41 protein-coding genes (1 of these 41 running past the window's edge) are annotated in these 47,550 nt (G+C 54.6%); 34 read left to right on the top strand and 7 right to left on the bottom strand.

The genetic code is table 11. The features are described from left to right. Positions 1-305 precede the first annotated feature (305 nt). The 25 genes from FMM72_RS03190 (at position 306) to FMM72_RS03070 (ending at position 28,449) form a co-directional block, all read left to right on the top strand. On the top strand, positions 306-485 hold the full coding sequence (locus FMM72_RS03190) for a carbon storage regulator (RefSeq protein ID WP_160210546.1): 180 nt from the start codon (positions 306-308) through the stop codon (positions 483-485). Positions 486-605: 120 nt separating this feature from the next. After that, positions 606-1,775 carry a flagellin gene (locus FMM72_RS03185; protein WP_162220562.1) on the top strand — a complete coding sequence of 390 codons (1,170 nt, stop codon included), beginning with the start codon at positions 606-608 and terminating at the stop codon, positions 1,773-1,775. 105 nt (positions 1,776-1,880) lie between these two features. Next, positions 1,881-4,037: a glycosyltransferase gene (locus FMM72_RS03180; RefSeq protein WP_162220561.1), complete on the top strand. Its 2,157-nt coding sequence runs from the start codon at positions 1,881-1,883 to the stop codon at positions 4,035-4,037. Between the two features lie 22 nt (positions 4,038-4,059). Further along, positions 4,060-4,836 carry a glucose-1-phosphate cytidylyltransferase gene (gene rfbF, locus FMM72_RS03175; protein WP_160210553.1) on the top strand — a complete coding sequence of 259 codons (777 nt, stop codon included), beginning with the start codon at positions 4,060-4,062 and terminating at the stop codon, positions 4,834-4,836. 81 nt (positions 4,837-4,917) lie between these two features. Beyond that, positions 4,918-6,024 (top strand): radical SAM protein, encoded by a 1,107-nt coding sequence (locus FMM72_RS03170; protein ID WP_162220560.1) that lies wholly within the window; start codon positions 4,918-4,920, stop codon positions 6,022-6,024. Positions 6,025-6,045: 21 nt separating this feature from the next. After that, the gene (locus FMM72_RS03165; RefSeq protein ID WP_162220559.1) at positions 6,046-6,894 is read left to right on the top strand and encodes an NAD-dependent epimerase/dehydratase family protein; all 849 of its coding nucleotides are present in this window, start codon (positions 6,046-6,048) and stop codon (positions 6,892-6,894) included. Then, positions 6,873-7,907 carry a CDP-glucose 4,6-dehydratase gene (gene rfbG / locus FMM72_RS03160; protein ID WP_162220558.1) on the top strand — a complete coding sequence of 345 codons (1,035 nt, stop codon included), beginning with the start codon at positions 6,873-6,875 and terminating at the stop codon, positions 7,905-7,907. The genes FMM72_RS03165 and rfbG overlap by 22 nt, the downstream gene beginning before the upstream one ends. Before the next feature lie 19 nt (positions 7,908-7,926). Then, positions 7,927-8,724, top strand: a complete 798-nt coding sequence (locus FMM72_RS03155) for a transketolase (protein ID WP_160210560.1) — start codon at positions 7,927-7,929, stop codon at positions 8,722-8,724. Beyond that, positions 8,721-9,641, top strand: a complete 921-nt coding sequence (locus tag FMM72_RS03150) for a transketolase family protein (RefSeq protein ID WP_160210562.1) — start codon at positions 8,721-8,723, stop codon at positions 9,639-9,641. Before FMM72_RS03155 ends, FMM72_RS03150 begins: the two co-directional genes overlap by 4 nt. Continuing rightward, a complete protein-coding gene (locus FMM72_RS03145) occupies positions 9,638-10,543 on the top strand; it encodes an NAD-dependent epimerase/dehydratase family protein (protein ID WP_162220557.1) in 906 nt (301 codons plus the stop codon). The genes FMM72_RS03150 and FMM72_RS03145 overlap by 4 nt, the downstream gene beginning before the upstream one ends. Next, positions 10,540-11,682, top strand: coding sequence for a UDP-galactopyranose mutase (glf, locus tag FMM72_RS03140; protein ID WP_162220556.1), 1,143 nt, complete (start codon positions 10,540-10,542; stop codon positions 11,680-11,682). Before FMM72_RS03145 ends, glf begins: the two co-directional genes overlap by 4 nt. A gap of 18 nt (positions 11,683-11,700) precedes the next feature. Beyond that, the gene (locus FMM72_RS03135) at positions 11,701-13,308 is read left to right on the top strand and encodes a glycosyltransferase family 2 protein (RefSeq protein WP_162220555.1); all 1,608 of its coding nucleotides are present in this window, start codon (positions 11,701-11,703) and stop codon (positions 13,306-13,308) included. 14 nt (positions 13,309-13,322) lie between these two features. Next, entirely contained in the window at positions 13,323-14,336 is a 1,014-nt protein-coding gene (locus FMM72_RS03130; protein ID WP_160210567.1) for a glycosyltransferase family 2 protein, read from the top strand. A 30-nt stretch (positions 14,337-14,366) separates the two neighbouring features. Further along, positions 14,367-15,554: a radical SAM protein gene (locus FMM72_RS03125; RefSeq protein ID WP_160210568.1), complete on the top strand. Its 1,188-nt coding sequence runs from the start codon at positions 14,367-14,369 to the stop codon at positions 15,552-15,554. Then, a complete protein-coding gene (locus tag FMM72_RS17115) occupies positions 15,551-17,713 on the top strand; it encodes a hypothetical protein (protein ID WP_243157703.1) in 2,163 nt (720 codons plus the stop codon). Before FMM72_RS03125 ends, FMM72_RS17115 begins: the two co-directional genes overlap by 4 nt. A 147-nt stretch (positions 17,714-17,860) precedes the next feature. Continuing rightward, the gene (locus FMM72_RS03115) at positions 17,861-18,976 is read left to right on the top strand and encodes a DUF1919 domain-containing protein (protein ID WP_162220554.1); all 1,116 of its coding nucleotides are present in this window, start codon (positions 17,861-17,863) and stop codon (positions 18,974-18,976) included. 13 nt (positions 18,977-18,989) lie between these two features. Further along, positions 18,990-19,508 (top strand): adenylyl-sulfate kinase, encoded by a 519-nt coding sequence (locus tag FMM72_RS03110; protein WP_160210573.1) that lies wholly within the window; start codon positions 18,990-18,992, stop codon positions 19,506-19,508. A 19-nt stretch (positions 19,509-19,527) separates the two neighbouring features. After that, entirely contained in the window at positions 19,528-21,201 is a 1,674-nt protein-coding gene (locus tag FMM72_RS03105) for a nucleoside-diphosphate sugar epimerase/dehydratase (RefSeq protein ID WP_162220553.1), read from the top strand. A gap of 25 nt (positions 21,202-21,226) precedes the next feature. Next, a complete protein-coding gene (locus tag FMM72_RS03100) occupies positions 21,227-22,903 on the top strand; it encodes a sulfotransferase (RefSeq protein ID WP_162220552.1) in 1,677 nt (558 codons plus the stop codon). A gap of 23 nt (positions 22,904-22,926) precedes the next feature. Beyond that, entirely contained in the window at positions 22,927-23,679 is a 753-nt protein-coding gene (locus tag FMM72_RS03095) for a class I SAM-dependent methyltransferase (protein WP_160210577.1), read from the top strand. 4 nt (positions 23,680-23,683) lie between these two features. Beyond that, positions 23,684-26,014 carry a PEP-utilizing enzyme gene (locus FMM72_RS03090; RefSeq protein ID WP_180322867.1) on the top strand — a complete coding sequence of 777 codons (2,331 nt, stop codon included), beginning with the start codon at positions 23,684-23,686 and terminating at the stop codon, positions 26,012-26,014. 11 nt (positions 26,015-26,025) lie between these two features. Next, positions 26,026-26,634 carry a gamma-glutamyl-gamma-aminobutyrate hydrolase family protein gene (locus tag FMM72_RS03085; RefSeq protein ID WP_162220551.1) on the top strand — a complete coding sequence of 203 codons (609 nt, stop codon included), beginning with the start codon at positions 26,026-26,028 and terminating at the stop codon, positions 26,632-26,634. Continuing rightward, complete coding sequence (locus FMM72_RS03080) at positions 26,631-27,380, top strand: NTP transferase domain-containing protein (RefSeq protein WP_162220550.1); 750 nt, start codon at positions 26,631-26,633, stop codon at positions 27,378-27,380. Before FMM72_RS03085 ends, FMM72_RS03080 begins: the two co-directional genes overlap by 4 nt. Next, positions 27,373-28,197 carry a PHP domain-containing protein gene (locus tag FMM72_RS03075; RefSeq protein ID WP_162220549.1) on the top strand — a complete coding sequence of 275 codons (825 nt, stop codon included), beginning with the start codon at positions 27,373-27,375 and terminating at the stop codon, positions 28,195-28,197. The genes FMM72_RS03080 and FMM72_RS03075 overlap by 8 nt, the downstream gene beginning before the upstream one ends. Before the next feature lie 69 nt (positions 28,198-28,266). After that, positions 28,267-28,449 carry a putative motility protein gene (locus FMM72_RS03070; RefSeq protein WP_160210581.1) on the top strand — a complete coding sequence of 61 codons (183 nt, stop codon included), beginning with the start codon at positions 28,267-28,269 and terminating at the stop codon, positions 28,447-28,449. A gap of 33 nt (positions 28,450-28,482) precedes the next feature. On the opposite strand, the gene FMM72_RS03065 is transcribed toward FMM72_RS03070, so the two are convergent. Together FMM72_RS03065 and FMM72_RS03060 are read right to left on the bottom strand one after the other, a co-directional pair. Beyond that, positions 28,483-28,914, bottom strand: coding sequence for a bacteriohemerythrin (locus tag FMM72_RS03065; RefSeq protein WP_160210582.1), 432 nt, complete (start codon positions 28,912-28,914; stop codon positions 28,483-28,485). 105 nt (positions 28,915-29,019) lie between these two features. After that, positions 29,020-29,685, bottom strand: a complete 666-nt coding sequence (locus FMM72_RS03060) for a hypothetical protein (protein WP_162220548.1) — start codon at positions 29,683-29,685, stop codon at positions 29,020-29,022. 188 nt (positions 29,686-29,873) lie between these two features. Here FMM72_RS03060 and FMM72_RS03055 point away from each other — a divergent pair, with 188 nt between their 5' ends. The 3 genes from FMM72_RS03055 (at position 29,874) to FMM72_RS03045 (ending at position 33,038) form a co-directional block, all read left to right on the top strand. Then, positions 29,874-30,548: a response regulator transcription factor gene (locus FMM72_RS03055; RefSeq protein ID WP_160210584.1), complete on the top strand. Its 675-nt coding sequence runs from the start codon at positions 29,874-29,876 to the stop codon at positions 30,546-30,548. Beyond that, positions 30,545-31,906, top strand: coding sequence for a sensor histidine kinase (locus FMM72_RS03050; protein ID WP_160210585.1), 1,362 nt, complete (start codon positions 30,545-30,547; stop codon positions 31,904-31,906). The genes FMM72_RS03055 and FMM72_RS03050 overlap by 4 nt, the downstream gene beginning before the upstream one ends. A gap of 97 nt (positions 31,907-32,003) precedes the next feature. Beyond that, positions 32,004-33,038 carry a PepSY domain-containing protein gene (locus FMM72_RS03045; RefSeq protein ID WP_162220547.1) on the top strand — a complete coding sequence of 345 codons (1,035 nt, stop codon included), beginning with the start codon at positions 32,004-32,006 and terminating at the stop codon, positions 33,036-33,038. 82 nt (positions 33,039-33,120) lie between these two features. On the opposite strand, the gene FMM72_RS03040 is transcribed toward FMM72_RS03045, so the two are convergent. Together FMM72_RS03040 and FMM72_RS03035 are read right to left on the bottom strand one after the other, a co-directional pair. After that, positions 33,121-34,131 (bottom strand): pyruvate kinase, encoded by a 1,011-nt coding sequence (locus tag FMM72_RS03040; protein WP_162220546.1) that lies wholly within the window; start codon positions 34,129-34,131, stop codon positions 33,121-33,123. Between the two features lie 23 nt (positions 34,132-34,154). Then, positions 34,155-35,087 carry a transglutaminase domain-containing protein gene (locus FMM72_RS03035; RefSeq protein ID WP_162220545.1) on the bottom strand — a complete coding sequence of 311 codons (933 nt, stop codon included), beginning with the start codon at positions 35,085-35,087 and terminating at the stop codon, positions 34,155-34,157. A gap of 65 nt (positions 35,088-35,152) precedes the next feature. On the opposite strand from FMM72_RS03035, the gene FMM72_RS03030 reads away from it, so the two are divergent. The 3 genes from FMM72_RS03030 (at position 35,153) to FMM72_RS03020 (ending at position 42,019) form a co-directional block, all read left to right on the top strand. Beyond that, positions 35,153-36,427, top strand: a complete 1,275-nt coding sequence (locus tag FMM72_RS03030; RefSeq protein ID WP_162220544.1) for a transglutaminase domain-containing protein — start codon at positions 35,153-35,155, stop codon at positions 36,425-36,427. Continuing rightward, complete coding sequence (locus tag FMM72_RS03025) at positions 36,424-41,667, top strand: alpha-2-macroglobulin family protein (protein WP_162220543.1); 5,244 nt, start codon at positions 36,424-36,426, stop codon at positions 41,665-41,667. Before FMM72_RS03030 ends, FMM72_RS03025 begins: the two co-directional genes overlap by 4 nt. A 124-nt stretch (positions 41,668-41,791) precedes the next feature. Beyond that, entirely contained in the window at positions 41,792-42,019 is a 228-nt protein-coding gene (locus FMM72_RS03020) for an HPr family phosphocarrier protein (protein ID WP_160210591.1), read from the top strand. Positions 42,020-42,231: 212 nt separating this feature from the next. Here the strand turns inward: FMM72_RS03020 and FMM72_RS03015 are convergent, their stop codons facing one another. Further along, positions 42,232-43,305 carry a tetratricopeptide repeat-containing glycosyltransferase family 2 protein gene (locus FMM72_RS03015; protein ID WP_162220542.1) on the bottom strand — a complete coding sequence of 358 codons (1,074 nt, stop codon included), beginning with the start codon at positions 43,303-43,305 and terminating at the stop codon, positions 42,232-42,234. An 81-nt stretch (positions 43,306-43,386) separates the two neighbouring features. After that, positions 43,387-44,214: a purine-nucleoside phosphorylase gene (locus tag FMM72_RS03010; protein ID WP_160210593.1), complete on the bottom strand. Its 828-nt coding sequence runs from the start codon at positions 44,212-44,214 to the stop codon at positions 43,387-43,389. Between the two features lie 424 nt (positions 44,215-44,638). Here FMM72_RS03010 and FMM72_RS03005 point away from each other — a divergent pair, with 424 nt between their 5' ends. The 3 genes from FMM72_RS03005 to FMM72_RS02995 all read left to right on the top strand — a co-directional run bounded on the left by FMM72_RS03005 (position 44,639) and on the right by FMM72_RS02995 (position 46,972). Next, entirely contained in the window at positions 44,639-45,463 is an 825-nt protein-coding gene (locus FMM72_RS03005) for a hypothetical protein (RefSeq protein ID WP_162220541.1), read from the top strand. Positions 45,464-45,641: 178 nt separating this feature from the next. Beyond that, positions 45,642-46,571 (top strand): YitT family protein, encoded by a 930-nt coding sequence (locus tag FMM72_RS03000; protein WP_160210595.1) that lies wholly within the window; start codon positions 45,642-45,644, stop codon positions 46,569-46,571. Continuing rightward, positions 46,568-46,972, top strand: a complete 405-nt coding sequence (locus FMM72_RS02995) for a hypothetical protein (RefSeq protein WP_160210596.1) — start codon at positions 46,568-46,570, stop codon at positions 46,970-46,972. Before FMM72_RS03000 ends, FMM72_RS02995 begins: the two co-directional genes overlap by 4 nt. Positions 46,973-47,095: 123 nt before the next feature. Here FMM72_RS02995 and FMM72_RS02990 read toward each other — a convergent pair whose 3' ends face one another. Beyond that, positions 47,096-47,550 carry the end of a uridine kinase family protein gene (locus FMM72_RS02990; RefSeq protein WP_160210597.1) on the bottom strand. It continues 484 nt past the right edge of the window, so only the last 455 of its 939 coding nucleotides appear in the window; its start codon lies off the right edge, out of view; its stop codon occupies positions 47,096-47,098.

The raw sequence follows: 47,550 nt of genomic DNA, 5'->3' as shown, positions 1-47,550 counted from the left end.
ATGCCAGCGGGCAAAAAAGCGTGCACGCAAAAAGCAAGAGAAATTTTTATTGATTTCGCTTTAGTTTTTCCCAGGCGATACGAATATAAAAAATAGAAGCGCATGACAAAAGGTACACCTTTTGCCACACCTGGATTCTTTGGAACCTAGGCTGTGCTTATGGATAGTCTGACAGAGATGATTCGTCGGATTGCCTAAATAAATGCAACTGTTTTTGTGAAAAGACAAAAATGGAAGCGTGTGACAAAAAGTGTACTTTTTGCCACACTTGGATTTTTTCGTTTTGCGCATAAGGAGGTGCGGCCATGTTGGTTCTTGGCAGGAACGTCGGCGAATATGTGGTGATCAACGAGAATATTTTCGTGCGGGTGGTCAAGCAGAATGGCGACCTCAAGCTTGCGATCGACGCGCCCAAGGATATTAAAATTGAACGCGGCGAGATCTTTGAAAAACGCAGCGGGCGGCCCGTAAGTATGGCGCGGTAGACATGGTTTTCCGGTTTTCGCGCGTGCTGGCGCGCTGTACACGCGGGAGCCTGAAAATATAATTTTCATTAATGAACCGGGCGGAGGGATACGCCCGCGACAATTCAGGGAGGTTTTATCATGGGAATGGTAGTTAGAAGCAACATCATGGCAGTCAATGCGCAGCGTCAGCTGGGCATGAACAACTCGCAGGTCGGCAAGGCGCTGGAAAAGCTGTCCTCCGGCTATCGTATCAACCGCGCTGGCGACGACGCATCCGGTCTGGCAATCTCTGAGAAGATGAAAGCCCAGATCAAGGGTCTCGACACCGCGTCGCTCAACTCTCAGGACGGCATCTCGCTCGTTCAGACGGCTGAAGGCGCTCTGACCGAGGTCCACAACATGCTCAACCGTATGACCGAGCTGGCGACCCGTGCAGCCAACGGCATCAACGAGGATTCGAACCGCGCTTCCCTTCAGAAGGAAGTTGCGAAGCTGCAGGAGGAAATCGACCGCATTTCCGAGGGCACGAACTTCAATAACCTCAAGCTGCTCAACGGCTCGCAGACATACAAGGGCAACGATGCGCTGATCGGCAAGGGAACGACCAACGGCGTTATGGGCCTGTCGGTCGAAGGCGGCAATCTGTCGGCTGACGACACGATCACCGTCAACATCAGCGCCGACAGCGTCGGTACGGTCACCGTAACGGCTTCCGACAATACGGTCACCTTCACAACCACGCAGACCGGTAAGGGCTTCTATTCGATCACGGCCGATGTCAGCAACGTAACGGATGAGTCGGTCAGGAAAGCATGGTCCGGCGTCACCATCAACTTCACTGTTGATCAGGCTTGTGACACAACTAAAAACTATGCTGCGGGTCAGCAGCAGTTCACAGCCGGCAAGAACAACTCGATGCAGCTCCAGATCGGCGACACGGCTGATGATTTCAACCAGCTCAAGGTTTCGATCGGCAGCATGAGTTCCGCTGCGCTTGGCGTTGATAAGGTCGATATCTCCACGCAGGACGGCGCTGCCAAGGCCATCGACATCATCCGCAACGCGATCGACCGCGTGTCCTCGCAGCGTGCTTCTCTCGGTGCCACACAGAACCGTCTTGAGTACACAATCAACAACCTGGACACCGCGTCTGAGAACCTGCAGGCGGCCAACAGCCGTATCCGCGACACAGACATGGCCAAGATGATGATGGAGTACACAAAGATGAACGTGCTGACGCAGTCCGCGCAGGCGATGCTCGCGCAGGCCAATCAGCAGCCGCAGAGCGTGCTCCAGCTGCTCCAGTAATTTCTACCGTTAATCAGGCAACCAGTATTATAAGCGCGCGCGGGAAAGGCGGATGGGGCTATCCCCCATCCGCCTTTTCTATCTCGTGGGAAAGAGGGATAGCCGGTGAAGGCCAAACAAACAGGAATTCTGTTGACGATCGGCATGATTGTCAAAAATGAGGAACATTATCTGCCCCGCTGCCTGGAGGCGCTGCGCCCCCTGCGTGAGGCTTTGCCATGCGAACTGATTATCACGGACACCGGCTCCACTGACAGAACCCCTGAAATCGCAGCGCAGTATGCGGACGAGCTGCGCCATTTCCAGTGGTGCGACGACTACGCGGCGGCGCGCAACACAACACTGGAGGATATTTCCGGGAAATGGTACATGTATCTGGACGCGGATGAAATCCTCGACCCGGATGTTTCTGATGTGATCGATTTTTTCAAGGGTCCGCTCTGTAAAAAGTTCCAGGCCGCGGCGCTTCGCTTTATCAACTATGATTCGCAAAGCAAGCCGGCCGGTTCCTTTTATCCCACGCGGATTATAAAGCGTGTGCCGGATCTGCGTTTTGAGGGCGCGGTACATGAGCATCTGATCAGCGATGTCAGAGACGGATATGCGCTTCAGACTGTGGTGCGCCATTATGGTTACATGGGAGAGCTTGCGCGCGTAAAGATGCTGCGCTATCGCCCTATGATGCTCGCAGAGCTGGAAAAAGATCCGGATGATCCGCGTATGCTGCGCCAGCTCGTCGACGGTTACGATCCGCATTACCCGGATGAGGCTGTGGAACGCAGAAAGCTGTTGGAACGTTTGATTGATATCTGCCTGGCGGACAAAACGGTCAATCAGCGCCCTTACGCCTTTTTGTCGCTTGTTCGCACGCAGTGGACACAGTCTGATTTTGAAGGGATTCTCGATACCGTCAAGTGGTATTTTAAGGAGAAGCTTATCAAGGGAGACAGCGCTGTTGATATTGATATGTATGCAATGCGCGGTTTCGCACTGTTTAATTTAAAGCAGTTTGCTCCTGCGTTGGACGCGTTTGACGAATACAGAAGGCTGTACCGCGCGTTCTATGAGAGAAAGCTCGACCTGAGCGATATGGGCACTGTGGGGCTGCATGGGATCAATGATGAATATTTGATGCGGTCGCTGTATGTCAGCGCGCAGTGCTGTCTTGCCCTCGATGACAGAGAGCGTGCGAAAACGCATATCGGTCAGGTCGATATTTCTTCCCTGGCGGCGGCTTATCCGGATCTGCCGTTTCTGGCCGATGAATTCGGATATATGCGCGCCAGCGGCGATTTTGCACGGATGGGTGCGCTTTGCACACAGATTATGGCTGTGGAGGGCGAAAGCGTGCGGCTGCGGTTTTTCCAGCTGGTGGAAAAGGAGTTTCCTGCTTTTGATAGTATCAAGCTGGAAATCGCCCGTGCGCTTGCCGCGGTGGAGGGGGAACATAAATTTTTGACCCTCCATCGGATGCGCACGGCGCTCGCGGACGGCGACGATTCACAGGCGGCTGCGTTGGCAGAGGCTCTGCTCGAAAAACAGGATGTTGGTGCGGATCCCTATTTTGCGGATATCCTTTACTGCGTGATGCTCTGCGGGCAGCTGCTGACGCCTGCGCTGGACGCGTTCGGCATCGCTTTGGAGGAGACGCTTAACGTTCTGGCCGAGCAGCGTCCCGATTTTGATACGGCGGTCTGTGCGGCGTTCGGACGGGAGCCGTTCCCACAGAGCGGCACGCCCGGGGAACTATTCCGCCGTACGCGCGTCATGATTCTGGCGCTTCTGCGCGGGACACAAGCGGAAGAAGCGCGCCGGGATCAGCTCGCTGATCTTTACACGCGCGAAATTATCTCCTTTTGCGAACAAATTTACAACCTTTCTGCGCTCCCAGAGCAGGAACGGTTTGTCCTGCCGGCAGAGTACCGCTTTGCTCTTGGGATGCGCGAGGCGAACGACGCTCTTGGGCAAGGGGAGGCGCCGGCCTGCCTGCAAAAGCTCCAGGCGCTTTTGGATAGCTGCCCAACCATGCATCGCCTGATAAAGCGCCGTTTGGATTCCATCGCGCAGCAGATTCAGGCGAAGTCGGAGGCTGTCAATGAATTTGAGCGGTTGGCGATGTCTGTCAAGCAGCAGTTTTACGGATTTTTAAAAGCAGAGCAGCGCGAGGCGTGCGCCGAGGTTCTGAAGGCGTATGTCGCGGTCAATCCGAATGATCCTGAAATCGATGTGATGCGGCGCGATTTTGAACGGTCGTTTTGCTGACAGCATGAAATAGGGAGGAAACATGAAAGTTGTTATTTTAGCGGGCGGCCTTGGGACGCGTATATCGGAGGAAAGCCATCTGCGTCCAAAGCCGATGATTGAAATCGGCGGCGCGCCGATTTTATGGCACATCATGAAAATCTATTCGCATTATGGATACAATGACTTTATCATTTGCTGCGGTTATAAAGGCCACATGATTAAAGAATATTTCGCCGACTATTACCTGCATCGGTCCGATATAACCTTTGATTTTTCGGACAACAACAAACTTGTCGTCCACAACAATGTGGCGGAGCCGTGGCGTGTAACTGTGGTCGACACGGGTCTTAACACACAGACGGGCGGCCGCGTAAAGCGGGTGCAAAAGTATATCGGGGACGAGCCGTTTATGCTCACCTATGGCGACGGGGTCAGCAATATCGATCTCGACGCGCTTTCCCGTACGCATCAAGCGTCCGGGAAGGCGGTCACGCTGACGGCGATTCAGCCGGGAGGCCGGTTCGGCGTGCTGGATATTGAGGAATCGACCGGTACGATCACAGCGTTCCGGGAGAAAGCACGCGAGGACGGCGGGTGGATCAATGCGGGCTTTATGGTGTTGGAGCCGAAGGTGTTCGATTATCTGGACGGCGACAAATGCATTTTGGAACGCGCGCCGCTTGAGAAGATGAGCCATGAGGGGCTTGTCGGCGTTTATAAGCACAGCGGTTTCTGGCAGTGTATGGATACCCAGCGCGACAAGCTCCTGCTTGAAAGCTACTGGCAGAACGGCGCCGCGCCCTGGAAGCTCTGGTGAGGGCGTCCCTGACAGCCGGGGATTCAAAATGCGTTAATAGATGACCCTATGCGGGACAAAGGATAATAAAAGGAGATCGTTATGATTATACGTGCCAAAACGAAGATGCTGTTTTCTGGAAAGCCGCTGACTGAAAAGCAGCAGGCCAACACCGATTTGAATTTGCAGGAAATTCAATCGGGCGCGACCGAACTGCGTTCCCTGCCGCGGCGGCTCGTGTTTGAACTGACGAACGCCTGCAACCTCAACTGCGTCATGTGCGGCCGCAATTCGGCGCACTTTAAGCCGACGATGTTCGATATGGAGTGGTTCGGCTGGTTTGAACCCATGCTTGACACCGTCGAGGAGGTCACGCTGATGGGATGGGGCGAACCGACGGTGCACCCCTCCTTTCAGCAGATGCTTGAGACGATCAACCGTCACAGTGCGCGCAAATATTTCTGCACGAATGGTATGCTGCTTGACAAGCTGCACAACGCGATTTTTGACAATCAGGTGGACGTGTTCGCCGTCAGCGTGGACGGCGCGCGCCCCGAGACAAACGACCGTATCCGACGCGGCTCGGACCTCGTGAAGATCACCAGGGACCTTAAGGCGATAGAACGGACGAAAAAGACAAACGGCCTTGCCTTTCCATATATCAATTTTGTGTTCTGCGCAATGGCATCTAATCTGCATGAATTGCCGGATCTGGTGCGTCTGGCCGCCGAGATCGGCATCGAGGAGGTCAAGGTCGTCTATCTCACCGTCTTTGACGACGCGCTGCGCGCCGACAGCCTGTGGGACCGTCAAAGCGAGGTGCGCGACGTGTTTAAAAAGGCCGAGCAGATTGGAAATGAGCTTGGCGTTGTGCTCAAGCTGCCGCACATCCAGGGCGAGGACGAAGCGGGCGACCGCGCGCATAAGGACTGTTTTGTCGCCTGGCGCGATTTCTTCCTTGGTTCCGACGGTTACGTGCGCCCGTGCATGTCCACGCCGGTCAAGTTTTTCCCGTTTGACATGAAACGGGATTTTATGGATATGTGGAATGACGAGAGCTACCGCCGCTACCGCGCCGGCGTCAATGCCGCCGGAAAAATGGATACGCCGTGCGCGCGCTGTTACCAGTCGTCGCATGCGAACTGGAACCGCCGCGAGGCATTTTTGCAGATGGGAGAACAGTTTTCGCCCGACTGGCAGAAGGGCTGAGCATTCCGGAGGGGGAACGATTTGAAGGAAACGGTATTGGTTACAGGCGCAAACGGCTTTATTGGGCGCTATGTCGTCGGGCTTCTGGAATGCGATTATACGGTCGTCAAGGTTGAAACGGATATCTTTGCGCTTGACTGGGACGCTTATCTCAGGGATATCCGCCCCGATTATCTGATTCATCTTGCCTGGGTGACGGGAGAGGGTTATCAGGACGCGCCGGAAAACGTTTTGTGGGTGCAGAAAAGCATCGAGCTTTACCGCGCATTTTTCGCGCAGGGAGGCAGGCGGGCTGTTTTTGTCGGGACGGAGCAGGAATACCAGCGCAGCGACGCCCCGCTCGATGAGAACGCGCCGCTAAAGCCGGGGTCGCTCTATGCGGAGTGCAAGGCGGATCTCGGGCGTATCCTGCTCAAGGACAGTGCTGTACGCAAAAACGGCTTTGTCTGGTGCCGGTTGTTTTTCGTCTATGGCGGCGGTGAAAAGCCGCGCAGGCTCATGCCGTCGCTGCTGCGCGGCTTTTTAGGCGGGGAACGGCCCGTCTGCTCCTATGAGGGCTATGTGCGCGATTATCTTTATGTCAAGGACGTAGCGGCCGCGCTTCGCGCCTGTCTGCTTTCAGATTACATGGGGGCAGTCAATGTCGCTGGCGGCGCGCGCACGACCATCGGAGAGATCGCGCGGACGGCCGCCGCCGTATGCGGCGGCGGACAGGCCGCGCATAAGCCGCTTGAGGCGTGCGGTGGACAGCCGATGTGCGTGCAGGCGGACGTTTCGCGCCTGCGCTCCCTCGGCTGGTCCCCGCGCTATACCCTGGAAACGGGCCTGCGCGAGCAGGCGCGTGAGCTGTGCGGGCAGGTGCGGCCATGACGCCGCAGTTCTGGCGCGGCCGGCGCGTGCTTGTCACAGGGCACACGGGCTTTAAAGGAACCTGGCTGTGCAAGTGGCTCGACCTGCTGGGCGCGCGTGTATTGGGATTTTCCCTGCCTCCGGATGGCTACAGCCTGTATCCGTCGGCCGGGTTTTCGCAGCTTCATGAGAGCGTGTACGGCGATGTGGCCGACTGGCAGGCGTTTCATGCGGCGTACCGCGCCTTTGAACCGGAAATTGTGTTCCATCTGGCCGCCCAGGCCATTGTGGGGGAGGCGGCAAAGCATCCCCGCGAGACGTTTTTGTCGAACGCGATGGGCGCGGTCAATGTGCTTGAGTGTATACGCGCGTCCGATACAGCGCGCGCGGCTGTGATTGTCACCAGCGATAAGGTTTATGAGAACAATGAAACAGGCGAGGCCTTTTTGGAGGATGCGCGTCTTGGCGGCGACGAGCCGTATGCGGCCAGCAAGAGCTGCCAGGAGCTTGCAGCCGGCGCATACCGGCGCATCTACTTTGCGCCGCGCGGCGTGGGCGTTGCAACGGCGCGGGCAAGCAATGTCTACTGCGGCGGCGACCTGCATTACGACCGTTTGATCCCGCATCTGATCCGCGCTGCGCTTGCCGGACAGCCGGCGCAGCTGCGCAGTCCGGACGCGGTGCGCCCGTGGCAGTATCTTCCCGATCTGCTGCGGGGATATCTGACGTTGGCCGAACGTCTTTATGAGGAACCGGCGCGTTTTAGCCAGGCGTGGAATTTTGGGCCGCCTTCCAGCGAGCTTTATACTGTCGGCGATATCGCGCGCATGATCGGCGGACAAACGGCTCTGCCGGGCGAGCGGCGCTTTTCGGAGGCGGGGCTTTTACGGATTGATTCGGAAAAAAGCCGCCGGCTGCTCGGCTGGGCGCCGCGCACGGCGCTGCCGGAGGGGCTGCGGCGCACGATAGAATTTTACCATAATCTGGACGCAGGCGCGTCCGCTGGCGTTTTGATGGCCAGGGAGCTTGAATAATGGAATGGAGGGACCAGGATTGGACCAGAAACAAATTGACGCGTGCAGGGCGCTTTCAAAGAGCATCCGCCGCGATGTGCTGAAAATGACATGGGAGCATAAAGCGGCGTTTATCGGGACTTCCTTTTCCTGCGCGGACATTCTGGGCGTCCTTTACGGCGGCTTTTATCATCAGGATGACGATTTGATGATTATGAGCAAGGGGCACGGCGCAAGCGCCTGGTACGCGGCGCTCGCCGAGGCCGGTGCGTTTGACCGCGAGCGCCTGTTTAAGGAGTTCAACGTGAGCGGTTTTCATATGGGGGTGCACCCCAAACGGGGAAGCCTGCCAGGCATCCGCACTTCGACTGGTTCCCTCGGCCACGGGCTTGGCCTGGCGGCCGGCGCGGCGCTGGCCAAAAAGGCGAATAACAAATCTGGACGCGTCTATGTGATTCTGGGGGACGGCGAATGCAACGAGGGTTCCGTCTGGGAAGGCTTTCTCTTTGCACACCGTTTTGGGCTCGGCAATCTGACGGCGGTCATCGACCGCAACCGCCTGCAATCATATGCGCACGACGATAAGGTGCTCGATATGGGCGATCTGAACGAAAAGCTGCTTGCCATGGGTTGGGACAGCGTTTCGGTGGACGGGCACGATCATGCCGCTCTGTGGGAGGCGTTCGCGCGCGCTGCGCAGGGCAGGCCGATGGCGATCGTCGCCAATACCGTCAAGGGAAAAGGCGTTTCCCTGTTTGAGGACAAGGTGCTCTGGCATTATAAATGGCCGGAGGACGAGCATTACGAGCAGGCGCTGAAGGAGTTGGAACAGGCATGAGAAACGCATTTGTCAACACGCTGATAGAATGTGCGAGGCAGGACCCTGCGGTGGCGCTTTTGATGGCGGAGGTCGGATTCTCCGTTGTGGAGCCGTTTGAGAAGGAATTTCCCTCGCGTTTTTATAATACGGGCATCGCGGAACAAAACCTTGTGCTGACGGCTGCGGGCATGGCGCTGGAGGGGATGCGCCCGGTGGCCTATTCGATGTCGGCCTTTCTGGCGTCGCGCGCGTTCGAGCTGATTAAGGTCAGTGTGTGCTATCAGGATTTGCCGGTCGTGCTGGCCAGTATCGGGACAGGGCTTTCCTACAGCGAACTTGGCGCGACGCATCATGCGACCGAGGAAAGCGCCCTGATGCGTGCGCTGCCGAATTTGAACGTATTTTTCCCGGCGGATGGGGCAGAGCTTTCCGGGGCGCTGCGGTTCGCGCTGCGCGCGGAGCACCCGAGCTATATCAGCTTTCCGAAGCTGCCGGACAAGCCGCTACCAGCGCATCCGTTTGAGATGGGGAAGGCTGTCCGCTACTGCGACGGCGGCGACGGCGCCGTACTTGCGATCGGCCACAGCGTCGTGGAGGCGCTCGCGGCCGCGCAGGCGCTTGAACAGCAGGGAATTCGGCTTTCGGTATATGGATTCCACACCGTCAAGCCGTTTGACCGCGGCGCGGTGCTTGAGGCATGTGCGACAGGCAGCCTGTTTGTCGTTGACGAACATCAGCAGTGCGCGGGCATGGCGGGCGAGGCGGCAAAGGCCGTTCTGGAAGGCGGGAAGACGCTGCGCCATTTCTGTGATTATTCCATTCCCGACTGTTTTTCCGACCATGTGGCGCGCTATGCACAAATGCAGGAACAGTACGGCCTGTCGGCCGCGCGCCTTGCGCGGCGTATCAGTGAAACGCTTGGAGGCGGGCGATGAAGCGTCTGCTCGTCACCGGCGCAAGCGGCCTTTTGGGCCGTGCGTTGCTGCCGCGTCTGCTTGACGCCGGATACGAGGTGCACGCCGTCACGACGGATGCGTCACGCCTTGCTTTCGCGCCCGGCGCGCAGGCGCAGACGGCCGACCTGCTTGACGGCGCGGCCTGCCGCGCCGTTGTGGAACGTGTGCGTCCCGAAGCTCTTGTGCATCTCGCATGGGATCAGAAGGATGCCGGTTTTCGTAACGCACCGGCCAACCTGGACTGGCTCTCTGTCAGCGTCAATCTGCTGCGGGCTTTTTATGATTGCGGCGGGAAACGGTTTTTGTTCGCCGGGACAAGCTCAGAATACGACGGCCGCAGCGGGCGTATGGAGGAGACGGCCGCCGCGCGGCCCGTTTCCATGTACGGACAGTGCAAGCGCGCGTTCTCCGAGACGCTCCAGGCATTCGCCGAACGGTATGGCGTCAGCGCGGTGATCGCGCGCTATTTCACAATCTACGGGGAACACGACGGTCATGGGTTCGGCGCGATCCCGGCGGCCACCGCCGATTTTCTGGCGGGGCGTCCGGTCGTCTGCCGAGCGCCGAACACGCTGCGCGATTATATCTATGTCGGTGACGCGGCGGCCGCGACGCTGTCGCTTTTGGAAAGCGAACTCTGCGGCGCGGTCAATGTCGCCTCCGGCGTGCCGCGTTCCATGCGCGAGGTGTTTACCGCGCTTGCCCGCGCCGCGGACGCGCTGCCGCTGCTCTCCTTTGAAAACGAGGACCGGCCCGGCGACATTCTTGTCGCAGATACGGACCGGCTCAACCGGGAGCTTGGCTTTACCTGCCGTATGGACTTTGAGGAAGGGCTGCGGCGCACAGTGGCCTGGCGCAGAAAACAGGGGGGACATTCTTGAAGTATGATCTGATTGTCGCGGGTTGTGGTTTTTCCGGCGCAGTCATCGCCCATCTGGCGGCCAAACGTGGAGACAGGGTGCTTTTGGTGGAAAAACGCGGCCACATCGCCGGCAATATGTACGACTATGTGAACGGGGCGGGCATCCTGGTCCAGAAGTACGGCCCGCATTCCCTGCATACGAACCATGCGCGCGTGCGCGCTTTTTTGTCCGGCCTGTGGGAGTGGGAGCCGTTTGTCCTGCGCGCCCGCGCGATGATTCACGGCCGGGCTACGCCGTCCCCCTTCAATCTGAAAACGATCGACGATTATTACGCGCCCGACAGGGCCATGCAGCTTAAAGAGCGCCTGAAAGCCGTTTACGGCAATGCGAAAAAGACGACGATTGTCGAGCTGCTTGAATCGCCCGACCCGGTTATCCGGGAATACGCGCAGTTTTTGTTTGAGGAGGACTACCGGCCATATACGGCCAAGCAGTGGGGGATCGCGCCGGAAACGCTTGACGTAAGCGTTTTAAAGCGCGTGCCGGTGCGGCTCGACTACACGGATGCGTATTTTGACGACGATTGGCAGGTGCTACCGAAAAAAAGCTTTACCGCTTTTTTTGAACACCTGCTTGATTTGCCGGGGATCGAACTGCGTCTTGGTACAAATATACTCGATCACCTCTCGCTTGACAGCCAATCAGGCGCGCTTTCCTTTGACAGCGAGACGGTCGGCGTCCCCGTCGTATATACAGGCCCGCTCGACGAACTGTTCGGCTGCTGCTATGGCAGCCTGCCGTACCGTTCGCTGCGGTTTGAGTGGAAAACGCTGGAGACGGACAGTTTTCAGGAAACGCCCGGCGTCGCCCATCCAAAGGCGGAGGGCTTCACGCGCATCACGGAATATACAAAGCAGCCGCCGCAGGATGGGCATGGCCGTACAACGATCGCGGTGGAGTACCCCGCGCCCTATCAGCCGGGCGGAGAGGCGTACTATCCGATTTTGACCGAACAATCGCAGCAATTGGCGGCGCGTTACCGCGCGCTTGCCAAACGTTTTTCGCATCTGCATCTGTGCGGCAGGCTGGCGGATTTTAAATATTACAACATGGATGAGGCGGTTTTGCGCGCGCTTGAGCTGTTTGAAATGCTTTAAAGATAGTTGGGGGAAAGAATGGATAAACCAAAGGTAACGTTTTTGATGCTGGCCTACAATAAGGAAAACGAGGTGGAACGCGCGATTAAAAGCGTGTTGGGGCAGACGGAGCAAAATGTCGCGCTGTTTATCCGTGACAACGGCTCCACCGACCGCACATGCGATATCTGCCGCGAATATGCCGAAAAGGACACGCGTGTACGCCTTGTACGCAACGAGGTTAACTGCCGAAAGGATGGCGGCGGCTCATTCAACGATGGTTGTGTCACGCGCTATTGGACCCCGTTGCCTGACGATATAGTTGGCGAATATATTTCCATCATCGATTCGGACGATTATCTGGAGCCGGATTTTGTTGAGAAGCTCTATGCCGCCGCGAAGGCCATCAATGCTGAGATTGCGGTCAGCGGCAGCGTTTTTTTTGATGAAAACAGCGTAGTGTTCAATAAACGGTTGCCGCCGCCTGTACGTACAAGGAAACTTTCGCGCGACAGCGAGGTGTTCCGTTCAAATCTGCCGGCGATATATAATACGTTTCGTACCTGGTGGGGCAAGCTGTTCCGGGCGGATTTTTTCATGAAGCATTATGATGAGGCATGGAGCACCATTTCAGGCAGCGAATACTGGTGGGGCGCGTTTGATACGCTGATCATGCTGCGTTACCTGGTACACTGCGAGTCCATTGTCAGCTTGGAGCAGCCGCTTTATAACTTTTTTTTGCTGCGCTCCTCTACCTATGCCAATCGCCCGGTTGGTTGGGTACGTTCTTTGGAGGCGGAGGCGCTCTATCATGCGAGCAACCGCCTGCTTGACCATTTTCATGCGCATACGCGTGAAAATGACCTGTTGTTACTGTCCCTTAACTGGGGATATCTTTATGAGGCGCTTGTTGCGGTTCAGGGATATGTTAAATGGTCCGGCGTCACACCATGCAGGCTGCTGGCTGGGATCGCCAGTGTTATCAATTGTCCTATTCTCAAATATTATATCCGAGGCAACGAAGCTATGATTTGGAAGGTTGTGCAGCAACAGGTTGAGACAGCCTGCCGCGCCAGACCGAATGATTTGATGGTATTTACATCCTATCTGGCGCGTCTGCTCTATCTGAAAAAGCTTCTTGACAGCGATCCGGACAGTGTGCTTGCGCCACCGCTGTTGATCAGTTGTTTATTCGATGCGGAAAATTCTAATCATCTGGGTCTTGGCTTTATAGATCTGATAAAGCGCCGTACCAAGGGATGGGATGGGATTATGGAAACAGAAAACCCATCAATGATCCAGCAAAGACGCCTGTATCCCCAAAACCTATGGATGCAGTCACGTATCAGCATATGTTCCTTAGACGACACAGAGCAAGTCAAGGCGCTGGAGTCGCAGTTGGCAGCGTGTATGGACTCGGAGGATTATGAACAGGCGTGTGCGCTTTTGGATGAGCTTTCATGTAAAAGCCCATTTAACAGGACAGCCATGTTTTGCAGGATTCAGTTGGCAGCGCTGACAGAGGATGCGGAGCTCGCTTCGGTACTGGCCTGCACAGCAAAGGTTCTGTGGCCGCTCGATCCACAGATGCAGCAGCTCTGCTGGGGCGTGCTTGATATGTATACGCAGGATTTACAGGCAGAATAAGGGAGGCGCGGACAATGATGATCAATGATGTGGAGGTCACGTCTTTGGTAAGCGTGATTGTCCCTATTTATAATCAGGAGCGGTATTTGGAGCAGTGTGTGAGCTCGCTGCTGCATCAGACATATCCATATCTGGAAATTATTTTGGTCAATAACGGAAGCAAGGACCGCAGCGGCGCCATCTGCAAAAAGTTTGCGCAGCAGGACCAGCGTGTACGTGTGCTGGAGATCAAAGAAAATCTTTCGGCCGGGAACGGCCGCAACACCGGACTCGATGCGGCGACAGGGGAATACATATCCTTTGTAGACGGCGACGACTGGGTAAAGCCGGAATTTATTGAAAAGCTGCTGCGCGCGCTTTTGGAAAACGACGTTCCAATCGCGCAGGGTTGTTATGAACGGGCCTTTTGGAACAACACGTTTTCGGACACGCTTCCTTATCATCAATTCCGTATCTTCAGCGGACGGGAAATGTGTAAGATCATGAATGAATTCATCGGCATGTGCGGCCCGATGACAATGATGTGGAATAAGCTTTATCGTGCGGAGCTGTTTAAAGACTTCCGTTTTTATGAGGACGTGGCCTATGAGGATATGTACAGCGTTTACAAGCTGTTGTATCCGCTGGAGCGTGTAGCGTTTATTCCGGACAGGATCGCCTATTGGCGACAGCACGGGTCGAGCGGAACGTCCCGGTATTCATACAAGGATTTCTGTATCCATGAAATGTACGCATATGAGGAGCGCGTCCGTTTTTTTGGAGCGCACAATGACAGGGAGCTTTATCGTCTTGCGCTCAAACGCATGTATTATATCGCTACACAGCATTTGTACCTGCAAAGAAGATATGTAAACGATTCCAGGAATGTACAGGATTGGCTGCTTGATAAAATCGCGGATATTTATCGCGAGCTGATGGCAATGGGCGGATGGTCCGCGCGGACACGCAGCAGAATGCGGTTTATCCGCTATTTTCCTGAGCAATTCGGATATTGGAGTCTGCATCATAAGGTCGATTTCCGCATTTAAAGAGATTGCTTTTCAGGAAAGGGTAGGATCATGTCCGATTTTTATACGCATCTTGGCGTGCTGGATCAAACCTGGCTCGATTGCCGCGAGATTGTGGTGTATGGGCTGGGCGTTATGGCGATGAAAAGTATGGAGTCGCTCCGGCGGGACTTTAAAATCCCGTTTGTTATTGACAACGACCTCAAAAAGGCGGGAACCCATTATGCGGGAATCCCGATTCTGACGCTTGAGCAGGCGCGCGAAAAATTGTCCGGCAAAAAAATAGTGATCGCCTCTACGTATGGCGTCAGCCGCGCGATTGCAAAAACGCTGGATACGATTGGGCTTCGGGAAACCGTGGACTACTGCGCTCTGGATCTGTTTGCCGCGGAATGGTATTGGCATAACCGGCGCGAGGTTCATCTCGTTGAGGTGCACACAACGATTACGGAGCAATGCACGTTTAACTGTAAAAACTGCAACATGTTTATGCCGTATTTCGAACATCCGCGCCATCTGTCCGTGCGCGAGCTGACAGATGATTTCGACCTGTTTTTCGCGCGTGTCGACTGGGTATCAGGCTTTGGACTGCTCGGCGGCGAGCCGTTTTTACACCCCGAACTTTATGAAATACTGGCGCATCTGTGCGGCAGATACGCCGGCCGCATTGGGGAGATCAGCATCATAACAAACGGTACGATCGTACCGGATCAGCAGCTCTTGGAGCTGATGGCGCGCCATAATGTGCGCGTCCATATCAGTGATTATTCCAAAGCGGTGCCGTATGCCCAAAAGCAGGCGCAGGTGGTCCGTGCGCTCATAGACAGCGGCGTCGATTACCGCGTCAATGAATCGTTGGTATGGACAGATTTCGGATTCCCCGATCACCCCTGGCATCTCTCAAAGGAACAGGCGGCCGCGCATATGCAGAGCTGCGCGCCTGTTTTCCGCGGGCTGAACAGCGGCCGGCTTTATTTCTGCCATGTGGTATGGGCTGCGCAGCGATGCGGCCTGTATGAGCCGGCTGGGACAGACAGCCTCTCTCTGGCGTCGATTGATCCGTCAAGCGAGGCTGACAGGCGCGCTTTGTTGGAGTACAGCCTTGGCAGCATGGATGGAGGATGCCTTTCCTTCTGCAAATACTGCGGCGGCTGTGGAGGCGATAACCGCAATTTTGTGCAGCCGGCAATTCAGGCGCCGCGCGGCGTTCAAATGCACATTGAGGAGGCCGGGCGGTGAACATTGACGAACGCATTGATCAGGTCAAGGATGTATATTTTCAAAAGCTGCTGCGTCAATTCCGCGCTGCGTTTCTGGAGCATCGGGACAGCCGAATTGTGCTGTACAGCCTGGGGGCCTTTTCGGCGACAGTCATTGAAGTTCTGCGGGACTTCCATTTTGTGGGTCTGATGGACCGCGACCCTGAAAATATAGGAAAAGAATTGTTCGGCCTGCCGGTGCTCAGTCCTGAGCAGGCGGAGCAGCAGGCCGACCTGATTGTGATTAATACAGAGGAAAGCTATTGGCAGACCATCTACCGGCGGATTGCGCATCTGAATATACCAGTCTATTACCGAAACGGTACGCGCGCGCGGCTGGAACAGCGGCCTGATACGGACTGCGCCTACTGGTCACGCAGCAAAGAGGAGCTTGTCGGGCTGATCGACCAGTACGAGGTTGTTTCGTTCGATATCTTTGATACGCTCCTGATGCGCCGGGTGTTGGAGCCACAGGATGTATTTTGCTTAATTGAATATACAATTCGTATAGATTTGGGGCTTGAATTGCCTTTTACAAAGCTGCGGCTCCAGGCGCTTCATGAAGCGGGGCGGACGGCGGATCTCGACGATATCTATCGCGCATTCAGGCGCATCAGCGGACTGCAAGCGGATCAAGTTGAACAGATTAAATTGAAGGAACTGGAAATCGAGCGGCGCGTGTTAATCCCGCGCCGGCCCATAACCGATGTTTTCCGTCATGCTGCCGCAGCCGGAAAACAACTATTTGTATTAAGTGACATGTATTTGCCGGGAAGTTTTGTCCGGGAGGTGCTGGCTGAATGTGGCATCACAGGCGATTATACGCTTTGGATTTCCGCCGAGCAGAAAGCGGAAAAGCGTGATGGAAGCATGTGGACGGCCTACTCAAAAGCGATTCGCGGGAAAAAGGCGCTGCATATCGGTGATGATCCCGTCTGTGACGAGGAGAAACCGCGTGCCGCTGGGATTGATACATATCGGATTTTCAGCGCCGCGGCTATGCTCAAGCACAGTTCGTTTCAGGATTTGTATGCGCATGTATTGACGTTCAACGACACTCTGATCGCTGGTTTAATCGCTGCCCGTCTGTTTGAGGACCCGTTTGCGCTGCACGGTTCCAAAGGACGCGTATGTTTTCATCGCTTTGAAGATTTGGGATACAGCGCATATGGATGCGTACTGTATACGTTTCTTGTCTGGCTGCTTGGGCAAACCTGTGGCAAGGGGCTTGATTTGCTGCTGTTCTTCGCGCGGGACGGATATTTTATGATCAATCTGTATGAGCGGCTGGTGAAGCGCCTTTCATGCGGGCAGGCACCTGAGGGACTTTATTTTATGATTTCACGCCGGCTGGCCGCGGTTGCGGCCATTGAGAATGAGGAGGACTTCCTGGAGGTGGCGCGCCTTCCCTATAATGGGACGTTCGCACAGTATATGCATGTGCGGTTCGGTATCGAGGTGCCTTCCTCCGATCAAAACCGGGAGCGGGTTGTCAATCCGGGTTCGGATTTCGATGCGCTGTGGTCTTGCCTGGCGCCATATATGGATCGCCTGCGCGCGCAAATCCGGACGGAGCGTGACAATTACCGCGCGTACTGCCGGCGGATGCTGGATGGGAAAAATATTGCAATCGTTGACACCTGGTACAATGGAAGCTGTCAATATTACTTGAGCAAGCTTTTAGACAGGCCGATGACCGGCTATTATTTTCTTGCAGACCCGTCGCAGGAGAACAGAAACGCCAGCCGCGGCGGAATGGTTTCCTGCTTTGCAGATCTGCCGGGGGGATGCGGCATCAATCGGAGAAGCCTTCAGTTTGAGAGCGTTTATACCGCGCCGCACGGTATGGTAAAATCATGTGACGAAAACGGGGTCTTTTCCTATGAAGCGCCGGGCGGCAATCAGGCGCGCTTTACAGACAAAGAGCGCATCAATAACGGCGTCCGGATGTTCATGGAGGATATGCTCTCTCTTTTGGGCTGCGGACGGCTGGAGGATGTTCCGCTGTCCTGCGCGTGTTCCGACTGGATCTATGAATCCATTTTTTCGGGCAGTTGTGATTTTTCCCAGGAAATACGGTCCGGTTATGTCAATGAAAATGCCCTTACAAACGCCGATGAATTTCCGATTATGGACTAAAGGCTGTTTTCAGACAAGCCTAAGGACAGCTTCAAAGGAAAACGGCTGTTCATTTAAAATGTCTGAAAACTTTTTGCATGATGCAAAAAAGCACACCGCCTAATGGCGGTGTGTTACCCCCTCTGAATACTGTCGAAGGAGCCAGTTATGCTGCATTTGGAAACCTCTCTTGAAACTTTTTGGGAAACGGTGGCTGTTCAAAAGATGCCGTTGGTTCTTTGGGGCGCCGGCGAACGCGGTGAATTTTATAACAGCCTGCTGCGGCAGGCGGGAATTAACCCTGTATGCTTCGGGGACTCCAATCCACAAAAAACACGCGGAAACGTTTATTTCAAGGGAGTGCCCGTCCTTGGCGCCGCTGAACTTATGGAAAGGTTCAGGCGCGTCAGCATAATGCTGACGGTTAAGCGCGCCGCAGTGGGCGGCGCGCTTAAAACCCTTGACCGCCTGTTTGGCGCGTGGGAGTCGGCGCCGACGGTGTTTTTTCTGGACAACGATTGCGAGACGGCGCAGCATACACGCCTGATGATGTACGCACGGCGCGCGCAGCTCAAGCGGACAGATTTTACAATCCTGGCGAATACCTGTACTGCCGGCGATTGGTATGGGTATCTCAATCTTACGCCCAACACGCCGACCCGGCGGATGATTATTTATCCGAACCATTATTTAAAGCTGCTTTCGGACCCGCGCGGATATTTTTCCCAAAGCCTGGAGCATGTATGCGACGCCATCGTGCCGCGCGAGCCGTTTGGGCGGGTTTATCCGGTCGGAAGGCTTGGCGATGTGGAGCTGCATTTCATTCATGATCACGACTTTGACACGGCGCGCGCCCGTTGGGAAACTGACGTGGCCAGGGTCAACTGGGACAACCTTTTTATTTTGTTTGATGACGCGCATTTTCCGCTGTCCCTTTCGTTGGCCCGCGCATTTGAGGCGCTGCCGTTTGCCAATAAAATTTTTCTGACGCGGTATGCCTATCCCGGGCTTCGCTGCGTATGCCGGTACAATCCGCGTATGCTCTGGCCTGTCGCGCTCAATCATAATGTGTATCTGCGGTATGAACGTTTTGATCTCATCCGTTGGTTAAATGAGGGCGGTCAGGGCAGCGCCTTTGAGCTTGGGTCTGTCATGGACGACCTGCCGCCGGAATATGTTGACTGGCTGTATGACGGGGGAATTGCCATCAATTATGATCTGAACGATTTGATGACGCGTCAGCTTGGCGGTACAGCGGGTGCTTATCCACAGGGATACTGGTGAAAGGGGTATTTTCATGCGGCAAAATATGGGCTGCGTCTATTGGCTGACAGGGCTGTCAGGCGCGGGAAAAACGACGATCGGACGCATCTTGTATAAGCGTCTGTGTGAGAAGCGGGAAGGTGTGGTTTTTCTTGACGGCGACGATCTGCGGGCTGTTTTCGGAAACGACCTGGGTTATACGGCCCAGGACCGAAAAAAGAGCGCCATGCGCAACGCCCGCTTGTGCGGTTTGCTTGCCGGGCAGGGGCTTGCGGTGGTCTGCTGCACCATTTCAATGTTTCACGACGTGCGCGCGCATAATCGGGACAACCTCACCGGGTACCGCGAAATTTATGTGCAGGCGCCAAAGGAGGTTTTGATTGCACGCAATCAAAAGGGGTTATACAGCGGTGTGATGGAGCAGACCACACGCCATGTGGCGGGGATGGATCTTACGGTCGAGGAGCCGGTCAGCCCGGATCTGGTTCTTTATAACGATGGCTCCCGCACGCCAGAGGAATTGGCGGAGCAGATTCTATCGCATTGGCCATAAAGAAGGGGAAGTATCAGCTATGGGAATAACCACACAGTGCAGCAGCGTTTCACAGTTTTACAGAAGCCTGCTTGATATTGTCGAAACCGCCCGGAAACGTGGAGTCGTTTTTTACGGGGCGGGCTTCTGGGGGGAAATAACGTGGCGGATATTCCGTCTGTTTTCCGTAAAACCGCTTTGCTTTTGCGACGATGATCCGGATAAACGGACGCAGCCGCATCCGCTTACACAGGCGCCGGTGCTTGATATCGATGAAGCGGTGAGGCGTTATCCGGACGCGGTTTATCTGGCGACAGTCAGCAATATCGGCGGCAGGGAAGCGCCGCGCTTTCGGATGAATATGGCGTTGCAGGAGCGCGGCGTTCTGTCGGCTTACAGTGGGTTTCATGCAAGCAGGTACACCTTTCTGTTGGAAGAAAACGTGTATTCGCAGTTTAATGCGCCCATCAGGCGGGAGGCCGGTATCTTTCACAAGGAGCATCTTGACAGGATACTTTTCCTGACGCACATGGGAAACAGCGGAATTCTTTATCTGAATCAGCTTTTGGATAATCACCCAAACCTTATTAATATCGCGATGCTGGGGCAGATGGTCGATTTAACGACCCTTTTCGACAACCGGCTCAAATATTTAAGCGGCCGGGAGCTGGCAATGGAAATTACCAGCCAGATGAGTCCATATTTAAAAACCAGCCTGCCGGAGCACGCATTTTTTAAGGCGTCGAGATTGGCGGAAAAATTTTATTTGGATCAGAATGGAAAGCCGGAACAACGTTTATATATCGATGGAGCGATGTTTTTGCGCTTTCTTCTCCAGGAACTGCCGCCTGAACGCACGGTTTCCTATGCAGAGCTAGTCCGCTGTATCTTTGCAGCATATGCCAACGCGGTTGGCAAGCCGTTTGACCCCCAAAAAACATATTGGATGCTGTACGAAATCCATCAGGCCAGCTATGATATCAGTCAATTGAATCACTATATTCGAAACGGAGATTTTGCTGATCATCGGTATTTGTTTATTGTGCGGGAACCTGTACGGCATTTTTACGCCGCTTTTAAGCGCCTGATTGTGCAGGAGAACCCGAAAGACCGGGATTATCATATTCGCAACTCCGTGCTTAAGCTGATTTCCTGTGACCTGGGGCTTATGGCGGAGCAATCGAAAGAATGCCGGGATATGCAGATACGTCTTGTTCGGTTTGAGGATGCGAAACGCAGCCGCCGCCAGACAATGCAGGCAATTTGTGCATGGATAAATATTCCGTATGATGAATGCATGGAAACTGCCACCACCAACGGCATCCCGGTCTATTTTCCCGCCGCTGCACAAGGAGGCGGTGTATATGGAGCGGACAGCATGTCTGCGGTTGAGCCATGCGATTACAGTGATTTATTATCCGAATTCGATGTGTTCCGCCTAAATCTGTTGTTCCAGTATTTTAAGCGGGCGTGTGCTTATCCGGTCGATGTACCGGATTTACAGAGCTTTTCACAGGATTTTATTAAAGAGCTGCTGAGGTACCCGTTTCGCTTTGAGCAAGTGGTCAAACGGCTGCGTGAACAGGATGAAAAGCAGCCAGGGATTCACAGCGATTTGCCGGATTATGCGAGCTGCATACGAGAGCTGCTGCTCTCGTATGCACAGCGAAAGGAGGAACATGTGTATTTCCCATGTATTAATCCGATGAAATGATGTAGATTATCAGGAGGTGACTTTTATGGAGATTAGCATCTCAGGCCCAAAAGATTTTTATTTGAGCATCTATCATATTGCGCAGGAAGCGCGGGAAAAAGGGCTTGTCTTTTATGGCGCAGGCTTTTGGGGAGATCTGTCGGCGCAGATTTTTTCTCTGCTTGGGGTGGAGCCAAGCTGCTTTTGTGATGATGATCCGGAAAAAATCGGTCGTTTTTACAATGACAGGATCCCTATTTTGTCCTTTGAGGAGTCCAAGCGCCGTTTTTCCAACGCGGTTTGGATTGCAACAGTCAATTCCGATACAGTTGACGCGCCCCGCAAACGCCTTAACCGCAAGCTGCGGGAAAACGGGCTGCTCTCGGCAGCCTCGGGGTTCCATCCTGTGCGCTATCTGTATCTTTTGGAGGAAGCGGGCATATTGGAGGCAGTAAAGACGGAGACTGACGAAAGCCCCGACCGTTTCCACGCCCGTGCGCTGCGTAAGCTGGTGATTCTTAACCACATGGCAAACAGCGGCTGCGTCTATTTTGACAACCTGGTGGATGGACATCCTGACCTTTTAAATATTGTTTTGCTCGGTCATTATATCCCATTGCAGGAGGTCTATCAGAAACGGCTTCAGTTTTTGGAGGACGAGCCGCTTGTAGCTGAAGTCGCGAGCCAGATGTCGCCTTATTTGCAAACGCGGTTTCCGGAGAAACTCTATGAAAAGATGTTTTTCCGCGCGGCGCAGCACTATCTGGTAAACGATCAGGGCGAGCCTGAAAACCGCGTGTACCTGCCGGTAAAAGCGTTTGTTCGCCATCTTTCGGCCGAATTGATGGGGAAGGGACGCATTTCATACGCTTATTTGCTCAAGGCCATTTTTGCGGCCTATTACAATACGCTTGGAAGAAAATACGACGCAAGCCGCAACTATTGGATTTTTTATCAGCGTCATAAGGAAAATTACAATATGCAGGAGATTGCCGGCTTGCTTTCTCCGGGTGACTTTGACGCGGTGAAATATATCTTTATCGTTCGTGAGCCGATCCAGCATTTCTTCTCGTGGATGAACCGGTTTGTCCTGCGCGCACCGCATGATACAAGGCTGCTTTTCGGCCGGGCGAACAGCTATCTCAACCGGCTGCGTTGCGGTATGGGTTTGATGCTGCAAAACAGAAGCGGCGTGCCGAAAGACGATGTACGCGTTGTCCGTTTTGAGGATGTGAAACAAAAGCACCGCGGCGTGATGGATGCGTTCTGCCATTGGCTTGGGATTGAATACGACAGCATTCTGGAGCAAACAACCGTCAACGGGATTCAAATTTACTTCCCGGTGGCGGGCAAAACCGGCGCGGTCATCACTGGAAACGATCAGTCAGCTGTGAATAAAAAGGATTATTCGGAGCTGCTCAGTGAATTTGATATCGTGCGGCTGAAAATTGTTTTTCAACAATTTTCACATGCATATCAGTATGCATGTGATGTCCCTGATTTCAGATCGTTTGCAAAGTCGTTTCGGGAGGAACTGTTTGATTATCCGTTCAGATTTGAGCAGACGCTTGATGAGGCCTGCGCCATGGCGTATGCCGTGGAAGGCGATGCACGCGGCGACGAACCGCGTTGTGGGCGGTTGATCAGGCGGTTGTTTTCAGAATATATGGACGGATACGAGGATGTGGAATACTATCCAATACTCGTTCCGGAGGATGTTTAATAAAGTAAAGTGAGGTTTAGCAAATGAAAGTAGAATGGGATTACACAAACTTAGCGCAGGCATACCTGAAACGTCCTGAATATGCACAGGGCGCGATTGACCGGATGGTTGAAACAGCGGGAATGAGCGCCGGAAAGCGTGTGTGCGACGTCGGTGCGGGCGCGGCGCACCTGACGCTGATGCTTGCGCGCAAGGGCTATGAAATCTGTGCTGTGGAGCCAAACGACGCAATGCGTGCAAACGGGATTAAAAAGACGGCGGATTATCCGTCTGTCAAATGGTTTGACGGTGTTGGTGAGCAGACAGGCATGGAAAGCGGGGCGTTTGATCTGGTCACATTCGGATCGTCCTTTAACGTCTGCGATCAGGCCAAGGCCCTGATTGAATCGGATCGCATTTTGAAACCGCACGGCTGGTTTGCCTGCATGTGGAATCACCGCGATTTGACGGATCACCTGCAAGGTGAGATTGAGAAGATCATTACCAAGCATGTGGAAGGGTATTCCTATGGACGCCGCCGCGAGGATCAGACTGAGATTATCCGTCAAAGCGGGCTGTTTTTGGAGCCGGTGTTTATACAGGATTCGGTGACGTTCGATATTCCGGCCGAGGACTTTATCGAGGGCTGGAAGTCGCACGGTACCGTACAGCGCCAGGCGAAGGAACAGTTTGATGCGATCAATGATGAAATCCGAACGCTGGTGCTTTCCCTGCATACGGATACGGTAAAGGTCCCGTACACCACACGGATCTGGATGGCGCAGAAAAAAAAGTAAGGTGATGGCATTGCTCACGTTTCAAACGAAGGCTCAGACGCTGGAGGCGTTGGAGCCTCTGGTGACAAAGAGCCGCGTTTTGCCCCAGCTGCGTTTTACAGTCGATGAGTACCGCGCCGCACGTGCGCAGATCATCAGACGGATGGAGCGATTTGCGGATGACGGGGCGGTAATTGTGCGCTCCAGCGCGCTTTGTGAAGACAGCGCATCGGAATCAAAGGCCGGACAGTTTCTTTCCGTCGCCGACGTATGCGGCGCGCAGGCGCTCGGTGAAGCCGCAGACAGTGTGGCGGATTCATTCACCGACGGCGATGGGCGCAATATCATCTTTGTTCAGCCGATGCTGAAGGATATCCGTTTAAGCGGAGTCGTTTTCACCGCCGACCCGAATACGCTCGGAAATTACTATGTAATCAATTATGATGATTCCACAGGCTCTACATCATCGGTCACATCCGGCGCGGGGGAGGCGCTGCAAACATATTATCTGTTCCATAAAGCCGCGTGCGGCGTGTCAAAGCTGTGCCCGGTGATTGAAGCAGTCCGGGAACTGGAATCGCTGTTTGTAAGCGCGCCGCTCGACGTGGAGTTCGCGGTTGACGGCGGCGGGACGGTTTACATTTTACAGGTGCGTCCGCTGGTGCTGCGCGACGCGCCTGCGGATCTGGGCCAGCAGGCCGAAACGCTCGGCCGCATTTATCAAAAGGTCGAGTTCGGGCAGCGTATCAAGCCGTATCTTCATGGTAAACGCACGATTTATGGCGTCATGCCCGACTGGAATCCTGCGGAAATTATCGGCGTGCGCCCGCGTCCGCTGGCGTTGTCGCTCTATAAACGGCTGGTGACGGACGGTGTTTGGGCGTATCAGCGCAACAATTACGGCTATAAGAATCTGCGCAGCTTTCCGCTCATGATCGATTTTGCGGGATTTCCGTATATTGATACGCGCGTCAGCTTCAACTCGTTTATTCCAAGGGACATTGACGACCGCCTCAGCTCGAAGCTGGCGGACTACTATCTGGACAGCCTGGAGCGTCAGCCATATAAACATGACAAAGTGGAGTTCGACATTATCTTTTCCTGCTATACCTTCGATCTTCCCGAGCGGATTCAGGCGCTGCGCGAATATGGCTTTTCAGATGAGGAGCTTGAGACGGTCAAAGCGTCTCTGCTCGCTCTGACAAACAATATTATCAATACAAAGGACGGCCTTTGGATCTCGGATACAGAGCGCATCAATGCTTTGGAGGATCGCCGCGAGAATATCCTGAAAAGCGGCCTGGATACCGTTTCAAAAATTTACTGGCTGATTGAGGACTGCTGCCGTTACGGGACGCTGCCGTTTGCGGGTCTGGCGCGCGGTGGTTTTATCGCTGTGCTGCTGCTGAAATCGCTTGTGAATATTGGACTGCTCTCTGATGAGGATTACCAGCGGTATATGAACGGCCTGACAACCGTCAGCTCACAGATGATCGCGGATCGCCGGAACCTTTCCAACGAGGCTTTCTTGGCGAAATACGGCCATCTGCGGCCGGGGACGTATGATATTCTGTCGAGCCGTTATGATGAAACGCCGGAGCTTTATTTTTCCGGGGAAGCTGCGCAGCGGCAGGAACCCGTAAAACAAGATTCGCTCCCGTTTTCATTGACGCTGGAACAATACCGCGCGATTCAGGATGCAATGACGCAGCACGGGTTGGAGGGCGACCTGTTGGCGCTGTTCCAATTTATCCGCGCGGGAATCGAGGGGCGGGAATATTCCAAATATGTATTTACCAAAAGCCTTTCCGCCGTCATCGAGCTGACGGCGCGTTTGGGAGCGGAGTACGGTTATTCGCGCGAGGACATGTCCTATCTTGATATTTCGGTGATTGATACGCTCTACAGTTCTGCGGAGGATATCGGGCGCACGCTCGGGGAATCAATCCGGGCGGGCCGCGAAAAGTATGCCCGCACTCTGGGTATTACGCTGCCGCCGGTCATCTGCTATCCGCAGGATGTATATGCATTTTTCCTGCCGACGGGACAGCCCAATTACATAACCCTCAAAAGCGTCAGCGGCCAGGTATGCGGGGGCCGCTTCACAGGTGAACAGATCGCGGGAAAAATTCTGCTGATTGAGGCGGCTGATCCAGGTTACGACTGGATTTTTTCCCATGAAATCGCCGGATTTGTCACAGCATACGGCGGTGCGAATTCCCATCTGGCAATCCGCGCCGGGGAACTTGGCATCCCCGCCGTGATCGGCGTGGGTGAAAAGCTGTTTGCGCGATACAGCGCAGCGCATGTATTGGAGTTGGACTGCGCCAACAAGCAGGTCAAAATTTTGCAGTGAGGGAAACAGGGATGAAACTGATTTTTGTCAGCCAGCGGATCGATGAGGCGGCCGCCTACGCGGAACGGCGCGACGCGCTCGACCAGCGGTGGGCGGTTCTTCTCGAAAAGCTCGGCTGCGCCGCGCTGCCTGTGCCGAACCATCCGAAAACGGTTACGGCATTGCTGGAGCGCGTGCGTCCGGACGGGATTTTACTGACCGGCGGCAATGATCCCGTATTTTGCGGGGGGAACGCGCCGGAGCGCGATGAGACAGACGCGCAGCTCATCCAATACAGCTTGGATCGCAACATTCCGCTGCTCGGGGTCTGCCGGGGGATGCAGTCGATTTTGCTGCATTTTGGCGGCGCGCTTGAACGCATATCCGGCCATGTGGCAGTCAGTCACGACGTTACAGGAACAATCAACCGGACCGTCAACAGCTACCACAACTGGGGCGCCCGGCAGGCGCCTTCAGAGCTAAAAATTCTGGCGCGCGCGGCCGACGGCGTGGTTGAGGCGGTATGTGTAAGGACGCGTCCAATCGCCGGCGTCATGTGGCATCCGGAGCGCGTCTCACCATTTGAGCAGGATGACATACAATTGATAAAGGCCGTTTTTGAACAGGGGGACTCTTTATGAAAGCCATTGTTCTCGCCGCTGGACGCGGCAGCCGTATGGGCGACGGCACGGCGGAAATTCCAAAAGGGATGATGCGTCTGTGGGGACGGCCGCTTTTGGAGATGTGTGTAAAAACGCTTGAGCGCGCGGGCTTTGCGCGGTGCGATATCGGCGTTGTCACCGGCTATCGGAGCGACCGGATTAACCTGGAAGGTGTGCGCCTCTTTCATAACGCCGACTGGGCGCATACGAATATGTTTGTATCCCTGACAAAAGCGCGGGAATGGCTGTGCACTGAACCATGCGTCATCTGTTATTCTGATATTGTCTTTCATGAAAATGCTGTCAGAGGGCTGATGGATTGCGGGCGGGAGCTTGCAATTACCTACTACACCGGATTTTTGGATTTATGGAGGAAACGGTTTTCGAATCCGCTGGAGGATATGGAAACGTTTCGCCTGAACCAGAACGGCACGCTTGCGGAGATCGGTCTGCATCCACAGTCGGAGGATGAGGTTCAGGGGCAGTATATGGGGCTTTTGCGCTTTGAACCGGCTGGCTGGGAAAAAATTGAACAGGCAATTCGCCTGCCGATGAAAAAAAGCGTGGAAAAGCTGGATATGACGACGCTTTTAAATCATTTGATTTCTCTCGGGTATCCCATTTATGCCATTGCAACAGATGAACTGTGGCTTGAGTGCGATAATCAGGAGGATATACAGCTCTATGAGCGGTTGTATCCGGATGGGGGCAAAAAATATGGTTGATCTGCATCTGCATACAACCGCATCGGATGGTCAATATCCACCGGAGCGGGTTGTCCAGATGGCGTATGAGCGCGGCGTCACCTTTCTGGCGGTTACAGACCACGACAGCGTGGACGGCGTCGAAGAAGCGCGCGCCGCCGCCGCGAATTTGGGCGTCGGTTTTGTATCCGGCATTGAAATCAGCACAAAGGGCAATCGGGAATTGCATATGCTTGGATATAAAATCGATCCTGAAAACAAAGAGCTGTGCGATATGTGCGCGACGTTCCGGCGCGACCGCGATGAACGCAAATACCGCATTTTGGACTATTTGCGCGAAAAAGGGATGCCTTTGTCCCTGGAGGAAGTGGAATTGCAGGCTGGAGACGGATTGATCGCACGGCCCCATTTCGCACGGGCGATGGTTAAAGCGGGGTATGTTTCCGACGTGCGTGCGGCCTTTGATCTCTATTTAGGCACGCCGGAGTTTGACCGGATTGAGCGGCCCAAGATTTCGCCCGAGCACGGAATCGCATTGATTCATCGTGCTGGAGGCGTTGCGGTGCTGGCGCATCCAATTCAGTTAAAATTGGAGGACGATGCATTAGACCGCTTTGTAGGTACGCTTGCAGAACAGGGCCTTGACGGCCTGGAATGCTATTACAGCACGCATTCACCGGAACGCAGATCATACTATCTGACGCTTGCCGAAAAATACCATCTATTCGCAACCGGCGGTACTGATTTCCATGGGGAAGCCGTGAAGCCGGATATTGAAATTGGGACAGGGATCAATGGCTCTGTGGCGTTCAATGAGTCCATGAATTTATTTACCTGATAACATATGGAATTGTCTTGCAATTTTTATGTTTCCGGTCTATAATAGAGTTAGTTAGGAGGGATTGTAATGGATATCAACGGGATCAGTGCAGCGAGCATCGTTTACCACATGAGTCAGATGCAGCAGGGCTTTGCAGTCGCTCTTTTAAGCGATGCGATGCAGATGACCGAGCTTAGCGGAGCACAGATGATTCAATCGATGGAATCCGCGATGCCGCCGTCGAGCCATCTGCTCGACACATATGCCTGAATAAAAAAGGGGCCGGTTGAACCGGTCCCTTTTTTATTCACTTTTTGAGGGCTGCCCGCTATCCGCTTCCTTCACAAACTCCGCAAATTTTAAATCGTCCTCCAAAAGGTGGTTGATAATCCATGCCTCTAAATATTCGTGAAAATGCTCCATCTTTTCCGGAGCGAAACGGGATGCTGTAAGCGCGGTGCTGTGAAACTTTAGCTGCGTGCTAAGATAGTTGTGTTTGGCCTGATGATCGCGATAAAGCGGAAAGCGATACTGGACTTGAAACGCTTCCTCTGCCTGAAAATGGTAGAGAGTGTAATGATTCAAAAAATCGAGACATTCACTGACTTTTTGGATATCATCGCGGCATTTATAGCTGATGAAAAAGGTATTGATCACCTTGATCAACTCTCTGTGCTGCTGGTCAAGCAGGTCGATCCCAAACTCCAGTTTTGGTTCCCAAGGGAAAATAACCATAAGTACGCCCCCCTTCGTTATCATTGTAGACGAAAGAGGGCGTTTTGTAAATGAGAATTTAGCCAGCTGTTGAAATTTTAATTGAGAAAATAAAGCAGCTGCCGATCAATCGTCAAAACCGAGCATTTCAAGGGTATCCTCCAAAATATCAGCGCGCCGGTCGGCTTCGTCGGCTTTCCGCTCCAGGACCGCTTTTTGGCTGACGAACTCCTCACGGCTGATCTGGCCTGTACGGTAATGCTCCTTCAGAATATCACCCTCAAGGTCGGCTGCATCCTCAGCGATTTCCGCTTCATGGAGTTGCTCGAACAATGCGGCGACATCCGTATTTGCGGGATCGGGGGCAGTATAGGGGATCAGCAGCTCAGCTTGGTGCTCCAGAAGATCCTCGTTGAACTCCTGCTCGGCTCTTTTGGACAATAAGGCTGCTTTTTGTTCCTGAAAGGCGGCTGATTCAATTTTGCCAATACGGAAATCAGCATCCAGAATTGCAATATCGACAGACAATGCGCTGACTTCGGCCTTGATGTTATAGTATTGATTTAGAATATCCTCCAGTTCCGCAGAGGACGCCGGAAGGCTTGCTGTACCTGAGACGGTGCCTGGCTGGGAGGATGCGGCGGCGCCGGAAGCGGTATTCAGGCCGTTGTCTGTGACGATGGGCTGTGTCATCTGGGATGTGGCTGCGACGCCCTGCGCAGTCTGCGACGAAGCACATGCGGATAACCCGGCACAAAGGCCGAGAATAAGTGCAAAAAGCATTTTTTTCATGATGAATTGTCCTCCTGGTTATACAAAGTTGGGTATTCCATGTGGTGCTGTGAATCATTTGATGAGCTTACTTTACAGGCGAATTATGAAAGAAACATTAAAATGGAAAAATATAATTTGTCCATTGCTTTCATCTACTTTTAATGATATTCTCATAAAGTAAACGAAAAAAGAAGGGGGAGTGCCGAATGCGAATTTTGGTTGCGGATGATGAACGGGAGCTGCTGGATATCACGGTCAAGCGGCTCAAAGCGGAAGGATACGCGGTGGACGGCTGTGACAGCGGCGATGACGCCGCTTACTATTTGGAACAGACGCCGTATGATCTGGCGATTCTTGACATTATGATGCCTGGACGTGACGGGCTTTCAATCCTGCGTGGACTGCGGGCGGCTGGCAGAACGCTGCCTGTTCTGTTGCTGACGGCGCTCGACGCTGTCGGGGACCGGGTGTCGGGCCTTGACGCGGGGGCCGATGATTATCTGACGAAACCGTTTGCATTTGACGAGCTGCTTGCACGTATCCGCGTGCTGTTGCGGCGCAGTTCGTCGGATAAAGCGGTTGTGCTGACGGCGGAAGATCTGACCATGGAGCTTTCAACCCGCACAGTCCGCCGCGCAGGTCAGGAGATCACGCTTTCTTCCAAGGAGTTTGCCATTTTGGAATATCTGCTGCGCAACAAGGGCGCTGTGCTGTCGCGCGCGCAATTGGAAAGCCATGTTTGGGACTACGATTTTGAGGGCGGCAGCAATATTGTAGATGTTTATGTGCGTTATCTGCGGCGCAAGATCGATGATCCATTCGAAAAGAAACTGATCCAAACGGTGCGCGGCGTCGGATATACGATCCGCCAGACGCCATGAAGCGCATATCGATCCGGGCGCGCGTAACACTGTGGTACACAGGGCTGCTTGTAGTGCTGTTGGGGTTGGGTGTTGTCTATCTGCTGTCCTTTTCCGATCAAATGCTTTCGCGCCAGACACGCGACGCGCTGCTCGATGTTGTCTCCGACGCCGTCAAGCAGGCGCATTTTGATGATGGAGAGCTTGACGACGAGAAAATTGACTTTTACAGAGAAGGCGTGTCCGTTTTTTTCTACGATACAAGTGGCCGCCTGCTCGCCCCACGTGTCAACCGCGGACTTCAGGTCGATTCGATTCTGGAGGATCAGGCGGTCAAAATGGTCAGCAATGGCCGTGAAACATGGATGGTACACGATCTCTTTGCGATTCAGGACGGAACAGGCTTTTGGGTCCGGGGCGTCGTTTCAATGTCCGGTTCCACAGCCACCATGCACGGGATGATTTTGCTTGCGCTGATCAGCGTGCCGATTTTTATCGCAGTCGCGGCGCTCGGCGGATGGCTGATCACCAGGCGTGCGTTTTTCCCAGTGGGCAAGATGGCTGAGACGGCGCAGGCTATTTCCTCTGGCAGCGACCTTTCGCTGCGCGTGCCGGACGACGGGTCCGGCGATGAGCTTTCACGGCTTGGATGCACAATCAATTCCATGTTTGCGCGCCTTCAGGCGTCGTTTGAAACAGAAAGGCAGTTTTCATCCGACGCGTCGCATGAGTTGCGCACGCCGACAGCTGTTATTATTTCCCAATGTGAATATGCGCTGTCAGACGTTGTGGACGAGGCGGAACGCAAGAAGAGTATCGACGTCGTATTGCGGCAGGCGCGGCGTATGTCCGCGATCATTTCACAGTTGCTGTTGCTTGCGCGCGCTGAAAACGGAAAATTTGAGCCAAGCTGGGAGCGGCTCAATTTAAGCGAATTGTGTGAAATGGTTTTGCTTGAGATGGAGGATACGGCACAGTCCAACGGTATCGCGCTGGAAATGCAGTTGGAGCCTGACATCATGCTGATAGGAGATCAAACGCTGTTGATGCGTCTGCTGACCAATCTGATAACCAACGCAATTCGCTATAACCGCAAAGGCGGACATGTCGAGGTGTGCCTGCAGCGCTTGGAAAACGGCGCTGCTCTGCGCGTAGCGGACACAGGCGCCGGAATCCGCGAGGAGGATTTGCCCAAGATATGGAGCCGCTTTTTCAGGGCGGACGCCTCCCGCAGCAGCATTGGAACAGGGCTGGGGCTGTCGATGGCGCGTTGGATTGCGCAGGTACATGGCGGTACGATCACTGTGGAAAGCGTTTATGGACAGGGAAGCGTTTTCACAGTTACATTACCATTCGAACAAAAAGATGAAAAACTTTAATCATGTTTTAATTTTCCGTTTGTATGATAGAACCATCGAAGGGAGCAAATTCCCTGGAGAAAAGAATTGAAAGCAGGAAAATAGAGAGGTGTCCGATATGACAACAAAGAAATTGACCGCAGCCATATTAAGTGCGGCGGCCGTAATGTCCGTTGTTTCAATCCAGGCGTTTGCCGCAGCTCTGACGGCGCAGCAGGCCAAAGCAATCGCTGAAAAGCTTGTGCCGTCTGGCAGCGCGTATGTGACGACAGAGGTCGACGACGGCCGGTATGAGGTGAAATTTTACAATCCGGCAAAGCTTGAAAAGTATGAAATCGACGTCAGCCGCGCCACGCAGAAGGCGATTTCGTTTGACAGCGAGCTGCTCGATGATCGCGGCGCGCGCACAGCCACATTGACGCAGGAGCAGGCCAAAAAGGTTGTAACCGATGAGCATCCCGGCGCAACAATTCAGTCCGTTACGGTTGATTATGACGATGGACTGATGGAATATGATGTCCGTTTCACTGCCGGCGGCTATTATGGCGAGATCACAGTGCATCCGGGGACCGGAGCGGTTCTCAAACGCGATATCCAAATTGGCACGCAGCCGACCGCCAGCGATATTAGTACCCTGATCAGCTACACACAGGCGACGGAAGCAGCGCTCAAGCAGGTGCCGGGCGGCGTTGTAACGGACGTTGACCTGGACCGTGAGGGCGGCACATACATCTATGAGATTGAGATTTATAAGGATGGGCTGGAGTACGATATTGCCCTGAATGCTACGGATGGCACAGTGCTGTGGAGCAATTCCCATGCCGACGGTTGGGAAAGCTTCCTGCGGGCCAACCCGGCGCCGGCGCCGGCTGTTTCTCCGAATGCCGCGGCCTCAACGCCGGCGCGTCCTTCAACGCCGGCTGTTACCCCTTCCATGCCCAGCGGCAACAACGGCTATATCGGTTTTGAAAAGGCCAAACAAATTGCGATGGCGCAGGCGCCCGGTGCAGTTGTGCGTAAATGTGAGATGGATTTTGACGATGGCCGTATGAAATATGAGGTTGAACTGCGCAACGGTTTCTGGGAGTATGATATTGATATCGACGCGATCACAGGCGCTATCCTTGATTTCGATATGGATTATGATGACTGAATAGATTTATAGCGGCGAACAATATTAAAACGGGCCGTGCGGCGGGAATGAAATTCCGCCGCACGGCCCGTTTGTTGTTTTATCAGCCCTTCTCCTGGAAATGGAGCGCCTCGCTGGCCGTGGCGCACAGGTAACGCATTGCCTGTACCGGATACGCGCCGGCAGCCGTCTCGCCGGTCAGCATCAATGAGGAGGCGCCGTCAAGCACAGCATTAAAGATATCGCACACCTCCGCACGCGTCGGCACAGCTGCTTTCTGCATAGAATGCAATAGCTGCGTTACAACCATAAAAGGCTTGCCGGCTGCGCGGCAAATTGCGGCCACGCGCTTTTGTGCCGCCGGCAGCTCCCACAGGGGCATATCGTTTCCAAGATCGCCGCGTGCGACGACAATATGATCGGCATGTGGGAGCAGACGCGGCAGAGCAAAAAGGCCGGCTTTGTTTTCGAGCTTTGCAAAGACGGCAATTTGCGGGGCGCCGGCGTCGAGCAATGCGCGCCGCAGCGTCAGAAGATCGTGCTCATCGCGCACGAACGGAAGCATGACGCCTGTAACGCCGTTTGCACGTGCGCGGGAAAGGTTTTCAAGATCGCTTTGTGTCAGTGTGGGCGGACGCAGCGCCGCGCCCGGTAGCGCGATGCTTTTGCGCGAATGCAGAATGCCGCCGCGAAAAACCGTGCAGAACGCGCGCCCGTCGCCGGGCGTATCAACGCGCAGCAAAAGCGCGCCGTCGTCAAGCAGCACCTCTTGGCCGGCGCGCAGAGCCGGGAAAATAAGCGGCGGAACCGGTATGGTATCCGCGGACCCGCCATCGGCCGCGAGCGTAGCGCGTGTTCCTTCCGTGAGCGCCAGCGGAGCGGACAGCTCCCCGACGCGCAGCTCCGGGCCGCGCAGGTCGATCAGCAGACGCGGCGAAAGGCGCACACGGGCAGCGGCTTCATGCAGGTTTGCGAGCCACGCGCCGCAGTCGGCGAGATTGATGTGCGAGAGATTGAGACGCACGCCCGTCATGCCGGCTGAAAACAGGTCTGTGAGCGTGTCCGCGCCGCAGCAAGCTGGGCCGAGCGTACCGTAAAAATCGAGTGCAGACATTGCAGATGGCTCCTTTCTGTCCGCTACCAGGAGCGGTTTTCCTCCAAAAGAAACGCGTAAATAGGAGGCGTGGTGTTCAGTTCACATGGAGCCGGCTGCCCATATGCGTCGATGAAAGTCTGTCGATCCCGGTTGATGGACCTTTGCAGAGCGCCGGCATCAGGCCGCGGCGGCAGGCTGATTGGGTGTGGGTCCGGGACGGGCGCATAGCTTTCGGGACAGGCGGGGACGTTCCCGATTGTTTGCAGGAACGTTTCAGCTTGTTTTGGTGTGAGCGCGCCGCTCCAATAGGCCGCCAAATTTTCCCCCCATCGGTGGTCCGCAAGCATATAGCTGTCATCCTTGAGAAAATAACGGTAGGTCAGCAGACCATCCCGGAGCACATTCTGCTCAAGCTGCGGGTCGAGATGATACCATATGCCGTCAATCTGTACAACCGTCCAGGCATGGTCGATGAAACGCCCGTCGACAGAAATGGTCAGGCCGGAAACATATGCGGCCTGATATCCCATGCGGTTGAGCAGCACGGTTAACGCCGCCGCGAAATCCTCACAGGAGCCGACACCATAACAAAGCGGGCTGACTGCGCGGCTTTCTACATAAGAGGGCGCGGGCGTGCCAGGCGCGCTGTGCCACCGCCAGGAATCCAGACCCACAGGGTCCGCGAAATAGGTGTGCCCGATGATATAAGAGTAGGCGGCGCGAATTTCCTCCGCAGGTTCGCCGCGCGGCAGGCCAGCGGTGATTTCGTCGGCACATGCGGCAATATAGGCATTTTCCAGCGGGAGCGCGCCTTCCCATGCCACCGTGGCGGCAGGCTCAGGAACAGCAACGGTTATCGGCGCGGACACGGTAGAAGAAATCGGCGGCATCGAAGGAACCGGCGCGGCTGCTTCGGTTCCGGAACAACCGGCCAAACAGGTCAATAAACAGCCAATTGTTAAAAATTTTTTCACAATTATGCATGATTCCTTCCGCTTTTTTACACTTCAATTATATAGGAAGGGGGAGGAAAAAGCAATTGCCTTTGTTTAGGACAGGGCGCGCCGCTATTTTCAGGCGGCTATTGCCGCTGCTGCTTGCGGCGCTTGTTTTGTGCTGCTGCGCTGCTCCCACACGGCAGCCTGTACAGCGATTGGACGTTTCCTTCTCGGGGCAGGCGCACTCTATCAATACGGCCGATCCACAGAGCAGGCAGTTTTTTTATGGGCGCAGCTGCCTGAAGGGTGGGGAGCTGGCGTTGTATGATCTTTTAGATGACGCTCTGCGCAGATGGAATACGGGAAACCGTCTGGAGCTGCCCTCGCCATTGGATGCACGGGCTCTGAAACGGGTGTGGGACAGCGTGCTGTATGACCATCCCATTTATGATTGGGCGCGCTGTGTTTATCCGGATACGGACGGACTCATTACCTACTGCATCCTGGAGCCGCGCGCCGGTTTGACTGTCGAAGCAGCCAGGGCGCGCAGCCAGGAGATAGAGCGCGCCGCCGGTCAACTGTTGGAAGGGATCGGCGGATCGGATTTTGAAATTGCTGTTGCAGTGCATGACGCGGTGCTGGAACGAATTACCTATGAACAGGGAACGCAGGACGCGGACGCCGGGTCGGTTTACGGCGGCCTTGTGCGCGGGCGCGGCGTATGCGACGCCTACAGCCGGTCGTACCAATATTTGTTGCAGCGGATGGGAATTGCCTGCTGCTATATCACCGGCATGAGCGGACGGGGTATTCCGCATTCATGGAATGCCGTTCTATTGGAGGACGGCTGGTATTATGTGGACATCACCTGGAACGATGTACCCGATGAAAAGGGATACTTGTTCCACGATTATCTATTGGTGCATCCAGAGGAGCTTACATCCGACCATTTTCCAAACACAGAGCCATACGGCAAATTGCCGCCGGCGGGCACGGGGCGGTTCAATTATTATATACAAAACGGCTTTTTTGTAAACGCACAGGCCGGACAGGATCCTGTGCCGCCCATTGCAAGGGCGTTTGCGGATCAGTTGTCCACGCGGGAGCTGACGGACGAAAAGCGCCCGGTCTTTCTGGAGATCAGGGTGGACGGAGATCCGGCGCAGTATGCGCGCTGGCGCGACGCGTTTAATGAGCATCTGTTTGATATCCTGAGTGAGATGAAGCGCCTCGCATTGGAAGGCGGCTTGCCGTTTGAGATTGAAACAACCGGATCGGTCACATATCACTTTAATGACAGCACACGGGTATTGACGCTGTTTCCAAAAGCGTCGCTGCCCACACGGGAGAGTGTAGAGAGAGGGGCATCATCATGAGTGAACAGGAGAAAATGAGCGCGTCCTCACAGGTCCCGGAGGAGGAAAACACGCACACAGAACAGGAGACGCCGCAGGAAGCAGCGTCCGCGCCAAAAGGCGCAGAACCAAAGCAGGCTGCCAGAGATTCGGGCGAGGATGCCGGAGCTCCGCAGCAGCCGGGCGGCCCGCTCGCTGCGCCCGCCGGGAAAAACTTCCGCTGGCAGAAGCGGCATTCGGCGCTGCTGGCCGCGGCTCTGTTTGTGGTGCTCGGCGTTGCGGCTCTGGTCCGGCAAAGCGCTCCGGCAAGACCGGTTGATGCGCCTGTTTCGAGCATGGCGTCGTCTGCTGTGCAGCCGGGAGTTGACTTTGAATATCCGGAGGACGAGGCCATTGATGTGGCAGCTTTCTCGTCGGTTTATCTGCTTGACGGGGGATTTGTTGAGATCACGCCGCAGCCGTGGTTTGAACCTAACAGCGACGGCGCCCCCCTGACGCTGGAGTATTTGCAAAACTGCCTGAAGCTGTCGCCGCCGTATCCGTTCACCGTTACGGAGGAACAGGGGAAGTTTCGGGTCTATATTGAGGACATGGAGAAAAACGGCCAAGTTGACCTGATCCTGCCATACAGGGATGGCGGGGAGGAGGCTGCGTGCCGGTACACGGCCTATAAGAAGCTGTATGGGAATCTTGATCTGGAGGACGGCTATGGGGGAGCGGCGATCGACGCGCCGATCCGCGTGGAATTCAATTCCCCGATATCTTTGGAGTCTGCGCGCGGCCGTGTGTTCCTGCGTCAGGATATAGGCGACCCCGACCAGCTTGCGCCAGCCATACCGTGCGATGTGTCATATGAGGAGTACGCCGTAGTGCTTACGCCGCATAAGCTGCTTGATTATCGGGCCGGTTATATGGTTGAGCTGGCCGGCACGCTTGCATCGGTGGCCGGCGCGCGGATGGGAGCGCCGGATAGGCTGTATTTTATGACCGAGCAGCGCACGTTTTCCGTCTCAATTGTGGATGGCAATACAAACCTGTTCCGGCCGGGCGCGGATATCGAGCTGACATTTGAGGTGAAAACGGAATGGAGCCAGGGCCTCGACGCCAAAACCGAGCTGTTCAGGCTGCCGGGAGTCGAAGCGTACCAGGCGGTATTGACAGGCGAAAACGCGCAACATAGCGGGGACGGGGATACCGGGGCGGTACATATGGACGACGGCTTCCCGTCCGTGACTTACGACAATCCCGGCATGGGGTACTATCTGTTCCGATGCTCGGTGATGGATCAGAAAACCGGCGAACCGGTGGTGGTCGAGAAACCGTTCATGGTCTCCACAACGGCCGTCTATTTGCAGGCGGCCGGCGAAAGCGATCTGATCTGGCTTAATGACTGTACGACCGGCGAGGCGCTCGGCGGTTATACCGTTGTATTCACACAGGCGGGCGAACAAGTCGCGCGCTTTGTGACAGAGATGGACGGGACGGCCCTGTTTAGCCATACAGCCGTTGCAAAAGAGCCAACCTGGGAAGGGCTGGATGCTGACGACGACTGCATCTTCACAATCTACGACCCTGCCGGAAAAGCGGTTTATACCGACCGGACCGCGTGCCTTGGGTGGGACAGCCGGTCTGAGGAACGGTACTATTCATTTTTCTACCTCGACCGCGCGCTGTACCGGCCGACGGATACGGTGAACTTCTGGGGTTATGTCAAGCCGTACCGCATGAACCGGGGCGCCATGCCCACCCAGGTGGAGGTGGTGCTTGACGAAGGCGGCCTTGACGAGCGCGTGCAGGTTTTGCTGAACACGGACGGGACGTTTTCGGGTTCGCTCTCATATGAGCAGGTGGCCAGCTCGCAGTATGGTATATCGGCCCGTATGCTCCTGCCGCCGCCATACCTGGAGGATAGCAGCGGCAATCCGGTTACGACGCATCATATCGATACCATATGGGTCGATATCAAGGATTTTGTGACGCCGGCATATACGATTTCCTCGTCGGTCGACAAGCCGATTTATCGTTCGGGCGATACTGTTTCAATCACCATCACACCCACATTTTATGACGGTACGCCGCTGCCGGATTATCCGATTGAATTCAGCGTGTTCAACCCCACAAGCGGCAATTTTGAGGCGATTCAAAAGCTGACGACCGACAAAAAGGGCGTTGCATATGCGACGGTTAAAGCCGGCGAGAATATGTCCGCCTATTCCTGGAAGCCGACATACGGCTATTATTACATCAAGATCGCCAATGACGGCGAAACCGTTTCCCATCAGGGGAGCTACATTTATACGCCGGGCAATGTGATCCTGCGCCCGGAGGTTACGTTTGACGCGCATGGAGCGCGGCTGCGGGTGCTTGCCAACAGCGTTACGCTCAACGGCGTCAGGGACGCTGAACAGGCGCAGCAGTTGGTCGATGCAGATGATGATGCTTACGACGTTCTGATCGGCGCTCCGGTCGATATGCAGTTGTCCGTGGAAACGGATTTGCGCTACTATATGCCGCGTGAGCAGGGGGAGGATGATCCGTCCGGCCGGTACATATGGGACGAAGAAAACATCGCCGCCGTCGAGGTGAAGGACGGCGCCGGCACAGCCGAGCTGCTCGCCGCCGGCGCGTTCGATCCGTCCGAGTACGGGCGGGTTTCCGCCACGGTATCATATGTGCATGGCGGTAATACGCTTTCAAGCAGCGCCAGCGCCTCCTACAGCGGCGGCCGGCGGCGCGCTTACAGGGGGCCGGATGAAACCGCGCCGAAGGGATATACGTTCAATGTTTACCGCGGCGATGAGCCGGAGCCGGTCCAGACGTATGAGGAATACCTTGGACGCACCTTTGTTGAGACGGATGTGGGCGCGCCGCTTCAGTTTGAGCTGCTGCGCGACGGCATCCCGGTACAGGGCGGCCGTATGATCTATACGCTTGTACAGGACGATATCATCGTGCGTGGCAGCGCAGACGCGGCGCTTACGCTGACGCCGGATCAAAGACATGCGAACAGCATCCTGCTCGTGGCGGCGTATTTTGACGGGCGCGACGTATACGCGGTCGCCAACTGCTACATCCGCATCAACCAGGAGAGCCTTGCGCTGGAGATTGAAACGGAGCTTGACAAAGAAGCGTATATGCCCGGCGACGTGGTGACGCTGTCAGCGAAGGTGCGCGACAAAAACGGCAATCCGGTATCGGCGCAGATGTGCGTCAGCATCGTCGACGAGGCTGTGTTCGCTCTGCGCGAGCAATACTTTGATATTCTGGCGTCGCTTTATGGGGAGATGAATTTCTACAATTATTATATTTATAAGTATACGTCCCTGACGGGCGACATCAACCCGTTTAACAACAGCGGCGACGGCGGCAAGGGCGCGGGCGACAATCTGGAGGCATACGACATCTTCCGCGACGACTTCCGCGACACAGCCTTCTTTAAACCGCTGCAAAGCGATCAGGACGGCAACGCCTCTTTATCGTTCACACTGCCGGACAATATCACCTCCTGGCGGATCACAACGCTGGCCGTGGGCAATAACCTGTATGCCGGAGCGTCAAAATCAAACCTGGTTACGACGCTGCCGTTTTTTACCAAGCCGGTCCTCAGCCCGAAATATATTGAGGGCGACGAGGTCACAATGCTTATTCAGGGGCACGGCACAGCGGTTAAAACAGGCGGCGCGATCAGCTATGAGGTGCGCGTCACCGGCGACGGCGTTGATGAAACCTATACGCGCAGCGGCACGGCCTATGAGCCGGTTGAGATCAATCTCGGTAAGCTGACCGAAGGAGACTATACCGTTACATCGACTGGGCAGTTCGGACAGATGCGCGACACGGTCGAGCTGCCGCTGTCCGTCATCAGCAGCAATCTGGAACTGATCGTCAACCGTGAAATAGATCTGAAAAAACCGGTCGATATCAAGGCGCTGCGCTATCCGGTCGTCATCACGATGTATGACGACGCGTACAAAGCGTATAACGACAGCATCAGTTCGCTGCTGCGCCATTACTGTTTCCGTATTGATCAGCGCATGGCACGCTTTGCGGCCAAACGCGCGCTGATGCAGCTCGGCGATCCCGAGGACCTGCCGCGCCATATCCGCGTCAGCGACAGCGACGTATCGGGCTATCAGAACTTTGACGGCGGCGTCGGCTGGTATACCTACAGCGATCAGTCCGATCCGGCCGTCACGATGAAGGTGCTGATGTTCGCGGGCGACATGTATGATCTGGAGCGTATGAAAGGTTATTTTGAGGGCGTCAGGGACGATCAGACGCGCAGCGGGGCCGAGCGGGCGGCGGCATACGCGGGGCTGGCGGCGATCGATTCGGCTTATACGGCGGATATCCGGGAAATACTCGATTCACAGCCGGATATGAAGCTGAAGGAACAGCTTTACTATGTCGCCGGCCTGGCCTATGGAGGCGATGAAGCGGGCGCGCTGGCGTATTACGAAAAGCTTGTCACGCCGCGCCTGCGTCATGATGTGGAGGGTGCAAAATGGCTTGAATATTCGAACGCGGCTTTGAAACAGGACCGTTTGGTGGAAAACGACGAGGTGACAGCCGCCGCGTGGATCACGGCTTCAAAACTCAATCTTCCGGACGCGGACGGTTTTGCGGCGCACTTCGCGCGCAATCGCTGGCGTATCGATTCCATTTTTGAATGTATGATCTACGTGGTCAATTATGGGACGCCTGTGACGGAAGCGGCGAAATTCAGCTACACATCCGGCGGCGAGCTGCACGAGGTGGATCTGGCGGGCTATGGATGCAAATCGATCACCCTGAACCGCAGCGAGATGCAGGATTTGGCGTTTCATGACGTACCGGACGCGGTGCGGGCGGCTGCGTACTATATTGGCGAACCGGAGGAGGCGGGCTTTGAAGACTCCGGAAATATCGGTATGCAAAAGGACTTTGAGGAAATGGAGGACGGGAAATACAAGGTGACGCTTACCGTTAAATTTGAGGATGACGCGCCATATGGATTTTACAATATCAGCGATTGGGTTCCGTCAAACATGCGCCTGCATACGATCGCAAAGCAGCCGCAAAGCTCCATGCTGACGGTGCACAGCGAACAGGAAAACCAAAAGCTGTATTTTGATTTTTACCGTACCGCTTATACGCCGAAAACCGTCTATATCAACTATTACACGCAGCGCACCTTTGATACGCAGGCCGTGGTCGACCGCGCGTACCTGATCTGCGCGGAAACCGGGGACAGTGCCTTTACGGAACGCGACCGGATTTGACAATATTGGAAATATTCTCTGCAAAGTATTGCATTACAGGGGCGTTGTAAGATACAATAAGAACAGGCGCTGATTTCAGGCGGCGCAGGCCGCTGTGATAAGCAATCAGAAAGGGTGTTTACAAATGCAGAAGTACATGATTAAGCTTGACACAATCGACATGGTCAAAAACTTTGTCAATACGGCCGCCATGTTCCAGGAGGATGTGGATATTGTTTCCGGCAGATATACGATCGACGCCAAGTCGATTATGGGAATTTTCAGCATCGACCTCTCCAAGCCGATCGAGCTGATTATCCACGGCGACAATGACGCGAAGTATAGGGAACAGCTCAAGGATTATCTTGTTTAATTGTAAAAAGGAAACGGCCCCGCGTGCGCGGGGCCGTTTTGTTTTTATATGCCAGCCTGCCAAGCGGGCGGCTATGCCGGGCAGGCGAGGAGTTTTGTACCTGATCAAGGAAAATTTTTGCAGGCGGACTGTCGCCCGGCAAGAAAGTTTAACGCCAAGCGGGGGTAAAAGGCCCGCCTGGACAGCGCTTGGCGACTTGTGAATACAGGTTCTTAAACGCCGATTTGTGCGAAATAGCCGCGGTTGTGAAGAACGGCTGCGCTGTCGGGGCGAACGACGGCGGCCAGTTGGTTGTAAGCCTTGGCACGGGAGTGATCGCCGAGGCGGTCGAAGCAGATGCAAAGCTGCAAAAAAGGGATATAGTCGTAGCAGTCGGCACAAACGAACGCGCCGGATTTGTCGCCGCGTTTGCATGATGCGGCCGTGCGGTACCAGAAGATCGCCTGGCTATATGCCCGCCGCTCTAAAAAATGCGCGCCGATATCGCAGCAAAGCTCCGCGCGCGGCACATCATATTCGAGAGAACGCAGCAGGGCGCGCAGTGCGCCGGATTCGTCGCCGAGCTGGCGCAGGCAGGCTGCGAGCTGGCGGCATGCCTCAATGTTATTTTCGATCCAGCCCTGCCCACCGTCCAAAAAGTCCTGGAGAATCTGCGCCGCCTTTTCGTGCTGACCATGCCAGAAAAGCTCACGTGCATAATAAAACTGTTCGCGCGGACACAGGGGCTGCCCGCGCGCGATCAGCTTTTCAAAGATGCGCAGATTGCGGTTTGGGTCGCCGGCGTGCAGCTTGCGGTGAGAAACGGCGATATCCGTATGAAGGATCTTGCCGGCGGGCGCGATCGCTTCGTGAATTGCGCCGGCCCAACGCATTCCGGCGCTGCGCCGGATCAAGCGTTCGCGGTAATAGGAAAGCGCCGCCCGTCCAGATGTGTCAAAGGCGGTATCATATTTCATCATGACGACCGTGACAGACGGATCCAGAGTTTCTTTGAGCGCACATAGGGCGGCGCACGCCTCAGGCGTGAGCACATCATCGGCATCAAGCCACATGCAGTAATCCATGGAAGCCTTTGTGAAGGAGTAGTTGCGGGCCGCCGAGAAATCGTCGATCCACTCAAAATCGTAAACATGGCTTGTATAGCGCCGGGCAATCTCCCGGGTATTGTCGTCTGAGCCGGTATCAACAATAATGATTTCATCGACAGCGTCCCGTACACTGTCCAGACAACGCGCGAGCACCTCGCTTTCATTTTTGACAATCATGCACAGACTGATCGTTATCATCAAAAAACGCCTCCCTTTGATGCATTGTATGCATCAAAGGGAGGCGCGCGCCACAATCTGGCCTGCTTAAATAAAAACCAATCAGGCGCGGGCAATTGCCGCAATGGAAGCCGTGACCAGCTTTTTAAACAACGGGGCGGCTTTGTCGCCAGCTTCCTTGACCTCCTCGTGCGAGAGCGGTTTGCCGCTCATTCCAGCGCCCATATTTGTAATGAAGGAGATCCCGCAGACTGAAAGCCCCATATGACGCGCGGCGATCGCCTCGCAGGCAGTGCTCATACCGACTGCGTCTGCGCCGAGCTGACGGCACATACGCACCTCTGTGGGCGTTTCATAAGCCGGACCTGTCAACTGCAAATAAACGCCCTCGCGCAGCGGGATATCGAGGGAACGCGCGCATGCTTTGATGGTATCGCGCAGATGCGCGCTGTACAGATCGGTCATATCGGGGAAGCGAGGCCCAAGCTCGTCGACGTTCGGTCCGATGAGCGGGGATGGGAAAAACGAGGAAATCTGATCGGCTATCAGCATAAAATCGCCGGCGTTAAACATGGGATTCAGGCCGCCGGCAGCGTTGGTCAAAAAAAGCGTTTTCGCGCCCAGCAGCCCCATTAGGCGTGTGGGCAGGATAACGTCTGAGATTGGATACCCCTCGTAATAATGTACACGGCCCTGCATGATAACGACGGGAACATCCTCCACATGGCCAAATACAAAACGACCCTTATGGCCGGCCACAGTGGAGACAGGGAACCCCTCAATCTCGTGATAGTCGATGGCGGCGGCGACTTCGATCCCGTCCGCATAGTCGCCAAGCCCCGATCCAAGGATCAATGCGACCTTTGGAACAAAATCCGTTTTTTCACGGACACTTTTTAAACACTTTTCCAGCTTCTCATAAACCTGCATGGCCTGTCCTCCCAATTATAAGTCTTGTTCAGTATGCCACAGCGGCAATAAAACCAGCAAAGCCGGTTTGGGGCCGTGGTGCAGCATGCGCAGTCCGCTGCTTTGCAGCAGTTGCCGCCGGATAGCGACCGCAAACGACAACGCCGTTTGCTCTGCGCATATTGCACCATGTCCGCAAAGCGGCATGGTATCATTGCCCATCAAAAGGCGGTTGCCGCGTAAGCGGCGAGCCGTTGGACATAACCCGGTACAATAACCGCTTTGCGGTTATTGTACCATAAAATGCGGACAAAGTAAAAATTTTTTTGGATAATCGTAATCATCTTGTTTCATCGGAAAATTATGGTATACTCAATCTATGAGTACAATCCCATATTCCGGGCGGGCTGGGGATGCCCGTGCAAAGTGAAAAGGAGGAATCATTATGCGCAAACTGTTCAAACGAATTTTGACCGCCACTGTTGCGGTGCTTGCTGCTGCGGCGCTTGCCGCGCCAGCGTTCGCGTCAGGGCTTCGCTATGTCGCTGAAGGATACGACAGTCAATTTCTGCTCAATCCGGATCAGGTGGAAGTTGTGCAGGTCATCAACCGCGATCTGCACGCCAGCTATTGGGTTACAGGGCCAGATGACCTCGCGGCTGTCATTGGAGCGGTCAACTCTGTTTCCTATGAGACGGGCATTACCGAGCAGCCGGAGGAGGAAGGCTTGCGCCTGCTGCACATCCGTATGAAGGATGGCGCCACATATAACTATTGGTGCCACAGCAACATGCTGATGGTCGATCATATCAAGTATGCGCGTGCGCAGCAGGCTGAAAAGCTGTATACGGCTGTGGCTGCCTGCGAACAGAATTACCCGGCCAATATAGAATGGATCGGTTATATGAACCCATATCGTGTCACAAAAATGGAAATCCTGCACAATGGTCAAAAGGCTGTCTATGAAAGCAAGCTGTCAGCCACAAACCGTGAAGCGATTCTGGACATCACACGTAAATTGAAAACAGTTAAGGTTTCTTCGGTGCGTGGCTTCTATCCAAAGGACCAAATTGCCACTCCGTCAAGCGGACCCGAACGCAATTATGTGATACGCCTGACGTTTGAGGACGGGAAAGAATTCTATGACATCTATGTTCTCGGCGACCGGATCGATATCACTGTTGACAGCATCCCGGAGGGGCTGTCCTATACCTCGGGTGATGCGTCGCTGCTCAAGCTGTTGACAGATGCGCTCGACGCAAAAATTTAAACAGAGTCTCTCCCGACAAAAAACCCGCTTTATAGCGGGTTTTTGCATGATACTATGGTATTGCGTGGAACTTTACTTTTTAAAAAAAATTGGGTAGAATAATGATCATCGGCGCTTGGACAAGGCTGCCGCAGTCATTTCACGAAAGCCGCGTGCGCGCGGTAAAAGGAGGGCTCACATGAGTAAGCGGAAAAGTCTTGTTACCACTTGGCTGGTGGATTTGCTTTATTTTGCGGTGGGCAGTGTGTTGTATGGGATGTCCGTCAATATGTTCACAGCTCCCAACCAAATCGCACCCGGCGGGTTGACCGGCCTGTCTACGTTGATTAATCATGTATTCGGTACGCCAATCGGCACAGTGATTTTTATTATGAACCTGCCGCTGTTCGCATGGGCGTTTTTGGCGATCGGTTATAAGCTTGTCATGAAAACAGTCGTCGCCACATTTATGGTTTCGGCTGCAATCGATCTGATGAGCTTTATTGTGACGCCTTACTATGGAAATCAAATGCTGGCTGCGATTTTTGGCGGTGTAGTGGAGGGGTTTTCGCTGTCGTTGTTTTTCATGCGCGGCGGGACGACCGGCGGAACAGATCTGCTTGCGCGGCTGCTCAACAATCACCTGCGCCACATCTCGATGGCCAAGCTGATGATGTGCGTGGATGTGGTGATTGTCGCGCTGGCAGGTTTTGTATATCAAAGCTTGGAGAGCGCCATGTATGCGCTGATCGTTATTTTTGTTTCAACGCGCTTAATCGATACGATTCTATATGGTACCGATGTGGGCACAGGAAAGATACTGTATGTGATCTCTGAAAAGAATACGGAAATTGCGCGTAAAATTATGGAGGAACTGGATCGTGGCGTGACATTTTTAAAGTCCCGCGGCGCTTACAGCGGGCGTGAGGGCGAGATCATTCTGTGCGCGGTACGCCGAGATGAAGTGGTCAAGGTCAATGATATTGTGCGCGGTGTCGATCCTGGTGCGTTTGTAATCGTGGGGGAGGCGGGTGAAATTTCCGGTGAAGGCTTTCGGGAATACCATCAAAATGACAAGCCTCTGACGGAACTGCTTCAACGCAAAAAGAAACAGGGAGAAGCGAAATGAATCGGTGGAACGACCGGCTGCGCCGCTTGCTCTATGGTCGTTATGGATCTGATCGGTTGATGTGGGCGCTGCTTGCGCTTGTGGGAATCTTCATGTTTCTGAGCTGGCTGACCAGCTGGCGTATGTGGTGGTTTTTTTCAGTGCTTGTGCTGGCGGTCTGCTATTTTCGCATCTTTTCGCGCGATATTATGCGCCGCCGTACGGAAAACGAATGGTTTCTGCGCCTCTGGCATCCCGCAGCCAAGCGCATTTCACTGGCGCGGGAGGCGGCGCGCGATGTGCAGACGCACCGTCACTTTAATTGTCCCGGATGTAGCCAGCCATTGCGGGTACCGCGCGGACGAGGGCGGATTGAAATCAGGTGCCCGCGCTGCGGCTATTCATTCAAGCGTAGAACATAAGTGTATAAAAAATTGGCCATCCGCGCCGTCCCCGGCGCGGGGCCGTTTGATTAAAATGCGCCTGCCCGCAGAGCGGGCAGATGCGCAAAAAAATAGTTGCTTTGCAACTATTTTTTATACACCTTAATCCTGTTTGATAAACTCCTGAATCAACGACGCTGGTGGGATTAACGACTGATTGATTGAGAAGAAGGACGCTGCGCAGGCGCGCAAACGTTCAATTGTTTCATGATAGGGAGAATCTATATCCGAGTGTTCAAGCAGCCTGCAAAGCGCGTCCCGATATAAAAAAGGCTCGTAATTATGGACGGAATTGACATGCCGGTCGGCATAAATGCGATATGGGCGGATGTATAGATCCTCTCCGCGGAGCACATAATCCCACATTTTCAAGGTTTCCTCAGCCGCGGTGCCGCGGTAATAATAGTCACGCAGCAGACGGCGTATCAAACGCAGATCGCGGGCGCTCATTAAAAGATCACCCTGATCATCCACAAAATCGCTGTGCACGCTGATATAGGTTTTGACTGTGCGATGTCCATGAAAGGCAGGTGCAAGCACCGGATTGAGCGCATGGA

The sequence above is a fragment of the Anaerotruncus colihominis genome, from assembly GCF_010206195.1.
In the GTDB taxonomy this organism is placed as follows: Bacteria; Bacillota; Clostridia; order Oscillospirales; family Ruminococcaceae; genus Anaerotruncus; species Anaerotruncus colihominis_A.
This window is presented reverse-complemented; position numbering and strand designations above follow the sequence as displayed.

Excerpts from the sequence above, each read along its gene's own strand:
- FMM72_RS03125 (WP_160210568.1), top strand. The coding sequence starts at position 14,367 with ATGTCCGATTTTTATACGCATCTTGGCGTGCTGGATCAAACCTGGCTC.
- FMM72_RS03115 (WP_162220554.1), top strand. The coding sequence starts at position 17,861 with ATGCTGCATTTGGAAACCTCTCTTGAAACTTTTTGGGAAACGGTGGCT.
- FMM72_RS03015 (WP_162220542.1), bottom strand. The coding sequence starts at position 43,305 with ATGATAACGATCAGTCTGTGCATGATTGTCAAAAATGAAAGCGAGGTG.
- FMM72_RS03110 (WP_160210573.1), top strand. The coding sequence starts at position 18,990 with ATGCGGCAAAATATGGGCTGCGTCTATTGGCTGACAGGGCTGTCAGGC.
- FMM72_RS03055 (WP_160210584.1), top strand. The coding sequence starts at position 29,874 with ATGCGAATTTTGGTTGCGGATGATGAACGGGAGCTGCTGGATATCACG.
- FMM72_RS03075 (WP_162220549.1), top strand. The coding sequence starts at position 27,373 with ATGGTTGATCTGCATCTGCATACAACCGCATCGGATGGTCAATATCCA.
- FMM72_RS03090 (WP_180322867.1), top strand. The coding sequence starts at position 23,684 with ATGGCATTGCTCACGTTTCAAACGAAGGCTCAGACGCTGGAGGCGTTG.
- FMM72_RS03145 (WP_162220557.1), top strand. The coding sequence starts at position 9,638 with ATGAAGCGTCTGCTCGTCACCGGCGCAAGCGGCCTTTTGGGCCGTGCG.
- FMM72_RS03080 (WP_162220550.1), top strand. The coding sequence starts at position 26,631 with ATGAAAGCCATTGTTCTCGCCGCTGGACGCGGCAGCCGTATGGGCGAC.
- FMM72_RS03010 (WP_160210593.1), bottom strand. The coding sequence starts at position 44,214 with ATGCAGGTTTATGAGAAGCTGGAAAAGTGTTTAAAAAGTGTCCGTGAA.
- FMM72_RS03020 (WP_160210591.1), top strand. The coding sequence starts at position 41,792 with ATGCAGAAGTACATGATTAAGCTTGACACAATCGACATGGTCAAAAAC.
- FMM72_RS03000 (WP_160210595.1), top strand. The coding sequence starts at position 45,642 with ATGAGTAAGCGGAAAAGTCTTGTTACCACTTGGCTGGTGGATTTGCTT.
- FMM72_RS03135 (WP_162220555.1), top strand. The coding sequence starts at position 11,701 with ATGGATAAACCAAAGGTAACGTTTTTGATGCTGGCCTACAATAAGGAA.
- FMM72_RS02995 (WP_160210596.1), top strand. The coding sequence starts at position 46,568 with ATGAATCGGTGGAACGACCGGCTGCGCCGCTTGCTCTATGGTCGTTAT.
- FMM72_RS03190 (WP_160210546.1), top strand. The coding sequence starts at position 306 with ATGTTGGTTCTTGGCAGGAACGTCGGCGAATATGTGGTGATCAACGAG.
- FMM72_RS03065 (WP_160210582.1), bottom strand. The coding sequence starts at position 28,914 with ATGGTTATTTTCCCTTGGGAACCAAAACTGGAGTTTGGGATCGACCTG.
- FMM72_RS03085 (WP_162220551.1), top strand. The coding sequence starts at position 26,026 with ATGAAACTGATTTTTGTCAGCCAGCGGATCGATGAGGCGGCCGCCTAC.
- FMM72_RS03100 (WP_162220552.1), top strand. The coding sequence starts at position 21,227 with ATGGAGATTAGCATCTCAGGCCCAAAAGATTTTTATTTGAGCATCTAT.
- FMM72_RS03130 (WP_160210567.1), top strand. The coding sequence starts at position 13,323 with ATGATGATCAATGATGTGGAGGTCACGTCTTTGGTAAGCGTGATTGTC.
- FMM72_RS03005 (WP_162220541.1), top strand. The coding sequence starts at position 44,639 with ATGCGCAAACTGTTCAAACGAATTTTGACCGCCACTGTTGCGGTGCTT.
- FMM72_RS03105 (WP_162220553.1), top strand. The coding sequence starts at position 19,528 with ATGGGAATAACCACACAGTGCAGCAGCGTTTCACAGTTTTACAGAAGC.
- FMM72_RS03170 (WP_162220560.1), top strand. The coding sequence starts at position 4,918 with ATGATTATACGTGCCAAAACGAAGATGCTGTTTTCTGGAAAGCCGCTG.
- FMM72_RS03025 (WP_162220543.1), top strand. The coding sequence starts at position 36,424 with ATGAGTGAACAGGAGAAAATGAGCGCGTCCTCACAGGTCCCGGAGGAG.
- FMM72_RS03050 (WP_160210585.1), top strand. The coding sequence starts at position 30,545 with ATGAAGCGCATATCGATCCGGGCGCGCGTAACACTGTGGTACACAGGG.
- FMM72_RS03185 (WP_162220562.1), top strand. The coding sequence starts at position 606 with ATGGGAATGGTAGTTAGAAGCAACATCATGGCAGTCAATGCGCAGCGT.
- FMM72_RS03060 (WP_162220548.1), bottom strand. The coding sequence starts at position 29,685 with ATGAAAAAAATGCTTTTTGCACTTATTCTCGGCCTTTGTGCCGGGTTA.
- FMM72_RS03045 (WP_162220547.1), top strand. The coding sequence starts at position 32,004 with ATGACAACAAAGAAATTGACCGCAGCCATATTAAGTGCGGCGGCCGTA.
- FMM72_RS03095 (WP_160210577.1), top strand. The coding sequence starts at position 22,927 with ATGAAAGTAGAATGGGATTACACAAACTTAGCGCAGGCATACCTGAAA.
- FMM72_RS03040 (WP_162220546.1), bottom strand. The coding sequence starts at position 34,131 with ATGTCTGCACTCGATTTTTACGGTACGCTCGGCCCAGCTTGCTGCGGC.
- FMM72_RS03150 (WP_160210562.1), top strand. The coding sequence starts at position 8,721 with ATGAGAAACGCATTTGTCAACACGCTGATAGAATGTGCGAGGCAGGAC.
- rfbF (WP_160210553.1), top strand. The coding sequence starts at position 4,060 with ATGAAAGTTGTTATTTTAGCGGGCGGCCTTGGGACGCGTATATCGGAG.
- FMM72_RS03070 (WP_160210581.1), top strand. The coding sequence starts at position 28,267 with ATGGATATCAACGGGATCAGTGCAGCGAGCATCGTTTACCACATGAGT.